58 protein-coding genes, 2 tRNA genes and 1 pseudogene (1 of these 61 cut by a window edge) are annotated in these 56262 nt (G+C 67.0%); 39 read left to right on the forward strand and 22 right to left on the reverse strand.

Features of this window, described 5'->3' with window-relative positions:
• Together AB0J95_RS36690 and AB0J95_RS36695 are read right to left on the reverse strand one after the other, a co-directional pair.
• Positions 1-569, reverse strand: partial view of an MBL fold metallo-hydrolase gene (locus tag AB0J95_RS36690; RefSeq protein WP_364768756.1) — the 5' portion only. The gene continues 136 nt to the left of window position 1, outside the view; 569 of the gene's 705 nt are visible here — the first part of the coding sequence; it begins with the start codon at positions 567-569; its stop codon lies off the left edge, out of view.
• A complete protein-coding gene (locus AB0J95_RS36695) occupies positions 566-1255 on the reverse strand; it encodes a 2-phosphosulfolactate phosphatase (protein WP_364768759.1) in 690 nt (229 codons plus the stop codon). The genes AB0J95_RS36690 and AB0J95_RS36695 overlap by 4 nt, the downstream gene beginning before the upstream one ends.
• A 41-nt stretch (positions 1256-1296) precedes the next feature.
• On the opposite strand from AB0J95_RS36695, the gene AB0J95_RS36700 reads away from it, so the two are divergent.
• Both AB0J95_RS36700 and AB0J95_RS36705 read left to right on the forward strand, forming a co-directional pair.
• The gene (locus AB0J95_RS36700; protein ID WP_364768762.1) at positions 1297-1770 is read left to right on the forward strand and encodes a ribose-5-phosphate isomerase; all 474 of its coding nucleotides are present in this window, start codon (positions 1297-1299) and stop codon (positions 1768-1770) included.
• Positions 1763-2569, forward strand: a complete 807-nt coding sequence (locus AB0J95_RS36705) for a DNA-formamidopyrimidine glycosylase family protein (RefSeq protein ID WP_364768765.1) — start codon at positions 1763-1765, stop codon at positions 2567-2569. Before AB0J95_RS36700 ends, AB0J95_RS36705 begins: the two co-directional genes overlap by 8 nt.
• On the opposite strand, the gene AB0J95_RS36710 is transcribed toward AB0J95_RS36705, so the two are convergent.
• Positions 2566-3168, reverse strand: a complete 603-nt coding sequence (locus AB0J95_RS36710) for a hypothetical protein (protein WP_364768768.1) — start codon at positions 3166-3168, stop codon at positions 2566-2568. The genes AB0J95_RS36705 and AB0J95_RS36710 overlap by 4 nt on opposite strands.
• Positions 3169-3295: 127 nt before the next feature.
• On the opposite strand from AB0J95_RS36710, the gene AB0J95_RS36715 reads away from it, so the two are divergent.
• Positions 3296-3787 carry a GNAT family N-acetyltransferase gene (locus tag AB0J95_RS36715; RefSeq protein ID WP_364768771.1) on the forward strand — a complete coding sequence of 164 codons (492 nt, stop codon included), beginning with the start codon at positions 3296-3298 and terminating at the stop codon, positions 3785-3787.
• Between the two features lie 38 nt (positions 3788-3825).
• Here AB0J95_RS36715 and AB0J95_RS36720 read toward each other — a convergent pair whose 3' ends face one another.
• Together AB0J95_RS36720 and AB0J95_RS36725 are read right to left on the reverse strand one after the other, a co-directional pair.
• Complete coding sequence (locus tag AB0J95_RS36720) at positions 3826-4617, reverse strand: hypothetical protein (protein ID WP_364768774.1); 792 nt, start codon at positions 4615-4617, stop codon at positions 3826-3828.
• Between the two features lie 73 nt (positions 4618-4690).
• A complete protein-coding gene (locus AB0J95_RS36725; protein WP_364768777.1) occupies positions 4691-5905 on the reverse strand; it encodes a GNAT family N-acetyltransferase in 1215 nt (404 codons plus the stop codon).
• A 107-nt stretch (positions 5906-6012) separates the two neighbouring features.
• Between AB0J95_RS36725 and AB0J95_RS36730 the strand changes: the two genes are divergently transcribed.
• Entirely contained in the window at positions 6013-6516 is a 504-nt protein-coding gene (locus AB0J95_RS36730) for a GNAT family N-acetyltransferase (RefSeq protein ID WP_364768780.1), read from the forward strand.
• 1194 nt (positions 6517-7710) lie between these two features.
• Positions 7711-9588, forward strand: coding sequence for a hypothetical protein (locus tag AB0J95_RS36735; RefSeq protein WP_364768783.1), 1878 nt, complete (start codon positions 7711-7713; stop codon positions 9586-9588).
• Between the two features lie 54 nt (positions 9589-9642).
• Here AB0J95_RS36735 and AB0J95_RS36740 read toward each other — a convergent pair whose 3' ends face one another.
• Complete coding sequence (locus tag AB0J95_RS36740; protein ID WP_364768786.1) at positions 9643-10767, reverse strand: DUF1152 domain-containing protein; 1125 nt, start codon at positions 10765-10767, stop codon at positions 9643-9645.
• A 91-nt stretch (positions 10768-10858) separates the two neighbouring features.
• Here AB0J95_RS36740 and AB0J95_RS36745 point away from each other — a divergent pair, with 91 nt between their 5' ends.
• From AB0J95_RS36745 to AB0J95_RS36795, 11 genes and pseudogenes are all read left to right on the forward strand, one after another.
• Positions 10859-11608, forward strand: a complete 750-nt coding sequence (locus tag AB0J95_RS36745) for a GntR family transcriptional regulator (protein WP_364768788.1) — start codon at positions 10859-10861, stop codon at positions 11606-11608.
• A gap of 118 nt (positions 11609-11726) precedes the next feature.
• The gene (locus AB0J95_RS36750; protein ID WP_364768789.1) at positions 11727-12194 is read left to right on the forward strand and encodes a hypothetical protein; all 468 of its coding nucleotides are present in this window, start codon (positions 11727-11729) and stop codon (positions 12192-12194) included.
• A 13-nt stretch (positions 12195-12207) separates the two neighbouring features.
• On the forward strand, positions 12208-12522 hold the full coding sequence (locus AB0J95_RS36755) for a hypothetical protein (protein WP_364768791.1): 315 nt from the start codon (positions 12208-12210) through the stop codon (positions 12520-12522).
• Positions 12522-13004, forward strand: a complete 483-nt coding sequence (locus AB0J95_RS36760; protein ID WP_364769295.1) for a helix-turn-helix transcriptional regulator — start codon at positions 12522-12524, stop codon at positions 13002-13004. Before AB0J95_RS36755 ends, AB0J95_RS36760 begins: the two co-directional genes overlap by 1 nt.
• On the forward strand, positions 13001-13234 hold the full coding sequence (locus AB0J95_RS36765) for a hypothetical protein (protein WP_364768793.1): 234 nt from the start codon (positions 13001-13003) through the stop codon (positions 13232-13234). The genes AB0J95_RS36760 and AB0J95_RS36765 overlap by 4 nt, the downstream gene beginning before the upstream one ends.
• Before the next feature lie 37 nt (positions 13235-13271).
• The gene (locus tag AB0J95_RS36770; RefSeq protein ID WP_364768795.1) at positions 13272-13499 is read left to right on the forward strand and encodes an AMED_5909 family protein; all 228 of its coding nucleotides are present in this window, start codon (positions 13272-13274) and stop codon (positions 13497-13499) included.
• A 333-nt stretch (positions 13500-13832) separates the two neighbouring features.
• On the forward strand, positions 13833-15299 hold the full coding sequence (locus tag AB0J95_RS36775; protein ID WP_364768797.1) for an FtsK/SpoIIIE domain-containing protein: 1467 nt from the start codon (positions 13833-13835) through the stop codon (positions 15297-15299).
• Positions 15296-15691 carry a hypothetical protein gene (locus AB0J95_RS36780; protein ID WP_364768799.1) on the forward strand — a complete coding sequence of 132 codons (396 nt, stop codon included), beginning with the start codon at positions 15296-15298 and terminating at the stop codon, positions 15689-15691. Before AB0J95_RS36775 ends, AB0J95_RS36780 begins: the two co-directional genes overlap by 4 nt.
• Positions 15688-17343, forward strand: a pseudogene (locus AB0J95_RS36785) (replication initiator). Before AB0J95_RS36780 ends, AB0J95_RS36785 begins: the two are co-directional and overlap by 4 nt.
• Before the next feature lie 10 nt (positions 17344-17353).
• The gene (locus AB0J95_RS36790) at positions 17354-17569 is read left to right on the forward strand and encodes a helix-turn-helix domain-containing protein (protein ID WP_364768801.1); all 216 of its coding nucleotides are present in this window, start codon (positions 17354-17356) and stop codon (positions 17567-17569) included.
• The gene (locus AB0J95_RS36795; protein WP_364768804.1) at positions 17566-18831 is read left to right on the forward strand and encodes a tyrosine-type recombinase/integrase; all 1266 of its coding nucleotides are present in this window, start codon (positions 17566-17568) and stop codon (positions 18829-18831) included. Before AB0J95_RS36790 ends, AB0J95_RS36795 begins: the two co-directional genes overlap by 4 nt.
• Here the strand turns inward: AB0J95_RS36795 and AB0J95_RS36800 are convergent.
• Positions 18800-18873, reverse strand: a tRNA-Gly gene (locus AB0J95_RS36800). The two genes, AB0J95_RS36795 and AB0J95_RS36800, sit on opposite strands and share 32 nt — an antisense overlap.
• A gap of 88 nt (positions 18874-18961) precedes the next feature.
• Between AB0J95_RS36800 and AB0J95_RS36805 the strand changes: the two genes are divergently transcribed.
• Positions 18962-19035, forward strand: a tRNA-Pro gene (locus AB0J95_RS36805).
• A 195-nt stretch (positions 19036-19230) separates the two neighbouring features.
• On the opposite strand, the gene AB0J95_RS36810 is transcribed toward AB0J95_RS36805, so the two are convergent.
• Both AB0J95_RS36810 and AB0J95_RS36815 read right to left on the reverse strand, forming a co-directional pair.
• Positions 19231-19764, reverse strand: coding sequence for a hypothetical protein (locus AB0J95_RS36810; protein WP_364768807.1), 534 nt, complete (start codon positions 19762-19764; stop codon positions 19231-19233).
• Between the two features lie 64 nt (positions 19765-19828).
• Positions 19829-20284, reverse strand: a complete 456-nt coding sequence (locus AB0J95_RS36815) for a tyrosine-type recombinase/integrase (RefSeq protein WP_364768810.1) — start codon at positions 20282-20284, stop codon at positions 19829-19831.
• A 216-nt stretch (positions 20285-20500) separates the two neighbouring features.
• Between AB0J95_RS36815 and AB0J95_RS36820 the strand changes: the two genes are divergently transcribed.
• From AB0J95_RS36820 to AB0J95_RS36830, 3 genes are all read left to right on the forward strand, one after another.
• Positions 20501-20875, forward strand: coding sequence for a tetratricopeptide repeat protein (locus tag AB0J95_RS36820; RefSeq protein WP_364768813.1), 375 nt, complete (start codon positions 20501-20503; stop codon positions 20873-20875).
• A 340-nt stretch (positions 20876-21215) separates the two neighbouring features.
• Positions 21216-21470 (forward strand): hypothetical protein, encoded by a 255-nt coding sequence (locus AB0J95_RS36825; protein ID WP_364768816.1) that lies wholly within the window; start codon positions 21216-21218, stop codon positions 21468-21470.
• A 148-nt stretch (positions 21471-21618) separates the two neighbouring features.
• A complete protein-coding gene (locus AB0J95_RS36830) occupies positions 21619-22104 on the forward strand; it encodes a pentapeptide repeat-containing protein (protein WP_364768819.1) in 486 nt (161 codons plus the stop codon).
• Positions 22105-22759: 655 nt separating this feature from the next.
• Here AB0J95_RS36830 and AB0J95_RS36835 read toward each other — a convergent pair.
• On the reverse strand, positions 22760-23335 hold the full coding sequence (locus AB0J95_RS36835) for a class I SAM-dependent methyltransferase (protein WP_364768822.1): 576 nt from the start codon (positions 23333-23335) through the stop codon (positions 22760-22762).
• 22 nt (positions 23336-23357) lie between these two features.
• Between AB0J95_RS36835 and AB0J95_RS36840 the strand changes: the two genes are divergently transcribed.
• From AB0J95_RS36840 to clpX, 6 genes are all read left to right on the forward strand, one after another.
• Entirely contained in the window at positions 23358-24245 is an 888-nt protein-coding gene (locus AB0J95_RS36840) for a cyclase family protein (protein WP_364768825.1), read from the forward strand.
• A gap of 10 nt (positions 24246-24255) precedes the next feature.
• A complete protein-coding gene (locus AB0J95_RS36845) occupies positions 24256-24654 on the forward strand; it encodes a thioesterase family protein (RefSeq protein WP_364768827.1) in 399 nt (132 codons plus the stop codon).
• A gap of 138 nt (positions 24655-24792) precedes the next feature.
• Positions 24793-26184, forward strand: a complete 1392-nt coding sequence (gene tig, locus AB0J95_RS36850) for a trigger factor (RefSeq protein WP_364768830.1) — start codon at positions 24793-24795, stop codon at positions 26182-26184.
• Positions 26185-26263: 79 nt separating this feature from the next.
• Positions 26264-26884, forward strand: coding sequence for an ATP-dependent Clp protease proteolytic subunit (locus tag AB0J95_RS36855; RefSeq protein ID WP_364768833.1), 621 nt, complete (start codon positions 26264-26266; stop codon positions 26882-26884).
• 32 nt (positions 26885-26916) lie between these two features.
• The gene (locus AB0J95_RS36860; protein ID WP_364768835.1) at positions 26917-27543 is read left to right on the forward strand and encodes an ATP-dependent Clp protease proteolytic subunit; all 627 of its coding nucleotides are present in this window, start codon (positions 26917-26919) and stop codon (positions 27541-27543) included.
• Positions 27544-27832: 289 nt separating this feature from the next.
• A complete protein-coding gene (clpX, locus tag AB0J95_RS36865; protein WP_033382615.1) occupies positions 27833-29122 on the forward strand; it encodes an ATP-dependent Clp protease ATP-binding subunit ClpX in 1290 nt (429 codons plus the stop codon).
• A gap of 45 nt (positions 29123-29167) precedes the next feature.
• Here clpX and AB0J95_RS36870 read toward each other — a convergent pair whose 3' ends face one another.
• The 3 genes from AB0J95_RS36870 to fdhD form a co-directional block, all read right to left on the reverse strand.
• Positions 29168-30550 carry an MFS transporter gene (locus tag AB0J95_RS36870; protein ID WP_364768838.1) on the reverse strand — a complete coding sequence of 461 codons (1383 nt, stop codon included), beginning with the start codon at positions 30548-30550 and terminating at the stop codon, positions 29168-29170.
• 43 nt (positions 30551-30593) lie between these two features.
• Positions 30594-31478: an alpha/beta hydrolase-fold protein gene (locus AB0J95_RS36875; RefSeq protein ID WP_364769297.1), complete on the reverse strand. Its 885-nt coding sequence runs from the start codon at positions 31476-31478 to the stop codon at positions 30594-30596.
• Positions 31479-31627: 149 nt separating this feature from the next.
• Positions 31628-32467 carry a formate dehydrogenase accessory sulfurtransferase FdhD gene (fdhD, locus tag AB0J95_RS36880; protein WP_364768841.1) on the reverse strand — a complete coding sequence of 280 codons (840 nt, stop codon included), beginning with the start codon at positions 32465-32467 and terminating at the stop codon, positions 31628-31630.
• Positions 32468-32542: 75 nt separating this feature from the next.
• Between fdhD and AB0J95_RS36885 the strand changes: the two genes are divergently transcribed.
• Positions 32543-33889 carry an OFA family MFS transporter gene (locus AB0J95_RS36885; protein ID WP_364768844.1) on the forward strand — a complete coding sequence of 449 codons (1347 nt, stop codon included), beginning with the start codon at positions 32543-32545 and terminating at the stop codon, positions 33887-33889.
• 93 nt (positions 33890-33982) lie between these two features.
• Here AB0J95_RS36885 and AB0J95_RS36890 read toward each other — a convergent pair whose 3' ends face one another.
• A complete protein-coding gene (locus AB0J95_RS36890; protein ID WP_364768847.1) occupies positions 33983-34630 on the reverse strand; it encodes a GntR family transcriptional regulator in 648 nt (215 codons plus the stop codon).
• Positions 34631-34674: 44 nt separating this feature from the next.
• Between AB0J95_RS36890 and AB0J95_RS36895 the strand changes: the two genes are divergently transcribed.
• Together AB0J95_RS36895 and AB0J95_RS36900 are read left to right on the forward strand one after the other, a co-directional pair.
• The gene (locus tag AB0J95_RS36895) at positions 34675-35094 is read left to right on the forward strand and encodes a VOC family protein (RefSeq protein ID WP_364768850.1); all 420 of its coding nucleotides are present in this window, start codon (positions 34675-34677) and stop codon (positions 35092-35094) included.
• Complete coding sequence (locus tag AB0J95_RS36900) at positions 35091-35762, forward strand: SDR family oxidoreductase (protein WP_364768853.1); 672 nt, start codon at positions 35091-35093, stop codon at positions 35760-35762. The genes AB0J95_RS36895 and AB0J95_RS36900 overlap by 4 nt, the downstream gene beginning before the upstream one ends.
• On the opposite strand, the gene AB0J95_RS36905 is transcribed toward AB0J95_RS36900, so the two are convergent.
• The 6 genes from AB0J95_RS36905 to AB0J95_RS36930 all read right to left on the reverse strand — a co-directional run bounded on the left by AB0J95_RS36905 (position 35737) and on the right by AB0J95_RS36930 (position 42417).
• Positions 35737-36399 (reverse strand): TetR family transcriptional regulator, encoded by a 663-nt coding sequence (locus AB0J95_RS36905; protein ID WP_364769299.1) that lies wholly within the window; start codon positions 36397-36399, stop codon positions 35737-35739. The genes AB0J95_RS36900 and AB0J95_RS36905 overlap by 26 nt on opposite strands.
• A 12-nt stretch (positions 36400-36411) precedes the next feature.
• On the reverse strand, positions 36412-37737 hold the full coding sequence (locus AB0J95_RS36910) for an FAD-dependent monooxygenase (protein WP_364768856.1): 1326 nt from the start codon (positions 37735-37737) through the stop codon (positions 36412-36414).
• Complete coding sequence (locus AB0J95_RS36915; protein ID WP_364768859.1) at positions 37737-38315, reverse strand: TetR/AcrR family transcriptional regulator; 579 nt, start codon at positions 38313-38315, stop codon at positions 37737-37739. Before AB0J95_RS36915 ends, AB0J95_RS36910 begins: the two co-directional genes overlap by 1 nt.
• Before the next feature lie 32 nt (positions 38316-38347).
• The gene (locus tag AB0J95_RS36920) at positions 38348-40735 is read right to left on the reverse strand and encodes an FtsX-like permease family protein (RefSeq protein ID WP_364768862.1); all 2388 of its coding nucleotides are present in this window, start codon (positions 40733-40735) and stop codon (positions 38348-38350) included.
• Positions 40735-41418: an ABC transporter ATP-binding protein gene (locus AB0J95_RS36925; protein ID WP_364768865.1), complete on the reverse strand. Its 684-nt coding sequence runs from the start codon at positions 41416-41418 to the stop codon at positions 40735-40737. Before AB0J95_RS36925 ends, AB0J95_RS36920 begins: the two co-directional genes overlap by 1 nt.
• Before the next feature lie 108 nt (positions 41419-41526).
• Positions 41527-42417, reverse strand: a complete 891-nt coding sequence (locus AB0J95_RS36930) for a hypothetical protein (RefSeq protein WP_364768868.1) — start codon at positions 42415-42417, stop codon at positions 41527-41529.
• A gap of 188 nt (positions 42418-42605) precedes the next feature.
• Here AB0J95_RS36930 and AB0J95_RS36935 point away from each other — a divergent pair, with 188 nt between their 5' ends.
• A complete protein-coding gene (locus tag AB0J95_RS36935) occupies positions 42606-45287 on the forward strand; it encodes a valine--tRNA ligase (RefSeq protein ID WP_364768871.1) in 2682 nt (893 codons plus the stop codon).
• Between the two features lie 110 nt (positions 45288-45397).
• Here AB0J95_RS36935 and AB0J95_RS36940 read toward each other — a convergent pair whose 3' ends face one another.
• Positions 45398-46837, reverse strand: coding sequence for an ATP-binding protein (locus tag AB0J95_RS36940; RefSeq protein WP_364768873.1), 1440 nt, complete (start codon positions 46835-46837; stop codon positions 45398-45400).
• Positions 46834-47532 (reverse strand): response regulator transcription factor, encoded by a 699-nt coding sequence (locus tag AB0J95_RS36945; RefSeq protein WP_364768876.1) that lies wholly within the window; start codon positions 47530-47532, stop codon positions 46834-46836. The genes AB0J95_RS36940 and AB0J95_RS36945 overlap by 4 nt, the downstream gene beginning before the upstream one ends.
• Before the next feature lie 111 nt (positions 47533-47643).
• On the opposite strand from AB0J95_RS36945, the gene AB0J95_RS36950 reads away from it, so the two are divergent.
• The 9 genes from AB0J95_RS36950 (at position 47644) to AB0J95_RS36990 (ending at position 56214) form a co-directional block, all read left to right on the forward strand.
• Positions 47644-48975 (forward strand): ferredoxin reductase family protein, encoded by a 1332-nt coding sequence (locus AB0J95_RS36950; protein ID WP_364768879.1) that lies wholly within the window; start codon positions 47644-47646, stop codon positions 48973-48975.
• 15 nt (positions 48976-48990) lie between these two features.
• The gene (locus AB0J95_RS36955) at positions 48991-49434 is read left to right on the forward strand and encodes an FMN-binding protein (protein WP_364768882.1); all 444 of its coding nucleotides are present in this window, start codon (positions 48991-48993) and stop codon (positions 49432-49434) included.
• Positions 49434-50165: an FAD:protein FMN transferase gene (locus tag AB0J95_RS36960; protein WP_364768885.1), complete on the forward strand. Its 732-nt coding sequence runs from the start codon at positions 49434-49436 to the stop codon at positions 50163-50165. The genes AB0J95_RS36955 and AB0J95_RS36960 overlap by 1 nt, the downstream gene beginning before the upstream one ends.
• Positions 50166-50208: 43 nt before the next feature.
• Positions 50209-51312 (forward strand): class I tRNA ligase family protein, encoded by a 1104-nt coding sequence (locus AB0J95_RS36965; protein ID WP_364768888.1) that lies wholly within the window; start codon positions 50209-50211, stop codon positions 51310-51312.
• An 11-nt stretch (positions 51313-51323) separates the two neighbouring features.
• Positions 51324-52685, forward strand: a complete 1362-nt coding sequence (locus AB0J95_RS36970; RefSeq protein WP_364768891.1) for a folylpolyglutamate synthase/dihydrofolate synthase family protein — start codon at positions 51324-51326, stop codon at positions 52683-52685.
• On the forward strand, positions 52682-53137 hold the full coding sequence (locus tag AB0J95_RS36975) for a DUF4233 domain-containing protein (protein WP_364768893.1): 456 nt from the start codon (positions 52682-52684) through the stop codon (positions 53135-53137). The genes AB0J95_RS36970 and AB0J95_RS36975 overlap by 4 nt, the downstream gene beginning before the upstream one ends.
• Positions 53138-53199: 62 nt before the next feature.
• Positions 53200-54741, forward strand: coding sequence for an alkaline phosphatase D family protein (locus AB0J95_RS36980; RefSeq protein ID WP_364768896.1), 1542 nt, complete (start codon positions 53200-53202; stop codon positions 54739-54741).
• Between the two features lie 44 nt (positions 54742-54785).
• Positions 54786-55196 (forward strand): nucleoside-diphosphate kinase, encoded by a 411-nt coding sequence (ndk, locus tag AB0J95_RS36985; protein WP_033382635.1) that lies wholly within the window; start codon positions 54786-54788, stop codon positions 55194-55196.
• A gap of 88 nt (positions 55197-55284) precedes the next feature.
• Positions 55285-56214, forward strand: a complete 930-nt coding sequence (locus AB0J95_RS36990; RefSeq protein WP_364768899.1) for an ABC transporter ATP-binding protein — start codon at positions 55285-55287, stop codon at positions 56212-56214.
• The last annotated feature ends 48 nt before the right edge of the window (positions 56215-56262 follow it).

A 56262-nucleotide genomic window follows, 5' to 3' on the forward strand; every position in this document is an offset into this window, starting at 1 on the left:
AGCGCCTGCGGCCATGAGCCGGCGTCGCCGTCCCCGAACGACTCCTCGATGAACTCGGGCACCTCGACGAGGTCGCCCGCGAAGACGACGTCTACGTCGGGCACGTGCACGACCACGTCGTCGAACGAGTGCGCGGGCCCGAAGTGGTGCAGCACAACGGTTCTACCGCCGACATCCAGTTCCGCGCGTTCGGTGAAGAACTTCGTCGGCCCGGCGATGGTCGTCGTCTCGATGGCGCGCGCGATGTCCTCTTTGCCCTCCGCGCGGTACTTCTCGGCCCACGTGGCCTGTTCGCCCGGGTTGATCCGGAAGCCCTCGTGCGCCCAGACGTCACACGGCAGGAACTCGGCCGTGCCGTAGTAGTGGTCGAAATGCGGGTGTGTCAGCACGACCTGCCACGGATGCGGTGTGATCTCTCTGACCGCTGCCTTCAGCTCGGCGCCCTGGACGCGGTCGCCGCGCGTGTCGATCACCAGGCAGGCGCCGTCGCCGACGACCAGTCCCGTGGTCAGGTCGAGCTCCTCGTGCCGCCGCGCGTACACCCCGGCCGCGACCTCGGTCCAGGTCACTGGAAGACCCCGTTCACCAGGTGCGGCGCGGCCTTGCTGACGTTCACCTGGCCGGCCAGCGCGATGTCCTCGGCCAGGCCCTTCTCGCCCAGCTCCAGGCCCGACCCGCAGCCGCCCAGCAGCTCACCCAGGTAGGGCTCGGCGGTGCGGAACGTGGTCGCGGCCAGCGCGGCCTCGGGCGAGGCGGGGGAGTAGCCCTCGGCCAGCAGCGCGGACACCAGCGCGCCCGCGCCCAGGTAGTCCTCGATCGCCATCCGCAGCTTGCCCGGTTCGCCGCGTTCGTTCAGGTTCACGCCCCACTGCTCACCGGCGGCGATCACCCCGACCGGGCCGCGGTCGGCCAGGTCGATGGCCCGGTCGGCGACCGCGTTGGCGTTGCGCAGGCAGCCGGCCATCACCTGGGTGGTGATCGCGGCCTGCTCGCACAGGTTGCCGCCGTTCGGCGAGCGCATCAGCACCTCGCTGCCCGCTTGGACGGACTTCAGTGCACTTGGACGACGCGGGCCGTAGTCGTCGCCGTTCCAGTTCGCCAGCGTGGCCCGCCCGCCCTGCCCCACGATCAGGTCGACCGAGGTAGAGAAGCTCAACACGTCGACGATGATCAGTACCGTGCAGTGCGGGGCGAGGGCGCGCACGCCGTCCAGACCCCACTCGAGGCGTACGCCGAAGCCGTCCTGGGTGAACATGCCCCAAGCCTGCCAGCCCGGTCCATGGCACACTTCGGCGCGTGCGCGTGTACCTCGGAAGCGATCATGCCGGTTTTGAGCTGAAGAACCATCTGGTCTCGCACCTCAAGGGTGCCGGCCACGATGTCGTCGACGTCGGCCCGCACGTCTATGACGCGCTGGACGACTACCCGCCGTTCTGCATCGAGGCCGCCCGGCGCGTGGTCGCCGACTCCGGCAGCCTGGGCATCGTCATCGGCGGGTCGGGCAACGGCGAGCAGATCGCCGCGAACAAGGTGCCCGGCTGCCGGGCCGCCCTGGCCTACAACGTGGAGACCGCGACCCTCGGCCGTGAGCACAACGACGCTCAGGTCGTCGCCATCGGCGCGCGGATGCATACACTGGAGGAGGCCACCACGATCGCCGAGGCGTTCCTGGCGACGTCGTTCTCCGGCAACGAACGGCACGCCCGGCGCATCGAGCTGATCGCCGACTACGAGAAGACAGGCACCCCGCCACCCCTCCCCAATGCCTGAAGGTCACACACTCCACCGACTGGCTCGGCTGCACCACCGCCGTTACGCGGGGCACCCGGTCGCGGTCACCAGCCCACAAGGGCGGTTCGCGGCTGAAGCGTCCCGTGTGGACGGCCGGAAGCTGGTGCGCGCCGAGGCCTACGGCAAGCACCTGTTCCACGTCTACGGTCCCGACGCGATCGTGCACGTCCACCTCGGCCTGGCCGGTGGGTTCAACGAGTTCAAGCTGCCCGTCCTGCCGCCGGTCGGCCAGGTCCGGATGCGGATCGCCGGACGTACCCACTGGACGGACCTGCGTGGCCCGGCCGCCTGCGACCTGCTGACCGAGGCTGAGGTCGACAGGATCCTCGCCCGCCTCGGCCCGGACCCGCTGCGCCGGGACGCCGACCCGGACAAGGTCTGGACCCGGATCTCGCGCTCGCGGGTCTCGGTCGCGGCCTTGCTGATGGATCAGGCCGTGCTGGCCGGGGTCGGCAACGTCTACCGCGCGGAAGTCCTGTTCCGCCACGGTATTCCGCCGATGACCCCGGGAAGGTCGCTGGACGCGGCCCTGTTCAAGGACGTCTGGGGCGACCTGGTCGACCTGATGAAGGACGGCGTGAAAGTGGGCGCGATCAACACCGTCCGCCCCGAGCACATGCCCGAGGCGATGGGCCGGGAGCCGCGTTCGGACCGGCACGGCGGCGAGGTGTACGTCTACCGCCGGGCCGGAATGCCTTGCTACATCTGCGGAACCGAGATCCAGAAGGCGGAGCTGGCGGGTCGTAACCTCTACTGGTGCCCCACCTGCCAGGCCTAACCGCGGATGCGTCCGCCGTGGTGTGAACACAGGTTTTCGACCTCTACCGCGAGCTGGGCGCCGCCGGAGTAGAAGTCGTAGTCACGCTCGCCGAGATCGATTCGCAGTTGTGTGCTCTCGTCGGCGACGGTGATTGTGCTGAAGGTGGCTTCCGGGACCATCGCGGACACTTGGGTCCACGCCTGGTTGAGCGCTGACCTGCCGGTGAAGTTCGCCAGGACCAGGCAGGGCGTTGGCGGCCAGGCCATCCGCATGAAGGAGTCCGGGGGTTCGTAGTCGACGGCTTCGGTCTCGATGTAGCCCCAGGGCGGCACCTCGTCCAGCCATGGCTTGTCGCTCAGTTCGACACCCAGCCGGACGGCCAACGGCCAGCGCTCCTCCCAGTTCTCCCCGTCGTAGTTGCCGTCGAAGTAGCCGCTGCGATACCGCGTCAGGGACCAGCTGAGGATTTTGTCGTCGACGCCGACGTCGGCCAGGACTTCCTCGATCATCTCGTCGGTGCCGTCGAAGATCTCTTCCAGGTCGCCGTAGGTCAGGAACAGCTCGACTGAGGGCGGTGCGGTGTCCAGGACTCGTGGAAGCCAGATGAAGTAGGTCAAGCCGGGCGCCTCTCCGCTTTGTTGTGCGGCGAGGGTAGGGGAGGATCCGCGTGCTCTCAACGGATTGCGGGCAGGTCGGCCCCTAAGGACATGGCACCGGCAACCTCCATCGGGCACGATGCCATTCGTGCTGGTGGATCAGGCTGTGGCCGCGGACGTCGATGAACTCGCCGATGTCCTCGTGGACTGTGTCGAGGGTGGGGCGAGCGTCGGGTTCGTGGCGCCTTTTGGCCACGATGAGGCTCGTTCGTGGTGGCGTTCGGCGTTGGCCGATCCGGGCACTGTCACGTGGGTCGCGCGTCACGACGGCCGGGTTGTCGGTGTGGTGCGGCTGGTGTTGGCGGGGCAGGCCAATGGGCGGCATCGCGCCGAGGTGTCGAAGTTGTTGGTGCACAGGGACGCTCGCGGCCTGGGCTGCGCCGGTCTGTTGATGTCCGCTGTGGAGGATGGGGCGCTTTCGCTGGGGCGTACGTTGCTGACGTTGGACACGCAGACCGGCAGCGTCGCCGAGGGCCTGTACTCGCGGCGGGGCTGGAAAGTCGTTGGTGTGATCGACGACTACGCCCTCACCCCCGACGGCAGGCTGGCGCCGACGACCTTGATGGCCAAGCAGCTGTGAAAATGGCCCCCGACCGGGGGCCATTTCCGTTGCGTCGCTTACCAGTCGCCGCCGCCGAAGTCGCCGCCGCCGCCGAAGTCGCCGAAGTCCTGGCCGCCGCCGTCGCCGCCCCAGTCACCGCCGCCGTCGCCACCCATATCGCCACCGTCGCCACCGCCCATGTCGGCCATGGCGTCGGCCTGACCGGCGTCGAACCCGGCCTCCCACGCCTGCGCGTCGGCGATGCCGCCCATGCCGGAGAACATGGCGTCGAACAACAGGAACGAACCGACACCCCAGGCACCGGCCACGAGCGCGGTCTTCCACCACGGCTCGGAGTACCAGCCCTGCGGCACCGGACGGCCGGCCACGCGGCCGCCGGGGTAGTAGTAGGGCGTGTCCGCGCCGGAGTACGGGGAGGCCGCGTAGTCGTGGCCCTCCACGTTCACCCGGCGGTTCTCGGTGACCGCGCCGGCCGCCTCACGCTCGCGGTCCACGGGCAGCTCGGGGCCGGGGTCCAGGCCCATCGCGGTGCGCGCGGCCCGCACGTAGTACAGGCCTTCCATCGCGGTCTTGGTGACCAGACGGGCCTGTTCCGCGGTCTGCACCTGGTCCATCTGGGACCCGGCGGCGGTGTACCGCTCGGAGGCGTCCGCCATCGCCTGCTTGGACGCGGGGTCGGTACCGGTCAGGTTCATCACCTGACCGCCGAGCCGCTCCACCCAGCGCCGGGCGTCCGCCTTGGCGTTCTCCAGCTCGTTGCGGCGAGCTGTGTTTCTCCTGCTCATGGCCATGAATCCGATTCCGGCCACGAGCACGATCAGGATTACCAGCACGATCGCCGTGCCCACAGCGCCTCCAACTTGAGCGTTCGAAAGTCCTCGAATCGGACAACGTCAAACGCTACCGTGCCGTTCCCGGCGGTCAGAAGACCTCGAGACAGTGCGGCGCGGTGTCGCCGAGGAAGGCACGTCCGGCCCTGGTCACCGTGCCGGGCACCAGCTCGGTGACCCGTCCGGCGGCGGCGAGGTCGGTCAGCCGGACGCCGCCGAGGAACACCGCGCCCAGGTCGGTGATGTCCAGCGCGAAGTCGGGTTCGGTGGTGGCCCGTTCGATGGCCGCCGTGCCCTCCGGGTCGATCACGAGGCGCCAGCGGCCTTCGTTCCAGGGGCAGAACGTGTCGGTGATGTCGAACACGGTGTCCAGTGGCGCGCTGTACTTGCGCAGCGGGAGGGCACGGTCGATGTCGACGAGGCGGATCCACAACGAGTCCACGATCCTCCTGATCGCCTGGCGGGGATCGTGCAGCATCAGCAGCACGGGATCGTTGGGCGCGACACTCGTGGTGACTTCGCGGACCTGGTCCATGTCGAGGAGGTAGCGCCACAACGCGGCGTGCGCCGACGGTGTCGCGGCGACGAGTTCCTGGATCTCGATCTTGCTCGCCGGTCCGCGGTCCTCCCAGTTGTTCCTGGTCCGGAAGAAGGCGTACCCGTCCGGGTGAACCGCGAACCGCAGCATGGACGCGCCGTTGCGGGCGCGGGGCTGGTCCCACAGCCGCCAGCGCCAGGAGCGTTCGGTGCGCGCCAGCCAGCCGGGGTGGCGGGTGAGGAGTTTGTCGTGCAACGCCGTCATCAATGGCAATGCTTCGGTGCGCGGGACTTCCCGCACCCGATTGTGCCCGGTGTTGGTTCCCGGCCGGAATGGCACGGCGCTGGGAATGGACACCGAGGCGTATTCGGCGGCCACCGAATAACCGAACCGGCCATAGATCGAGCCTTCCGAGGCCCATAGCGCGGCAAACGGTTCGCCCTTTTGTTCATGAAGCGCGTGCAGCTGCACGTGCATTAACCGGGTAAGGGCGCCACGGCGCCGGTGCCAGGGTTTCACCGCGACAGTTGTGACCGCGGCAACCGGTGCCGACACCGCCCCGGGCAAGGTCATTTCCCTGGTCAGGATGGTCGCGATGCCGACCAGTTCGTCCTGGTCGAACGCGACGGAGATCCGGTCGGGCTCCATGTCGGAACGGAACCAGTCGGCGTCCGCGGATTCGGGGTCCCGCAGGAATGCACTGGTGAAAGTCCGGTGGACCTCGTCGAAGAGATCCTCGGTGTAGGGACGTACGGTCAGCTCGGACACAAGTGACTTCATAACCCAGCCGCGGAAACGTTGCCACCGAGTTTCCGGGGGCCGTATCCTCTCCGCTACTTCTTTCTGGTCTTCCCGACGGCTGGGAGGGGGGTCCCGTGCGTGTGGACACCCTGACTCTTGTGCGCGAGGCGCGTGCCGATGACACGCCCGCCATCCGCGAAGTACACCTCGAAGCCTGGCGAGTTGCATATCGCAACCTGTTCGAGTCCGGCTTCCTGTCCGGGCAGCTGGACGCCGTCCGCGCCCGCGACTACCCCGGAACCCTCCTGGTCGCGGAGCGTGGCCGCAGGATCGTCGCGTTCGCCCACTTCGGTACCGCCGACGACGGCAAGGGCGAGATCTACGACTGCTACGCCCGCCCCACCGCCTGGGGCAGCGGCGCCGCCAACAGCCTCCTGACCCACGTCCTGGAAACCCTCGCGGACACCCGCCACAAAGACGTACGAGCCTGGACCCTCTCCGGAGCCAACCGAGCGCGCCACTTCTACCGCAAAGCCGGCTTCCGCGAGTCCGGCCGCTACCGCGAACGCGACCACGGCGACAACCGCCCGGTGATGGAACTCGAGTACATCCGCAGCATCCGCCACCTCCACCACTAACACCCAGATATGCCGAAGGGGCGCACCCCGAACCGGGCAACACCCCTACTGACCTGCTGGAACCGTGGTGGAGCGGGTGACGGGAATCGAACCCGCATGACCAGCTTGGAAGATCGGGCCGTGATCATGACCCCGACCAGCCAAACCCCTGGCCTGGGCCTTTGCGGCGGGATGGGGCGCTGAAGATCCGCGAGTGACCGTGGTTGACCGCCATGAGGGGCACGCGAGGGGCACGACCCGCCGCGTGCTCTTCCGCGCTGTCCGGGCGAAGACCTGGGTCAGTTCGTGATGTGTCCAGAGGACGAACTGCCCGGGTCCCGGCTGCCGACTCGCCATGGCGCCTCCTCGGTCTGTTGGCCGGGTCCCTACCCGACCCCCTTCCCTCGCCCCTGCCGCGCGTTAGCACCGGGTTGTCGGCGTCAAGGGTGGACGCTTGCGTCCATGGCGCAGCCACGCCGCAGGCGCCCTTGACGCCGGCGGGCCGGTGTTAAACGATCAAAGTCGAGGGACCTTTCTGCGTTGCATTTCCGCAGGTCCTAGTGGAATTTGGCATTTGCTAGGCTGTTATCACCGTCCGGACGATCCATGAGTCCGGGCCAGACCGGTGGACTTGGAGTGCAAATGTCCGTTGGCTAGCTTCATACAAGCTGTTAACTCCGTTACGGCGCTTGTCTTCGTGCTAACAGTCGCCCTAGACCAGTTGCTACGTTCGCGACGCGAAGCCACGTTTGCCCGACTGCTTGAAAGTGCCTACGAGCGAGGCGGTCTCAAAGAGGTCCGCGGCGTTATTCGGGCTATAGAACCTGTGCTGCTCCTGCCTGACCGTAGATCGAAGCGGGTACGCCGTCGGCTGTTGCGCCTCTTGTCCCGGATGCTCAGGTAACGCGCCGTCGGCGGCTATCGATGCAGTGCGGCAGCCCTGGCCGTACCGGGCGGCCGGCCGGGTGGAGCGGAGCGGGAACCCGGCCGTGTCGAGATGGAGCGGCCAGGGCTGCGAGCGGCACGTGCGCGCCGCCGACGGCGGCGCGCTTGATCCCATAGAGCTAAATTCGGCAGCAAGTCTGGCGTGAAGATCATCAGACCTAGCATCTACGGACTTAGCGACCCTGCGCCGTCGCAGCTGTACGCCGTAGATACGACACGCCGACCGCCCCATAGGTGCGACCCAGTCTCGCTCCGAGTTAAGATTTTACGATGACTCGTGTGCGCGATTACTGGAGACATTCGGCTCGATATGGTCGCGTCACCGGTTTCTATACCTTTGTGTTTGACCTAGGCGCCGATCTGCCGATCCTTAAACTGGCCGAAACGCTTTTGCGGTCGGAGATCGCCGAGACGGTTACAGTGCCAGGTTCCGGCGAGGTTCGCCTAAGTCGGCGATACAAGTCGTTGGCAAGGACAGTAGCGAACGCTAAAGGCCTTGTTGAAGCGGAAGACGTGATTAATCGCGAGAGATCGTGGTCGTCTATCAGCTGGCGAGGTAGGCGCTTCTACCTCAAGATAGTTAGTAGTGCCCTCCGTGCGGCGTTTTTCAAGCGGTCGACTCATGGAGAAGTTAGCGGCGAAAAGAATACTGCGGATACGTCTGTCAAGGCGGTCATGCAAGAGGTGGCTGCTAAGATAAACGAAGCTGTCTTTGATCGGCAATCACGTACTGCTGTAAATGACTTCGTTGATCGAAGTCTCTATCAGCCGGACTATCTGGGCACGGTTCCATATATTCGGTTGGAACTGAGAAGATTCGATGCACGACTGCTCGCGGCGAACTCGTCCGATGAAGAGTCCTGGGAGGTGGATGTTCGGCCGACTCTGCTGCTTCATTGTTCAGGTGTTGCTCTGCTTACATTCGCTATACGACTGCCTGAGGACGGAACTACTGAATGGCTGTCCTCTGTGCTCACCTCGGTTGAGCTCATGGCAAATCAAACCACTGTCTCTGAGCCTATCTTGCGAGCCGCGGCGGAATATAGCGGATATAAGGAAGAGGATTGGCCTGGAGCCTGGCTTTCGGATATTGAGGAAGGCACTCGATGGCGATCGCAGGAGCACGGTGATCGCGAGATTGGCCTACTGACCATTTTCGAATTGTACCAAGAAGCTATACTTCGATATTCGCCTAAGGTGTATCGCCATGGTGGCTGGCTATGTTATCCGACGTTCTTCGTTGAGAGACTATCTTGCTGTGGAAGTAAGAAACGGTGGATGCAAAAGCATCGCGGAGACTTGGTTTCGCTGCTAGCGCGTTCGCAACCGGGTGTGCCATTCACTGAAGAGGCGGCAGAGGAACTACTTCAACCGGATTTTTCAATCTTTCCGGATACGTCATTTTGGTCTCCCGGTGGCTGCGCGATGGAGTTTATGTGGAATTTTGAAAGTGAACCGAAAGATGATTTTGCGTATTATTTGAAACGGTTGGTGGTCATAGAGAATGCTCTTATTAAGTACTGGCAACTTCGCGCTCTCGACGATCGAATCGGCAATACGCAGCCTACATTGAAGAACATGGAAAAGCTGTTGCTGGAAGTAGCGTCAGGTTTGACGGAGTATCGAAAGCCGTTGTTCAGTTTTGAGCGTGCCAATGAAATATCCTCGTTTACCGTTCGTAGACTCGGCGGCTCTGAATACTATGAAAGCATTAACTCTCGGCTTAACGTTCTTCAGCAACTCATCGCTATGCGGACGGCAGTACGGGCTTCGAAGCGCGCGAATAGGTTTGCTGCGGCAGCGGTGATAGCGGCAGTTCTACTGGGTCTCCCTGCGGTAAGGCAGTCATTGGAAATCGTTCAGAAGGTACCAAACGAGGGTTGGGCTGGGAAACTGGCTTCCATCTTGCAGGGTTTGGGAGGTGGGCTTGACCAAGTAGCGTGGAAATCGTATCTAGTCGTCATGCTTATTGCATTCGTACTTCTGATCGTCGGACGCTTTAGAGTTAAGTCGAAAAGTAAGAGGTATGCGCGTCCGCCGATTGTGGGAACCTCCTGGCCGCATGGGCATGTCCAGATTGGCTCGACTAACCGCAGAGTTCCAAAGGGAACAATGGAGCGTGAGCGGGAGCAAGATCGGGATGTTTGAGTCTGATCTTTGATTTGGGCGGCCAAAGCGAGTGATCCTCGGGGCGATGCGCGCTTATCCTCTGGTGTGGGGTATCGGTGAACGACTAGAATTCAGGCGCCAGAGCGGCGGTGTTAGACGCACCGCGTCCAGGGCTCGTAGGAGTTCGAGCAGTTTCGAGATCCTCTGGTATGGATAGTCTGCGAGTTCGGAAAGACGGCGAATTGTAATGTAGTCGGCTCGTAGGCTCGCATCTCTGGATATCTCGGCTATCTTGACGCTGATCTCCGCAGTGGATTTGTATTCGAATTTGTTCTTACGCCTGTTGGATTTTCGTCGCTCGTAGTCGATTTCACTGCCTCCTCTGACGTTGCGGACTACGTGTTCAACCTCTTTGAGTGATCTGCTATTCTTAAGAGCCTCAAAGAAAACGTTAGTCGAGAGTGCTTTGCCGATGACAGTCGATTGCACGCTAGGCGTTGCGTCGGTGAGCATGACTGGGAGGCCAGCATCGCGAATCTCGACCTTGCCTCGATGGCCTAGGGCGGCTGCCGTCCACAGGCCAGTTGCTTCAGAGGGATGCCACTCGAACAATTTTGTAAAAGGCTTCGCCTCGTCGGCTGCGAGTGGATGCAGGGCAACGCAACCAAGCCCGTTAGATAGTTCAATGACTTGAGACTCTGGCAACTCGCCGTCTACGCCAGGCCCTGCAACTACAATGTCGCAAGGTAGCAGTGTCAACGCACATGCAGCTAGAGCCAGCGCATCGGCAATAGGGCTGCGTAAGTCCGATTCAGTTCCTCTGGCTATAAGGTCGCCTCCGACGTCAACCAGGACCAATCTGGGTACGCCGACAAATCTTGTGATTGAATTGAGCTGTTCGGCCATGCCGATTGCCCCGCCGTGCGGGTCTAGGAGAAACAGGCGCGCATTGAGTTCACCGGAAAGCCTGGGAAGAGTTGACCCGGCGGGTGGCTTGGGTGTGGTTTCGGGGGTTATTTGCCAGACGTTGGGGGCGTGTTCGGTGAGGTTGTCGAAGTCGGCGGCGCTGCGGGGGCCGGGGAGGGGATCGATGATCAGGCGGTCCCATGCGTAGGTGGCGATGTTGGCGGTTTCGCCGGGGTTTTCACGGTTGGCGAGGATGGCGGCTGCGATGGCGTCCCCGCCTCCGCCTGCTGCCACGTAGAGAGCGCCGGTCATGACTGTGACGGTAGTCGCTGGGTGTACTTGTCACGTCCCCAGCCGGTATGGTGGCTACTGGCATAGGCCAGTGGTGAGTGGAGGTGATGCGATGCCGGAGATTCAGGAAGCTGTCCCGAAGTACTTGCAGATAGCCAACTTCATCAAAGACGAGATCGTTCGTGGTGATCGGAAGCCGGGGGAGGAGATCCCCTCGGAACGACAGCTCGCGGTTGAGTGGAACGTTGCGCGGCCGACGGCGGCCAAGGCGCTGAACGCCCTGAGGATTCAGGGGTTGGTTGAGTCAAGGCAGGGCTCGGGGACCTACGTGAGGGATCCCCAGGCGGCGACGCGTGCGAGGGAGCGGTACCAGCGGGCGCGCAAGTTCGGGCGGATCTACGCGACCGGCGACTACGCGGAGATCAAGTCCGCAGAGGTTGTGGACGCGCCAGAACACGTGCTGGAAGCGTTGGCGCTAAAGGGAAATGCGCGGGTTGTGCGGCGGCATCGGGTCACGTTCAGCACGGTCCACGGTGCTGTTGAGACATCGGTGTCCTGGTTGGACGCGAGTCTGGTTGAGGTCGCTCCGCTGCTGGTAAAGACAGAGCGGATCAAGAACGGCACCGTCCGGTATGTAGAGGAGTCGACGGGGCGCACTGCTGCCTACGCGCGTGATCAGGTGGCCGCGCGGCTGGCGACCGAAGAAGAGGCGCAAGACCTGGGTCTGTCGGGTCCGGATTCTGCAGTGCTCGTCTACCGCCACACCGTCTATGACGCTGGTGATCGGCCGCTGGAGTTCGCCGAAGCCGTCTACCCGCCGCATCGGTGGACGTTCGAGCAGGAGTACTCCGTGTCGGAGTAGGCGGCTTGCCGCTTGCCGCAAGTGGCATATGCCACTACAGTGGCTAGTGGACAGGGCCACCTGTCTACCCTGATCCGGCTCAGCCGGTGGGGGAGGGACTACCGAGGAGACCAAGACCATGGCGGTGCCACACGGTCACAGGTTTGAAATCGACTTCGACACGATGTTCCCGCACGGGCTGTTCCTGATCGGGGAGCTTCAGCCGCTCACGGAGTACCAGTCGCAGGAGGACCGGGCGCGCAACCGTCCGGTTCGGCCCCGGATCGATGAGGCCACTGGCTTCCCGTTGTTCAAGGGGATGTTCGCCGACCCCTCGGCGGAGAAGGACCGGGACAAGTCCCTGTCGATCGAGTTCGCGGCGAAGGTTCAGCCCGTCCCGCCGCAGTCCATCCCGGGCATGCCGTTCGTGCCCGTCCGCCTGGAGGGCCTCACCGTCCAGCCACGTGCGGAGGCGTCCGGTCAGGCGAAGTGGGTGACCTGGGTCGTCCGCGCGACGGGGATGCGTGCCGTGGATGCTCCGGCAACAAGCCGCGGTTCGAAATCGGGTTCTGCCAGCGGAGATGCGTCTAAGCCGGCGGCGGCCTGAGAGGGGCTGACCGATGGCGTTTCACGCGACATGGGAGGTCGGGTACGAGCCGACCGTTTCAGTGCACAAGCACACGAAGTCGGCTCCGCCCCACCTCTTGCTGACCGGCGGTGGCAACACCTTGACCTTGGCGAGTCCGATCAGCTCCACGAAGTACCCGGAATACGCCGATTTCCTGCGGGACTTGGCGCGCAAGGCTAACCACGTTGCGGCTGAGTTGGACCCGGACGGCGAACCGTTGACCGGTCCGCCCAGTGAGGTGCTGGAAACGCGCGTGCTGTTCCTGCGAGACGAAGAGGGCGACGCGGGCGGAGGACACAAGCCGTGATGCTGAAGGGAAATCCGTGCCTCGACGGCGGTGCGCACGGGATCACTCTCGGGGCGGACAGTGCTGCTCGGGTCGTGTCGTCCGTTGCCCTTGTGCCTGCGATCGAACTGGTGGGTACAGGTGACAGGAGCGCGGTTCGCCTGGAGCTGGACCGTGATGGCTTTGATCTGCTGCGGTGCGCCGTTGACCGCATGGGCGTGTGTCTCGACACGGGTGCGCTCTCGGGCGGCGTGTTGATGCATGCGACGGCGCTCGCCTATCCGTCCGACCTTCCGGCAAGGGTTGTCGCCCAACGGAAACGCGGTGGCATGTCTGCGGCCGCATTCGCGCGACGGATCAACGTCACCGCGCCAACCTTGTCCAGAGTGGAGCATGGATCGCGGCGCCCGAGCCTTCGGCTGTTGGGCTTGATCGCGGCGGCTCTGGGCGTGGGGTTGGACGAGTTGCTTGCGCACGATCCCGGTCAGGAGTGGGTCTCGTGACCTGGGAGCTGCCGGGGCCGGATGCGCGTCCACGGGAACACGCCACGGCGGCGCGGCAACGTGCGTCGGTGCTGGCAGTCCTGATGGATCACGACCCAACGGTCATGGTCTCGGCACGAGAGACGCGGTGCGAACTGATCGCGCTCGCTGCCGTCTGTGAGGCCCTGGCGGGCTTGGCCGAGACCATCCCCGAATTTGGTGCTGCATTGAGGAACGGGAAGGAGGTGTGACGTGAGTGCTCGGCGGTCACGACGCAGAGGGGAGGCCGTGACCACCCTTGTGCAGGCGAACGCTGTGACGCCGATGATGCCCCCTGCGGGGGCCGATTTGGAGGAACAGAGGGAGTTCTACCAGGGGCGTGCCGACATGTATCGGGAGGTCGCAAAGACCGATCCGCGTCACTACTGGGAAGCGATGGCCTGCGCGGGGTTGGAACAGGAACGGGCGGACCTCATAGCCGACAACATCAGAAGATCCAAGACGGCCAGCGACTAGAAGATCCACAGTAGACAAAACGCGCGGCGAGCCGTGCGGCGATGACGCATGTCTTGTTGCGCCCCAATGGAAACCGTAGGCACAGAAGCGGACACCCGGCTACCAACCTGATCCGCTTCTGTGCTTGTCCACTCTCCTGGAGCAGACAGTGCAAAGCGTAGAACCTGCCTCGGGGACGCCTGCAAGGGGTGTCACCCGAACGCGATGTGGCAAGTGCAAGAGGTTCGCCCGGTTGCTGCCTGGCGACACGACATGTGCGGCGTGCTCCGGCGCGCTGGCTCTGGAGTTCGGCGACATCACCACGCCAGACACGGCACAGCGGGGTGGTTGGTGATGGGCGCTCAGGGATCGCGCTGGGTCGACCCGGCGCCGTTGGAGGTCGCCCGGCCCCGGCTGCCGTGGTGGACCATGCTGCCGGGGTGGGTGAAGCTCTTGGTTTCGCCCATTGCCTTGACCTGGCTGTCGATCTGGCTCGTCACGAAGATCGTCCGTCTGTGCTGGTACTACCCGCTCTCCGTGTGCTTGCTCGCCCTGGCGTTGCTGCTGGACTGGTGGGCGGGTCACTACCTCGTCGGCGCGGTCGCATCGGTGGTGATCACAGGCCTGATCGTCTGGTGGTGGCGTCGCAGGGACTCGTATAGCCGGCGGTGCCGCTGGCTGCGAACCGAAATTCGCCGCGTGACCATCTACGCCTGGGACTGGCGCACGGTGATGCGACTGTCCAACCTGACCGGAAAGGCGAACGGCCGCGAGTACCGGCCGAAGTTGAAGCGGGTCCGGGCCGAGGCCTGGCGGGACAAGGTCGGCGTTCGCATGATCAAGGGACAGGCGCCCGAGCAATGGGCGGAGCGGGCTTCGGGCTTGGCGCACTCGTTCCACGCGACCTCATGCCGTGTGCGGGTGATGGGTCCCGGCCGGATCGAACTGGACCTGGTGCACTCGGACCCGCTTGCTTCGACTGTTCCGCTTCCGGACATTGACGCTGACTCGGTGGACCTCCGCCGGGTTGTGATCGGCCGGACCGAGTCGGGCAAGCCGTGGCGGATTCGGTTGCTGGGCAATCAGATTCTCGTCGTCGGTGTCCAGGGTGCAGGTAAGGGCTCGGTGCTGTGGTCGGTCATCTGGGCACTCGCCCCGCTTATCAAGACCGGCGTAGTCCGGCTGTTCGGGATCGATCCCAAGGGCGGCATGGAGCTGGGCCAGTGTCCGGACATCTTCGAGAAGGTGGTCTTCGACAACGGACCGGATGCGGTGGAGCTGTTGGAGGAGCTGGCCAACGAGGTTCGAGAGCGGGCGGGAAGCTACCGGGGGATCAGGCGGCGGTGGACGCCTGATAGCGGCCAACCATTCACGCTGCTCGTCGTCGACGAGTTGGCTGACGTGATCGCATACCAGGCTGACAAACGGCTGCGGGAACGCGCCCAGGCGGCTATCCAGACCATCACGTCGCAGGGGCGTGCGCCTGGGTTCGCCACTCTCGCTCTGGTCCAGGACCCGCGCAAGGAAATCGTGCCATTCCGGAACCTGTTCACCACGCGGGTCGCGATGCGCCTCGATGAGGCGTCACAGGTGGACATGGTCCTGGGAGACGGTGTGCGCGAACGCGGCGCCGAAGCACACGAAATCTCTGAACTGACACCAGGTGTCGCGTGGGCCAAAGAGGACGGCAAGCGTGAACCCGTTCGTGCACGGGTGTTCTACGCCACCGACGACAACCTGACTGAACTGCGGGCGTACATCAACGGGTGGACGGCTGAGGTCGTGCCGCTCCGGGGTTCGGAGGGTGGTGCTGCGGCATGAGCACACCTCTACTCCTGATCTCGATGGCTGAGCATCTTGCCGGGTTCGAGTTGGCAGACCCGGTCATGGTCACCGTGCGTCCTAGCGAGATGGGTCCCATGGGGACAGTCCAGCTGTCCGGAAGGTCCTTGCCTGCCTTGGCTTCTGAATTGCTTGCTTGGGCAGACACGTTGGACAACGTCACGGCAACCGCCTGGCGGCCGGTGGCACCGGATGATGACCAGCTGTTCCTGGAGGTGCGGGGACGGCTGACCGACGACACACCGGTGAAGGTGTTCGGCGGCCTGCTCGATGGTCCCCGCCTGCCTCTTTTGGCCGGCGGGGAGCGAGGCGAGTTGTCCTGGTCGTTGCTGCGGACCTGGGCGCTGCTGGCTGAGGGGGTGGTCGCATGAGCGAGGCTCCCAATTCCGCGGTGACTTCCACAGTTCCGGTGGACGTGGTCAACCAGACCCGCGCTGAACGGATGCGCGTCCCCCTGGCGGCCGACGTCGTCAAGGCTGCAGCCGAAGAGCACGGGGTCTGTGTCCGGCCGTTCACGATGGAGGTTGGCGACCCGGACACGGGTGAACTGCGCTACGTCGCCGTGCCCTGTGGTTCGACGGTCGAATCGGTCTGCCGTCCGTGTGCGCACAAGGCGCGGGCTCTGCGGATCACTCAGTGCCGCGAGGGCTGGCACATGGCTGACGAACCCGACTTCACCCCGGAGCCGCCCAGCGAGGATCACTCCGCGCTGCTGGCTCTGCGAGCGGACTTGTTCACGGCCTATCAGACGGCGGTCGCTGAGGGTGAACTCGGCGAAGCGGAGGAACTGCGGGAGGAGATTACCCGGACCGACGAAGAACTTCGGCAACTCGGTATGCGGGGTCGGCTGCCTTCGCCGGACGTGCCTGCCAAGCGGGCTGTGAAGCGCTCGACGAAGCGGCGGCAGGATGCTCCGGACCTGCCTCGGCGGAAGGTCGCGAAGACCACCGTGGGGCGGGAGTATGCGGGCAAGTACCGGCCGTCCATGTTCGTCACGCTCACGCTCGACACCTACGGGCGGGTGCACGATGACGGCACGCCGGTCAACCCGAACACCTATGACTACCGGCGGGCGGCTCGGGATGCGGTGCACTTCGCCGCGTTGATGGACCGGTGGTGGCAGAACCTGCGGCGTGTCGTGGGCTGGGACGTCCAGTACTTCGCCACGGTTGAGCCTCAGAAGCGGGCGGCTCCGCACCTGCATGCGGCAGTCCGCGGTTCAATCCCGCATGAGCTGCTGAAACTCGTCACGGCGGCGACTTACCACCAAGTGTGGTGGCCGAGCCATGAGGAACGGACCTATCAGGACGGTGAGCCTCTGCCCGTCTGGGACAGTCGCACCCGGTCCTTTGTGGATCCGGTCACGCTGATTCCCTTGGCTGCGTGGGATGACGCGGTGGCTGCTGTGGAGGAACCGGCACACGTGGCACGGTTCGGCGAACAGGTGCATTCCAAGGGCATCCTCGGTGGCACGGAGGAGGCAGGGCGCCACATCGGCTACCTGACCAAGTAACTCACCAAGTCGGTCGGTGAGGTCGTGGAGTCCTCCAGTGAGCGCCAGGCGGCCCACCACGACCGGCTCCATGCGGAGCTGGCCGTCACGCCGTGCTCTCCGACCTGCGCCGTGTGGCTGCTCTATGGAGTCAACCCCAAGGGTGCTCACGGCAAACTGATTCCCGGGCACTGCAAGGGAAAGGCGCACAAACGGTCCACCCTCGGACTGCCCGGCCGGCGGGTCCTTGTGTCCCGGAAGTGGTCTGGCAAGACGCTCGATGACCACAAAGCGGATCGCAAGGCGTTCGTCGCGGAGATGCTGGCGGCGGTCGGGATCGTCAAGCCGGTCACCGACACGTCCCGGCTCATCTGGCGCAAGGTCGACCCGTCCGACCAGAACGCGCCGCCTCGGGCACACCTGCTCATGCACGCCATCGCCGAACGGACCCGATGGCGGGCGGAATACGACCGGGCATTGCTGGCGGCTTCGATGCCGCCCGAACTTTCGGCAACTGAGGACGCGGCGTGAGGGGGACGTCATGAAACAGCACTTCACCGTGCCGGAAGCGGCCGACTACATGAACACCACGGTGCGATTCGTCCGGCGGCTGATCGCTGAGCGGCGGATCCCGTTCCATCGGCTCGGCCGTCACGTGCGACTCAAGAAGGCCGATGTTGATGCGTTCATCGACGCTGGCCGCGTAGAAGCCTTTGACCCGGCTGCCGCTCGTCGGCGCGCTCGGAGGGCGTCATGACTGGCAAGAAGCGGCGCAGGTTCGGGCGGGTCCGCCAACTCCCATCCGGGCGTTGGCAGGCCCGCTATCCCGGCCCGGATGGGGCAATGCGTGCCGCGCCGGAGACGTTCGAGCGGGAGAAGGATGCCGACCGGTGGCTCGGGACCATCGAAACGGACATCATTCGGGGCGACTGGACGAACCCGGACGCGGGGAAGATCCCGCTAAGTACCTATGTCAAGGCATGGATCGCTGAACGTCCTGGGCTCGGCGTCCGGACGGTCGAACTGTACGAAGGGCTGCTGCGGAATCACATCGATCCGTACGTCGGAGATGTCATGCTCGCCGATCTTTCGGCAGCGAGGGTCCGCAACTGGCGCAAGACGCTGCTTGACGCGAAAGTCGGCGCGGTGACGGTCGCGAAGGCGTACCGCTTTCTCAAGGCCGTTCTGAATACCGCGCTGATTGACGACAAGTTGATCAAGTCCAATCCCTGCTCGATCAAGAAAGCGGGCAAGGAGGAGAGCCCCGAGCGGCCGATCGCAACCATTGATCAGGTGCTGATGGCGGCGGACAAGATCCAACCGCGCTATCGGCTCATGGTGCTCCTGGCCGCGTTCGCCAGCATGCGGTTCGCCGAGATGGTCGGACTACAGCGGCAGGACCTCGACTTGGTGAACCTGAAGGTCAGGGTGGACCGGCAGACGGTACAGCCGGACAAAGGTGGGCTGTTCGAGGATGACCCCAAGTCGGCTGCGGGCAAGCGCCCGATCTCGCTTCCGGCGTTCCTCCTTCCGGAGGTGAAGAGGCATCTGGACACGTACGTGAAGCCTGAGGCGACGGCGTGGGTATTCCTCGGACCGAAGGGCGCGCGACCAAAGCGGAACAACTTTCACACCATCTGGGACAAGGCTCGTCGGGCTGCGGGCATCCCGGATCTGCACCTGCATGATCTGCGTCACACGGGCAACACGCTGGCGGCTGAGACGGGCGCGACCCTCCGGGAGCTGATGGACCGGATGGGGCACGGGAGCACGCGAGCGGCGTTGATCTACCTCCACGCTCGCGAGGAACGGGGCAAAGAGATCGCTACCGGTATCGATCAGATGGTCGCCAAGGTGACCGCCAAGACCACCCAGAAGAGGGGCACGAAAAACCAGAAGGGGCACGCGAGGGGCACGAAGAGGTCCAAGACGCGGCGAGAGCCCTCGTCCGAGACTCGCGACCAGGGCTCTACCAGCGGAAACGTGGTGGAGCGGGTGACGGGAATCGAACCCGCATGACCAGCTTGGAAGGCTGGGGCTCTGCCATTGAGCTACACCCGCGTGCACCCACCGTGGGGGTGGGTGCGGAATAAGGGTAGCGGGTCGCGATAAGCTCTGTGCACGTGCCACCCCGGTTGGTGGTGGGACACGGGATGTAGCGCAGCTTGGTAGCGCATCCGCTTTGGGAGCGGAGGGTCGCAGGTTCAAATCCTGTCATCCCGACCCCTTGTGCAGGTCGCTGACCTGCACCTTCATGAGAAAGGTCGTTTCGGCTGTCTCATCCGGGGCTCAGTTCGGGGCTCAGTTGCTCGGCCCGCGTCGGCTGATACGCAGTGCCGACCTGACTGCCCCTCAGGGTCCAACTCCATGTCACGTCCCCCTGTAACCGGGGGGCGAGGGCATATGCCCGCCGGCATGTCATTTCGGCCGGTGGTCCTCGGGGCGGAACCGCATCATGGGCCGCGTCGCCGAGACCGCGTTGGCCAGCACGCGGTTGGGGGCGCCGAAGCCCGTGCGCACCCAGTGCCTGCCGTTGGCGTCCATGAAGTGCAGCGTGGGCCCGGTCTGGCGGCTGGAGAAGGTGCTCGGGACACCCTTCTTGCGGTTCAGCCGCAGCTCGGCCGTCACCTGCTCGCCAGGCTGCACAATCTCGAAGCCGTCCTGCCCCGAGCCGAACTCCTCAAGCCGGACGACGAGGTTGAACACCGGCAGCTCGCTGTAGTTGCGGACCGAGACGGTCAGGTCCATCGTCTGAAACGCCGCCGCCATCGGATACGACTCTGACTCGACTGTCGCCACCACGAGGCGCGCCTGCCGCGCCTGCTCGTCCAGGTCCGTGCGCCTGCGGATCCGTATCTCCCGGACCAGCACGAACAGCGTGGCTGCGAAGGCCAGCCCGTTGAACACCCCGCCCAGGACCGATCCCAGCGCGTCCCACTCGCTCCATCCCACCGGGGGATCTTGGCCTGGGTGCGGAACCAAGAGCAAACCCGCAGGCAACCCGCAAGCCAGCGTGTCACGTCCCTTCGTTTGCCGGGACCATAGCCGTGAGCAAGGCCACCAGTGCCTGCCGCTGCTCGCTGGTGAGTTGGAGTTCCTGCGGTTCGTTTAAACCGGCGCGAGGCGGTTGTGCCCACAACAAGCTCTCCATCTGCTTGGCGATGCCGAGAACGACCTCGGTGGGCACGTGGACATACCGCTTGGCCACGGACGCCTCGCCCCAGCCCATCACCTCCATGATGGCGGGCAGCGGCACTTTCAGGACCAGCAACATGGTGGCCGCCGTGTGCCGGGCGTCGTGCAGGCGCGCGTCACGAACGCGGGCATCGCTTAGCAGACTCTTCCATTCGTCATGGTCAGCACGCGGGTCGATGGGCCTTCCGGTTGGTCGGCAGAAGGCCCAATCGCCTTCCTGCCAAACAGAACCGACTAGTCGACGCTCCTCGTCTTGCGCCAACTTGTGTTTGCGCAAGGCATCCAGCAGTGGCCCTGGAATGCCTACGGTGCGTTTGCCGGCGCGAGACTTGACCTCGACTTCACGTAGACCGCCACCGTGCCGTTTCGGGCAGGTAGAGGAGTGACCAACGCAATCGTCTGGACACGGTGGAGGGCATGGGTTCTTATGGCGCGTGCAACCCGGCTTGCAGGGTTTCCTCTTGTGTCTCGGCGCAGTACACTGCCGCACGTCGTGGTCGACCCTGCGAAATTCGACTTCTACGCAATGGACTGCTATAGACACATCGGAGAAGACCGCCTTGCGAGCGGACTCGCTGAAGAGGTCATCAGACAGAGTGTCGATTTTGACGGCCGCCAGAGACCTCCAATGAGGGTAGCCGAAGCGAACATCACCCTTGGAGTTGTCGCGGCCCGAGAAGGCGACCTGGACGAGGCTATTGCACTTGGCCGGCGCGCGTTGAACGGTGACCGTAAGTCGCTGCCTTCACTCGCAATGGTTTCGCAAGACCTTGAGCATGTCCTACATGGTCAGTACGAAGGTGAACCCGAGGCGCGTGACTATCTTAACGACTTGCGCAAGATTCGCCAGACACCTTCTATAGCTTGATTCACAATCCGACAGAGAGCCATTCGTTCGGCCCTCGACTCACTAGAGAGCCACTGCGAAATAGTTCTCCTTATACGGGCGATGCCGATTCCGCAGCGTCAGCCCCTGCCACGTCCCTATGTAAGATCCTCGCTCCTTATGCGGCAACGGCGCACAGGACGGCTGTCACGTCCCCCGGTCGTCCCTGTGACGATCATTCAACCTCTGCCGATACTGTTATGTGACTTCGCGTCGACACAGGCTGGTTCCGACCATCTCGAAACCCGCGATCAGCAGCTCTACACCGTATGCTCGAACACGGCTACGCCCTGCTCAGCCGTTGCCTCGACGCCAGGGGAAGGTGAACTGGGCCGCAGTCACCTCGCTGGTCACTGCCATCACCGCGGTCGGCGCCCTCGTCTTCACCGGCCTGTCCCTGAATGCCACACGCGACCAGGTCGCTATCACCGAACAAGGCCAATTCACTGACCGCTACAGCAAGGCCGTCGAACAGATTGGCCAGCAGGGCCCAGAACATCTACAAGTACGTCTCGGCGGCCTGTACGCACTTGAGCGTCTTGCCATGACTCCCCACGCGATCATCTACGATTATTGAGGTTCTCTCCGCATTTATCCGCACTACCGCTCCCTCTCACGGAGCAAACAACGCCTGCCCCCAGTTGTCTATCAGCCCGGACATACAAGCGGCCCTCACGATCCTTGGTCGACGCGATACATCTCGCGACAACAACACCCGGCTCGACGTGAATGAGACCTGCCTGAACGGGGCGGACCTCCTCGACGCGAACTTCGCCAACGCAGACCTTGACAATACAGACCTGACCAACGCGTACTTCCTCGGCGCGGACCTCACCAACGCGCGCCTTAGCGGCGCCGTCCTCACCAACACGGTCCTCCTCGGCGCGCACCTCACCAACGCGGCCCTCAGCGGCGCGGACCTCATCAACGCGGACTTCAATAGCGCGAACCTCAGCGGCGCAGTCATCGCCCGCGCGAACCTCACCGATGCAGCCCTAGGCAACGCGAACCTCACCGACGCGTACCTCGAAAGCGCGAACCTCACCCACGCGTTCCTTAGCAGCGCGCACCTCACCAACGCAGTCATTAGCAACGCGAGCCTCAGCAGAGCGAACCTCTTCGGCGCGGACCTCACCAATGCGACCCATGACACACGCACCGTCGTCACAAACGTGCGCACGGACGCTACGAGCCACGGATTGTGGTGGTGATCTGCAAGAGCAGATCACCATAGGACACCTCAAATAAGGGCGTGCTAGCTAATGACACCGGCGGCCAGACCTTCAGGAGGGGCTGTGACGTCCCTTCTGACCACCTCATCACTGGGGGCTGTCACGTCCCCAAGGGGGATGATCGTTCCCAATGCCTTCCCGGGATGGCCGTTTCGCACACATACAAGCAGCTAAAGGCTGGTTTGCATGCCACGGTTGGTGGCCGCTCCGTCATCTCTACGCCCCTCCAGGCGACTGTCACATCCCCCTTCATCGCTTCTTCGTTGGACTGTCACGACGGGGGGTCACGGGCGAACCGGGGGGCTCAGAAAGGGGCTCAGTCCGGGGATGTTCAACCCGTCGACCGAGGTCGCCCATGTTGCTCTGACCAGCGCCGATGGACGTCCATGGACCCCTCGGACACCGGTTCTGAGTCTTTGGGAGCGGAGGGTCGCAGGTTCAAATCCTGTCATCCCGACGATCCTCTGGGTGGGGTGTGCCCGCGGAGAGCGCGGGCCGGGTCGGATCGTTGTGTTTTGTGGCGGTGAAGCCCCCACGCCCCCACCCGGGGGCGAGCCCCCGGGACCCCACGGTGGGTTGTACCCCGAGGCGTGGACCATGACCCTGTCGGTGTGGGCGGAGCCTTTGTCTGTTGCTAGTGGGGGCTGTGGAGCAGGTAGCGGGTGTCTGTTGTGGGGGTGCCCCAGAGGGCTGGGTTGGTGAGGGGGTGGATTGTGGCTTCTTTTCTTGTTGTGTGGACGAGGGTTTGGGCTTGTTCCGGGGTCAGGCCTGCTCCGGTGTGCCAGTGGCCTTCGATGAGGATCAGGGTTCCCGTGGGTTTCAGCAGGGCCGTCCAGTTGGCTACCGCTCTCTCTGGGGTGGGGAGGGTCCAGAGGATGTGGCGGGCCAGCACGATGTCGAACGCTTTCCTTCTGTAGGGCGGGGTTGTGGCGTCGGCGAGGACGAACGTCGTGGGGAGGTCCGTGCATTTGGTGCGGGCTACGGTGATCATCTTCGGGGCGTAGTCCAGGGCGTGGACGGTGTGGCCCGCGCTCGCCAACAGTTGTGTGAGGGTGCCGGTGCCGCAGGCGATGTCGGCGATCACGGAGGCCGCGGGGATCAGCGGCAGCAGGAGATCGGACCAGGCGCGGCGGACTTCCGGGGTTGTCAAGCCGTGGTCCGGGGCTGTGTCGAACGTCGCTGCCTGGGAATCCCAGTAGCTTCGGGACATTCCGTGATCCTAGGGTCTCGGTATGAGTGAGTGGCGGGTTCAGTTCGATGCCGAGGTCACGTTCGCGAACGGCGGCGGCCTCAGTGCGCGGGAGTTCCGGCTCGACATCCCCGGCGAGGACATCGGCGACGCCGCGCTGGGCGAGCTCTTCGTGCGGCACTTGGGGTTGCTGATGGTCGACACCGTCACCATCACCGGCAAGACCCTCATCGAGGAACCGCACAAGGGCTCCCGGAACGTCCAAAGTGGACCCGTCAAACGAAGCATCGTCGATCTCAGCCACACAGTGCACAACGGCATGGTCACGCACACCGGCCTGCCCGCGCCCACGATCACCGACTGGATGTCCTTCGAGGACTCCCACGGCAAGTACGCCGAGGGCACCGCCTTCACCATCCAGCAGATCCAGATGGTCGCCAACACCGGCACCTATGTGGACGCTCCGGGCCACCGGTTCGAAGGCCGCGAGGACCTCAGCCGGCTGCCGCTGGACACACTCGTTGACCTGGAAGGGATCGTGCTGCGCGCCCCCGGGATCCGGGCCATCGGCAAGGAGCTCCTCCTGCCCCTCGAACTCACCGGCAAGGCCGTCCTGGTCCAGACCGGCTGGGACGAACACTGGGGCACCCCCACCTACATCAACGGCGAACACCCGTACCTCACCAGGGCAGCCGCCGAGTACCTGGCCCAGCAACGAGCGGCCCTGGTGGGGATCGACTCGATGAACGTCGACGACGCCAAGGACGGCGAACGCCCCGCACACACCGTCCTGCTCAACGCCGGCATCCCGATCGCCGAGCACCTGACCAACCTCGGCAGCCTGCCACCCCACGGCTTCCGGTTCTTCGCCGCACCCCCAGCCGTACAGGGAATGTCCACGTTCACCACCCGCGCGTACGCGATCACGTGAGAATGGGCGCATGTTCGTACACCGGCTGAGGGTCCGCTACAGCGAATGCGACCAGCAGGGCGTGGTGTTCAACGCCCACTACCTCTTCTACTACGACGTCGCCCTCACCGAGCTGTGGCGCGATCAGGTCGTCACCTACCAGGAGATGACCGAGAAGGGTGACGACCTGGTGGTCGCCGAGTCGCGGCTGCGCTACCTGCGCCCCGGCCGGTTCGACGACGAGATCGACATCGCCATGAACGTCCACCACGTCGGCACCACCAGCCTGGTGATCCACCCCGAGTTCCGGGTCGGCGGCACCCTCATCACCGAGGGCGAGGTCCGGCACGTCTGCGTGGACCCCGCCACCATGACCAAGAAGCCCATCCCGGACTACATCCGGGCGGGCCTGACCGGCCGCGACCAGTAGGACAACAGCCGGGCTGTATGGCGGCCCGCCGCACGGTAACCCCGGCCGGTCGCGACCTGGGGGACTTCACATAGACTCCGTGGGTAACCCTGGCGCCAGGTCCGCCGGGCGTTCCTACCTGTCATGAGGAGTCCCACGTTGAAGAGCACCGTCGAGCACCTGAGCCCCACGAGGGTCCGGATCAACGTCGAGGTGCCGTTCGACGAGCTCAAGCCGAACTTCGACCGCGCCTACCGCAAGCTGGCCAAGCAGGTGCGCATCCCAGGTTTCCGGCCGGGCAAGGCGCCCGCCCGGGTACTGGAGAACCGGCTCGGTCGCGGTGTCGTGCTGGACGAGGTCGTCAACGAAGCCATCCCGGCCAAGTACATGGAGGCGGTCAACGCGGACGAGATCCGCACCCTGGGCCGCCCGGACATCGAGGTCACCAAGATCGAGGACGGGGACCACCTGGCGTTCACCGTCGAGGTCGACGTCCGCCCGGAGATCACCATCCCGGCGTTCGGTGAGCTGACCGTGTCGGTGGACGACGTCGAGGTGACCGACGCCGAGGTCGACGAGCGGCTGGACACGCTGCGCGCCCGGTTCGGCACGCTGACCGGCGCCGACCGCCCCGCCCAGGACGGTGACTTCGTGTCGATCGACCTGTCCGGCACCGTGGACGGCGAGGAGGTCCCGGACGCGGCCACCAGCGGGCTGTCCTACCAGGTCGGGTCCGGTGAGCTGATCGACGGCATCGACGAGGCCATCATCGGCTCGGCCGCGGGCGAGACCAAGACCTTCACCTCCAAGCTGGTCGCGGGCGAGTTCGCCGGCCGCGACGCGGAGATCTCCGTCACCGTCCAGTCGGTGAAGGTCCGCGAGCTGCCCGAGGCCGACGACGAGTTCGCCCAGATGGCCAGCGAGTTCGACACCATCGCCGAGCTGCGCGACAACCTGCGGGAGCAGGTCGGGCTGACCAAGCGCATGCAGCAGGGCGTCCAAGCGCGGGACAAGGTCCTCGACGCGCTGCTGGAGACCACCGAGGTGCCGCTGCCCGAGACCGTGGTCGACGCCGAGATCGAGATGCGCGCCCACGACGCGGTGCACGCCTTCGACCACGACGACGCCAAGTTCAACGAGTTCCTCTCCTCGCAGGGCCGCACCCGCGAGGAGTTCGACGCCGAGGTCCGGACCGAGGCCGAGAAGGCCGTGAAGACCCAGCTCGTGCTCGACTCGGTCGCCGACGCGGAGAACGTGAGCGTCAACGACCAGGAGCTCACCGAGCGGATCATCTACCAGGCCCAGCGCTTCGGTGTGTCCCCGGAGGAGTACGTCAACCGGGCCCAGCAGTCCGGCCAGCTCGGCGCCATCTTCGCCGACGTGCGCCGCGGCAAGGCGCTGGCCTCGATCGTGCGCCAGGCCAAGGTCACCGACGCCAGCGGCAACGAGGTCGACTTCGACGCCCTGTTCGGCCCGGCCACCCCGCCCGCCCCGGAGGAGGCCGAGGCGCCCGCCGCGGCGCCGGAGCCCGAGGCGGCCGAGGCCAAGTAGTGACGCTCTGAGCGAACGTGGGCGGTGTCGGGACGTCGGCGCCGCCCGCCTTCGTTAATGTCGACTGCGAGAGATAGTCATGGGAAGAAGGCAGGCAGACGTGACCCAACACCACCTCCCCCACATGCGGTCGTCCACCGCAGGGCTCACCCTGAACGACTCGGTGTTCGAGCGCCTGCTCCGCGAGCGGATCGTCTTCCTCGGGTCCGAGGTCGACGACGACATCGCCAACCGGATCACCGCGCAGCTGCTGCTGCTCGAGGCCGAGGACCCCAAGCGCGACATCGTCTTCTACATCAACTCGCCCGGTGGCTCGGTGACCGCCGGGATGGCGATCTACGACACCATGCAGCTGATCGAGCCGGACGTGCAGACCTGGGCGATGGGCCTGGCCGCGTCCATGGGCCAGTTCCTGCTGTCCTCGGGCACCCCCGGCAAGCGCTACTCGCTGCCGCACGCCCGGATCATGATGCACCAGCCGTCGGCCGGCGTCGGTGGCACCGCGTCGGACATCGCGATCCGCGCCGAGGTGTTCGGCCGGTGGAAGCGCGAGATGGCCGAGATCACCGCCCAGCAGACCGGGCAGAGCGTCGAGAAGATCACCGCGGACGCCGACCGCGACCGGTGGTTCACCGCTGACGAGGCCCGCGACTACGGGTTCGTCGACCACGTGGCCAACCGCGGCTCGAGCCGCGGCTGACCGGGCGACTCGAGAAAAACCCAGGAGTAGACGTGAGCGACTTCCAGCTCCCGCAGTCCCGGTACATCCTGCCCTCCTTCGTGGAGCGCACGAGTTACGGGGTCAAGGAGTCCAACCCGTACAACAAGCTGTTCGAAGAGCGGATCATCTTCCTCGGCGTGCAGATCGACGACGCGTCGGCCAACGACGTGATGGCGCAGCTGCTGTACCTCGAGTCGGTCGACCCCGACCGCGACATCGAGATGTACATCAACTCGCCGGGCGGCTCGTTCACCTCGCTGATGGCGATCTACGACACCATGCAGTACGTGCGCCCGGACGTGCGCACCACCTGCCTGGGCCAGGCCGCCTCGGCCGCCGCCGTGCTGCTGGCCGCCGGCACCCCCGGCAAGCGGATGGCGCTGCCCAACGCCCGGATCCTGATCCACCAGCCGTCGCTGGAGGGCGTCTACGGGCAGGTCTCCGACCTGGAGATCCAGGCCAACGAGATCCAGCGGCTGCGCCGCCAGATGGAGATCACGCTGGCGCACCACACCAAGAAGTCGCCCGATGACATCAAGTCCGACATCGAGCGCGACAAGATCCTCACCGCGGAGGACGCCAAGAGCTACGGCATCATCGACGAGGTGCTGCCGTACCGCAAGCTCTCCGCGGTGTGACCGACGGGAGCCTCACCCGTGCGTCGCCGGAAAGTCACGCTTCATACGACACGCGCAAGCCGGAGGGCTTACGGTGGGTCGCAGGAGGTAATCGGCGGTATTCGGCAACGTACGGGTCAGGTTCTCCCGCTTTATGGTTCTGGGCACGTACAGTCGGGGGGTGCGCGGGCCACCACCCGCCGCCCGGACACCCCGACTGGTGTTGAGTTCCAACACCCGAACGGGCGAAACGCTCGAGACACAGCCAGGCGTACCCCCGGTACGCCGGAGGGGACAGAGGTCAGCGGTCATGGCACGTATCGGTGACGGCGGAGACCTGCTCAAGTGCTCCTTCTGCGGAAAGAGCCAGAAGCAGGTGAAGAAGCTCATCGCCGGTCCCGGCGTGTACATCTGCGACGAGTGCATCGACCTGTGCAACGAGATCATCGAGGAGGAGCTGGCCGAGGCGGGCGACGTCAAGCTGGACGAGCTGCCCAAGCCGGCCGAGATCCACGACTTCCTCGACCAGTACGTGATCGGGCAGGACGACGCGAAACGCAGCCTCGCCGTAGCGGTGTACAACCACTACAAGCGCATCCAGTCGGGCGACCGGGTGCGTGAAGGACGAGAATCCCGTGAGGAGACCGTCGAGCTGGCCAAGTCCAACATCCTGATGCTGGGGCCGACCGGCTGCGGGAAGACCTATCTGGCGCAGACGCTGGCCAAGCTGCTGAACGTGCCCTTCGCCATCGCCGACGCCACGGCGCTGACCGAGGCGGGCTACGTGGGCGAGGACGTCGAGAACATCCTGCTCAAGCTGATCCAGGCGGCCGACTACGACGTCAAGCGCGCCGAGACCGGCATCATCTACATCGACGAGGTGGACAAGATCGCTCGCAAGAGCGAGAACCCCTCGATCACCCGTGACGTCTCCGGTGAGGGCGTGCAGCAGGCGCTGCTGAAGATCCTGGAGGGCACGACCGCGTCGGTGCCCCCGCAGGGCGGCCGCAAGCACCCGCACCAGGAGTTCATCCAGATCGACACGACGAACGTGCTGTTCATCGTGGCCGGCGCGTTCGCCGGGCTGGAGAAGATCATCCAGGACCGGGTCGGCAAGCGCGGCCTCGGTTTCGGCGCGGAGATCCGCACCGCAGCCGAGATCGACAAGAGCGACGTCTTCTCCGACACCATGCCGGAGGACCTGATCAAGTTCGGCCTGATCCCCGAGTTCATCGGCCGGCTGCCGATCGTGGCCTCGGTGACCAACCTCGACAAGCGCTCCCTGGTGACCATCCTGACCACGCCGCGCAACGCGCTGGTCAAGCAGTACCAGAAGCTGTTCGAGATGGACGGCGTCGAGCTGGAGTTCACCGAGACCGCCCTGGAGGCCGTCGCCGACCAGGCGATCCTGCGCGGCACCGGTGCCCGTGGCCTGCGCGCGATCATGGAGGAGGTGCTGCAGCCGGTGATGTACGACATCCCGAGCCGCACCGACGTCGCCAAGGTCGTGATCACCGAGCAGACGGTCCGCGAGAACGTGAACCCCACCATCGTGGCCCGCCAGCCCACCCGCCGCGAGCGCCGCGAGAAGTCGGCCTGACATACATCCGCAGCATGAAAAACGGCCCCCTCGCGGGGGCCTTTTTCATGCGTCGGTCCGGCGGGCGATGACCGCGCCGAACAGGGCGGCCGCGGCGAGGGCGAACAGCAGGAACTGGGCCGAGCGGACCATGTCCGGGCTGCCGAGGTTCACCATCAGGCCGCCGAAGGCCGAGCCGAACGTCAGGCCGATCGTCTCCACGGTGTTGATCCCCGCGCTCGCCTTGCCCGCCTCGACCGGGTCCGGAGTGCTGCCCATCGCCGCGACCAGCTGGTGCGGAAAGGCGATCCCGATCCCGGCGCCGGCCACGACCAGCGCGGCGAACCAGCCCGCGACCAGCCACGGACCGGCGTTGTCCTGCTGAAGCAGACCGGCCACGACCAGACCAGCGGCCAGCACCGCGGGGCCCGCGTGCCGCAGCCGCCGGACCGTCTCCGGGCGGGAGGCGTTGGCACTGAAGAACATCGCGACCGACCACCCGACCGACACCGCCGCGCCGAGGAACCCGGCAACCAGCGGCTGCAGCCCGGCCAGCCGCTGGCTGAACAGCGGGGCGAACGCCTCGGCGATCGTGCCCATGGCCATCACGATGATCGACAGGTAGATCCACTTCAGCGGCGACCGGCGGGAGTACGTGGTCTTCGGCAGCACGCGCACGGCGCTGTGCCGCTCCCGCCGCACGAACCAGCCGATCACCAGCAGCGCCACGACCAGCGCGGCGACCATCTGCGCGGTGTCGGTGAGGATGCTCGCGACGCTGATCAGCCCGGCCGCGGCGGCCAGGATCGTCAGCGCCGCCCACGCGACCGGCGCCGGGACGGTGTCCGATGTGGACCGCGGCAGCGCGCGCGGCACGATGATCGCGATGACCGTGGCCAGCCCGCCCAGCAGTACGAACCCGAGGCGCCACGCCCCGAACTGCGCCACCGCACCCCCGATCGCCGGACCCGCCAGCGTCCCCACCGCCCACATCGCCGACACCAACGCGGTCGCCTTGGCCCACAACCGTTCCGGGTACGCGGTCTGGATGACCGCGTACGCCAGCCCAGCCAGCAGCCCGCCGCCCACACCCTGAATGGCGCGGCCGACGAGCATCACGGCCATGGTCGGGCTGAGCGCCGAGACGGCTGTGCCCACGATGAACGGCACCAACGCGGCCAAGTACGCCCCGCGTGGTCCGCGCCCGGCGAGCACCCTGCTGACCAGCATCGACGACGCCACCGACGCGATCATGAACACCGTCGTGCTCCACGCGTACAGCCGTTCCCCGCCGATATCCGCGATCGCGGTGGGCATCAGGCTGGTGGTGAGGAACAGGTTGACCGCCTGCAGCGCCACGCCACCCACCAGGACCACCGACGTGGCGATCCACTTGGGCCCGGCCAGCTCCCGAAACGTCCCCGCCCGCTCAACCACCGTCGCTGTCATACCCCGACGGTAAAACCTCAACCATCCTCGAGGTCAAACCCGCTCAGGACTTGGGGGTGGGGGTGTGTTTGCCGAGGAAGGAGAGGACGCTGGGGACTATGCCGCGGTAGAAGCTGTCGCCGTGGGTGCCGGGGCCGGTGTAGGCGACCTCGGGTTTGGCGAGCTTGATGAACTTGCGGGCGCCCTCGATGAAGTGGTCCTCGGTGCCGCACCAGATACCGACCGGGACCTTGCCCATCTTGTCCACGTTGCGCAGCGGGTCCAGCGAGGCCCACTCGGCGGTGTCCTTGAACGCCTTGCGGGTGCTCATCTCACGCCACGAGGTCAACAGGCCGGGGGAGATGGCCGCGATCGCCTGGGCGGGCTTTCCGGCCTCCTGGCGGCGCCGTCCGTACAGCAGCGCGCCGAAGCCGCCCATCGATATACCCGCGCACGCGAACGGCACCCCGTTGGCGTCTCCGAGGCCGCGCGCCGCCAGCCACTTGGGCACCTCCTCCAGGAGCATGCCCATGGAGTTGTCGCCGCGCTGGTTCTCGTGCCAGTAGTTGTCGCCGCCGTCGAGGGCGACGAAGGCGAATGGCGGGATTGTGCCATTCGCGACCTCGGCGGCCAGTTTCACCGCCAGACCGGTCGGCGCGCTGCGGCGGGCGTTGCCGTGCAGGCCGTGCAGCAGCAGGCAGACCGGGAGCTGCTTGGGCTTGGCGTTGCTCGGCAGGATGGTGACCAGGTCGACTTCTTTGTGCCGCTGCTGGGAGTAGACCCGCTCCACCTTGGTGATGCCGTTCGGGTCGATCGGGGCGGGGTTGGACACGCCAAGCACGTCGCCGACCATCCTGGTCAGCGGAATCGCCCCCGTCGCGGTGCCGAGCACCAGGCCGGCCGTGGCCAGACCGGCCCCGCCGGCGACGAGCACCGAGCGGCGGCTCATGCGCCGTCGCTCCTCCTGCTCGGTCACCTGTTCGTCCAACTTGGTCCTTCCCCGACACAACACACGCTCTTTACCACTCAGACGTTTCCCGGGGAGCTTGCGTTGCTTGCCACTGCCACCATCGGGGGAAGTGGTCCGGACGTTTCCATCTAAGCCGAAACCGGGTAGTCGGCCAGTCGTTCGATCCCGCTGTAGACGTTCATCTGCTCGCCGCGCAGGAACCCGACCAGCGTCATGCCGCTTTCCGCGGCCAGCTCCACCGCCAGCGACGATGGCGCGGACACGGCCGCGAGCATCGGCACCCCGGCCATCGCGGCCTTCTGCACCAGCTCGAACGAGGCCCGGCCAGAGACCAACAACACAGTCCCGGTCAGCGGTACGAGCCCCTGCAGCAGGGCCCAGCCCATCACCTTGTCCACCGCGTTGTGCCGCCCGACGTCCTCCCGGACCACGAGCGCCGTCCCGTCCGCCCGGAACAGCCCGGCCGCGTGCAGCCCGCCGGTCGACTCGAACACCCGCTGCGCCTCCCGCAACGCATCGGGCAATGTGGACAAAACCGCGGGGTCGACCCGAAGCGGGTCCGACGCGGGGGAGAAGCGGGTCTTCAGCTTCACCGCGTCCAGCGCGGCCTTCCCGCACACGCCGCACGAGGACGTCGTATAGAAGTTGCGTTCGACGCCGGTGTCCGGTTCGGGCACTCCGGGGGCCAGCGCGAGGTCGAGAACGTTGTACGTGTTCTTGCCACTGTCATCGACGCTGTCGCAGTAACGAGCGGTGGCGACGTCCTCCCGGTCGCCGATCACGCCTTCCGTCAGGAGGAATCCGTGCGCCAGCTCGACGTCGTGACCGGGCGTCCGCATGGTCACGGCCAGGGCTTTTCCGCCCACGCGAAGTTCCAGCGGCTCCTCGGCGGCGAGGGCGTCCGGGCGGCGGACCCGTCCGGACGGAGACAGCTTCACTATTGGGCGCCGAACCGTGACCCGTCCCATGTGGGTTCCCTCCTTGCTGGGCCCGCGTCAGGCCATTAGTTTGCCTACTCAACAACCAGCGTACGGAGGTCAACGATGGCCCTCGGTTTCCTGGACCGCTCCCGTATCGTCGCGCCGGACGGCTGGAGCCGCTGGCTCATCCCGCCCGCCGCCCTGTCCGTTCACCTGGCGATCGGGCAGGCCTATGCCTGGAGCGTGTTCAAGCCGCCGCTAGAGAAGTATCTCTCATTGAGCGGCACGCAGAGCGCCCTTCCTTTCCAGTTGGGCATCGTGATGCTCGGCCTGTCCGCCGCGCTGTTCGGCACCCGGGTGGAGAGCAACGGCCCGAGATGGGCGATGTTCGTGTCGCTGTGCTGCTTCTGCGGCGGCTTCCTGATCTCCGCGCTGGGCGCCGCCACCGAGCAGTACTGGCTGGTCGTGCTGGGCTACGGCGGGCTGGGCGGCATCGGCCTCGGGATCGGCTACATCTCGCCGGTGTCCACATTGATCAAGTGGTTCCCGGACCGCCCTGGCCTGGCCACCGGTATCGCGATCATGGGCTTCGGCGGCGGCGCGCTGATCGCCTCGCCGTGGTCGGCCGCGATGATCGACGGCTTCAGCCACGACTCCAGCGGGATCGCGCTGGCCTTCCTGGTGCACGGCCTGGCGTACGCGGTGTTCATGTCGATGGGTGTGCTGCTCGTGCGGGTTCCCGCCGAGGGCTGGCGCCCGAAGGGCTACGACCCGGCGAACGACAAGCAGCACGCGCTGATCACCACGGCCAACGTGTCGGCGCGCAACGCGATCAAGACCCCGCAGTTCTGGTGTTTGTGGATAGTGCTCTGCTTCAACGTGACCGCGGGCATCGGGATCCTGGAGAAGGCCTCCCCGATGATCACGGACTTCTTCAGGAGCACGCCCATCCCGGTCACCGCGACCGCCGCCGCGGGCTTCGTGGCGCTGCTGTCGCTGGCCAACATGGCCGGCCGGTTCGTCTGGTCGTCCACATCGGACCTGATCGGCCGCAAGAACATCTACCGCGGCTACCTCGGCATCGGCGCCCTGCTCTACCTGACCATCGCGCTGGTGACCAACGAGTCCAAACTGGTCTTCATCCTGTGCGCGATGCTGATCCTGTCCTTCTACGGCGCCGGGTTCGCGACCGTCCCGGCCTACCTGAAGGACCTGTTCGGCACCTACCAGGTCGGCGCCATCCACGGCCGGCTGCTCACCGCGTGGTCGGTGGCCGGCGTGCTCGGCCCGCTGATCGTCAACGCGATCGCGGACGCGCAGAAGTCGGCGGGCAAGAGCGGTCCGGCGCTGTACACCACGTCCATCTACATCATGATCGGCCTGCTCATCCTCGGGTTCATCGCCAACGAGCTGGTCCGGCCGGTCAACGCGAAGTTCCACGAGAAGACCGCCGAGGAGGTGGCGTCATGAACCGCAAGCCGCTGATGATCCTCGCGTGGGCGTGGGTCGGGATCCCGTTCGCCTACGGGGTCTACGAGCTGATCGTGAAGGTCACCCAGATCTTCAAGGGGTGAGCGCGGCCACCAGCGCGCGCTTCGCCGAGTGCACGTGCTCTTCGGCGTACCGTGAGATCGTCCCCGCGTCTCCCGCGCGGAGCAGCCGGACGATCTCGCGGTGCTCGTCGACCACGATCGCCCGGTAGCTCTCCTGCCGGATCCGGTTGAGCTGGAACAGGTACACCTGCGACCGCAACGCGTGCCAGGCGTCGATCAGCCTCGTGTTGCCGGTCGAGCGATAGATCGCGTCGTGGAACCGCATGTCCAGCGCGAGCAGTTCGCCGCTGTCGGCGTGGGCGCCCAGCCTTGCTGCCATCTTGTCGACGAGATCGTCCAGTTCGGACAGATCCGCACGCCCGATCGCGGTGCGCGCGGCGAGACCTTCCAGCGCCGCCCGGACCGCGTAGACCTGCTCGGCGTCCTCCACGGTGAGATCGATCACTCGCGTGCCGCGGTGCCAGGCGCTGTGCACGATGCCTTCCCGCTCCAGCAGCGCCAGTCCTTCGCGCACGGACCCACGGCTGACGTCCAGACAGGCGGCCAGGTCCACCTCGCGGAGCGGCGCTCCGGGCGGGAAGTCGCCGCGGAAGACCGCCTCACGGATCCGGTCGGCGGCGTCGCTGGCCAGGCCCTTGCGGTCGACCTTCTGAAGCATGTCCGAATGTTGACATCCGGACAATCGCCGGTCAAGGTGAGATCATGACGCGACCCGGGTTCCACTTGGCCATTCCCGTCGATGACCTGCCCAAAGCCCGTTCGTTCTACGGCGGCGTGCTGGGCCTGGCGGAGGGCCGGTCCGCGGACAAGTGGGTGGACTGGAACTTCTACGGCCACCAGGTGGTGACCCATGTCGTGCCCGGCGCCCATGGCGACTCCGGGAACAACCCGGTCGACGGGCACGACGTGCCGGTGCCGCACTTCGGGCTGATCCTGCCCATCCCCGAGTTCCACGCGGTCGCCGACCGGCTCAAGGCCGCGGGCACCGAGTTCGTGATCGAGCCGTACCTGCGGTTCGCGGGCGAGCCGGGGGAGCAGTGGACCATGTTCTTCCGCGACCCGGCCGGAAACGCGTTGGAGTTCAAGGCGTTCAAGGACGAGACGCAGGTGTTCGCCAAGTGAGCCGCGGGGTTCTGGTCACCGGGGGAGCGCGCGGTATCGGCCTGGCGATCGCCGGCACCTTCCGGGCGGAGGGTGACAAGGTCGTCGCGTTGTCGTCGGCCGACGGTGACCTCAGCGATCCGGCGGAGGTGTCGCGGATCGTCGGCGAGGCGGTGGAAACCCTTGGCGCGATTGACGTTCTGGTCAACAACGCGGCCGTGATCCTGGCGAGTCCCGTGACTTCGTCCTACGAGGACTGGCAGCAGGTGTGGCAGCGGACGTTGGCGGTCAACGTCTTCGGCGCCGCGAACATGAGCTTCTGCGTGGCGCAGCACATGATCTCGCGCGGCTCCGGGCGGATCATCAACGTCGGTTCGCGCGGTGCGTTCCGGGGCGAGCCGGACCACCCCGCATACGGGGCCAGCAAGGCCGCGCTGCACTCGCTCGGCCAGTCACTGGCGATTTCCCTTGCGCCGCACGGCATTGCGGTCGCCTCGGTGGCGCCCGGGTTCGTCGAGACCGAACGGGTGGCCGACGCGATCACCGACGAGGTTCGTGCGCAGAGCCCGTTCGGCCGGGTCGCCGAACCCGAGGAGATCGCCGCCGCCGTGCGTTACCTGGCCTCACCGGAAGCCGTGTGGGCCTCTGGCGCCGTCCTCGACCTCAACGGGGCGTCCTACCTGCGCTGAGGTCCCCGGCCAAAGACACGATCTCGCGGGTGATGGGGCGCAGGCCGGGAAGGCGGGACATGTGGATCAGCCGGTCCACCAACGGAACCGTGCGGTTGACCAGCATCCGGCTGCGCGACCGGCCCGCCGACCGGTCGTGCACCCAGAACAGCACGATCCCCATCAGGTAGAGCCACAACAACCGCGGCAGCTCGGCCCGCAGCCCCGGGTCGAGCCTCACCCCCGCGAGCACCTCCTCGAACAGCCCGATGCTGGCCGCGCGGGCCGGCTGGGACGAGTCGGAGAACGGGCTCAGCGGGCTCGCCGGGTCGGCGGCGTTCTTGAAGAACTGCCCGGCGAACTCGTGGTACGGCTCGGCCACGTCCAGCCAGGCGAGCAGGACCCCGCGCAACCGCGGCGCGAAGTCCCGCTCACTGGCCAGGATCTCGGTGCAGGCGTCTCGGTGCGCGGCCTGGATCCGGTCGTAGAACCCCTGGATCAAGTGGTCCTTGGACTCGAAATAGTAGTACGCGTTGCCGGTGGAGACGCCTGCCTGCTTGGCGACCGCCCGCATGGTGGTGCGGTCGTAGCCCTGCTCCTGGAACAGCCGCAGCGCCGTCTCCATGATCAGCGTCCGGGTCTGCTCGCTCTTGGCCATCACGAAACAACTCTATGGGCGCCCGGCGTAGTCCACGACGGACTTCCAGTCGTCCGGCGCGGCGACCATCCCGATGTACCCGTCCGGCCGGACCAGCACCAGGACGTTCTCCTCGCCCGGCAGCTCGTGGGTCTGCACGCCGGGGATCGGCCGTGCCGCGCAGCCGAACGCGAGCAGCGTGAAACCCGTGCCCTTGACCAAGTCCTGCCACGGCGCCCGTTCGCCCGCCTGTGGGCCGTCCCAGGTGACGAGGTTCTTCGACAGCGGGCTGTCCGGGTAGCCGATGCCGAGCTGCCGGTGTTCGGGCTTGATCCCCTTGTCGATGGCGCCGGTGCCGCTCGTGATCGCGTCCTTGATATCGGTCATCGCCTGACTGCTCGACCGCAGCGTCCATGCCGCCACTGGCAGCCGTTCCTGCTCGTAGGTGTCCAGCAGGGTGGGCGACGCGGTGCCGTCGAGCGTGCGGGCCAGCTTCCAGCCGAGGTTGTAGGCGTCCTGGATGCCGGTGTTCATGCCGAGTCCACCGGCCGGTGGATGCACATGGGCGGCGTCCCCGGCCAGGAACACGCGGCCGACCCGGAACCGGCTGACCATCCGGACGTTCTCGCGATAAGTCGACATCCACGTCGGGTTCGACAGCTTGATGTCGGTGCGCCCGGTGAACTCCGTGCAGAGGCGCTGGAACGTCTCCAGGGACGGTTCGCCTGGAACGGGCGCCACCTGGCACTGCCAGACTTTCGTCGCCTTGAACGGGGTGAGCGCGAACATCCCCCGGTCCGGGTCGATCCACATGTGCATGCCGTCGTTGGTCAGGCCCTCGACCTCGAAGTCGCCGATATGCATCATCTGCTGCTCTTCGGTCTCCCCGTCGAACGGCACGCCCAGCTGCTTGCGGATCGTGCTGCGCCCGCCGTCGCAGCCGATCATGAACTTGGCCCGGATGGCCTCGCCGCTCGCGGTGTGTGCGGTCACGCCCCCGGCGTCCTGCTCGAACGAGGTCACCTCGGCGGTCTCCACGGTGATTCCCAACGAGGACAACCGATCCGTCAGCGCCTCGTTCACGCTCCACTGTGGAATGATCAGGCTGGCGCCCGCCGGGGTCTCCCGGACGACCTTGCCGCCCATGTAGATGCGGCCACCCGTGGACCGGCCCGCGGCGTTGATCGCGTCCAGCACGCCGAGGTCGTCCAGGATCTCCAAAGTGCGCAGCTGCAGGCCTTTCCCGCGGGACCCGGCGAAGATCTCCCGGTCCACGATCCGCACGGGCACGCCCCGGCGGGCCAGGTCGACAGCGAGCGCCAAGCCGGTCGGACCGGCGCCGACGATCAGAACGTCCATCATCTCTCCCCAGTGAGCCCATCGAGCACCAGCGCGACCACCTGGTCGCGCACCTGTGTCATGTCCCGGTCCGCCAGGCCGGTGAAGTGCCGCCCCATCCCCGGCACCGCCACCAGCGAGCTGACCATGGTCGCGTAGAACACCACGAAGTCCACGTCCGCGCGGAAAACCCCTTGTGCCACACCGCGTTCGTGCAGCCCGCGCAGCTCGGCCGAGATGCCGTCGGTCGGCACCTTCGGGCGGACGCCGAACCCGCCGACCGCCTCCTGCGAGGCCAGCGCGACCAGCAGCGGACGCGCGTGCAGCAGGTCGAACATGGCCCGGAACGCCAGCTGCAGCCCCTCGTACGGCTCGAGTCCGGCGGCCTGCTTGAGCGTCTGCGCCCAGACATCGGTCGAACCGGTGAACTCGTGCTCCAGAACCGCTTTGTAGAGGCCCTCTTTGCTGCCGAAGTGGTGGTAGATCATCCGCTCGTTCACCCCGGAGCGGGCCACGATCTCCCGGATCCGGGTGCCCTTCGGCCCGTGCAGGGCGAACTCCTGCGCCGCGGCCTGGAGCAGACGCTCCCGGGTGTCCATGCAGTAAATGTTTACTGCGCGACTCCGGCTTGTCAAGCGGCGATCGCCGCGAGCACGTCGGTGCGGGCCGCCCGGCGGGCCGGCCACATCGCCGCGAGCACGCCGACCAGCACCATCCCGGCCAGCGACACCGCGATCACCAGGTACGGCACCGAGATCCGCCACAGGTCCTGGCCGAGCATCGCGTGCTGCATCGCAGCGCCGACCGCGATGCCGACGACGATCCCGAGCAGCCCGCCATAACCGCAGATCACGACGCTCTCCAGGCGGACCGACCGGCGAACCAGCCGCTGGCTCGCGCCGATCGCCCGCAGCACGCCGATCTCGCGGGTGCGTTCGATGACCGACAACGCCAGCGTGTTGACCACCCCGAAGGCCGCGATCACGATGGCCGCCCCGAACAGCGCGTACATCACCGCCAGCAGCAGGCGCAGGCTGCTGGTCGCGTCCTCGATCAGCCCTTCCCGGTCGGTGACCAGCACGTCCGGCCGGTCGGCGAAGGCCTCCTCGATCGCGCTCCGCGAGCCGAGCGCGTAGATCGTGGTCACCCGGGTCTCGCGGTACCTCTCCGGGATCAGCGTGAAGTCGACGTAGAACAACGGCTGGACCTCGGTTCCCTCGTACAGGCTCGCGACGGGGACCTGGATCGTGGTGACCGGGTCGATCTCGATGCTCACCACATCGCCGACCTTGATCCCGAACGACGCCGCCTCGTTCGCGCCGACCACCGCACCATTGCGGACATCCGGGGAGATCACGCTGTCGGGTTCGATCGCGGACATGGTCGTGTTGTGGCCGTTGACCTTCACGAACCCATAGCGGTCCGCGGACGCCTTCACCCCGGGAATGGCACGGACTTTGCCGAGGACGTCGGTCGCCAGCGGGCTGTTCTTGGTGGGGGACTTGAGGATCACCGCGTTCTCAGGCACGGTCGCGCGGATCGACGAGCTGTACAGGGACACCATGGTCTCGCCGAGCGTCGCGAACGCGCACACCAACGCCAGGCCGACCATGAGCGCGGACGTGGTCGCCGCGGTCCGCCGTGGATCACGGATGGCGTTGCGCATACCCAGCCGTGTCGCCGGGCCACCACGCCTGCTCAGCAAGCGTGCCAACGGTTTCAGTGCGATACCGGTCAGCAGCGGAGCCAACAGGAGCACGCCCAGCCAGCCTACGAAGCTGCCACCCAGGCCCACAACGCGTTCGGAGGTCGTCAGGTCATTGGACAAGGTCGAGATCGTCGCGATGACCGCGATCACCAACGCGATACCACCCGACACCGAACGGATGACCAATGACTGTTTTGAGATTTCAGTATTTGTCCGGAGAGCGGCCATCGGTGGAACCTTCGCAGCGCGACGGGCGGAGGCGTAGGCGGCGATCACCGTGACCAGCACACCGACCCCGTAGCCGACGAGAATCGCCGTGAGGGAAACGGAATACTGCACGGACACGCCCTCCGGTCGCGCGGCCTCCATCCCGAGCAGGCCGAGCCCGATGCCCAGGCCGACACCGAGGGTGGCGCCGATCCCGCCCAGCACCCCGGCCTCGACGAGCACCGCCCGCCGCACCTGCCGCTTGCTCGCCCCAACTGCCCGCAGCAGGGCCAGCTGACGCGTGCGTTGGGTGACGAGCATGGCGAACGTGTTGGCAATGACGAACATCCCGACCAGCAACGCCACGGCCGCGAACGCCAGCAACGTCTCCCGTGTGTCCTGAGCGGCGTCCTCCGCGTGCGCCCGAACCCGCGAGACCAGTTCCGGCCCGGTCGTGACCTCGCGCAGGTTGCTGTCGAAGTGGCCACGGGCGGTGGCCGCGATGGCATTGAGGTCCGCGCCCGGTTCCGCCATCAGATCGACCCGGGCGATCTCGAAGTCAGACGTGCCGAACGCGACCGTGGGCTCGGGTTCGCCCAGCGACCGGTACGCGAAGATCCCTGCGACGACGGCGTTGTCCGTCCTGCCGTCGGCGAGGATGATCCGCGCGGTGTCACCGGCCTTCAACGACGTCTGACGTTCGCTCAACGCCACTTCGCCCGGTGCGGGAGCATGGCCGCTGACCAGGGCGAATCGCTCGGTCGGGTCCCAGTTCGTACCAGCGGTGTCCGGGCGCCCGCTGACGAGTTTGCCGTCGGCGCCGATCAGTCCCGCGCTGCCGAACGTGACGGCGGCCGCGTGGCCGACGCCCGGGATCGCGGCCAGCCAGTCACGATCCTGGCTGGTCAGCGCGGGTGCACGGTCCTTGGTCTGGACGCAGACGCCGACATCGGTGCGGGCGTCGGCGCCCGAGATGGTCGCGGCCGTGGAGTCGGAGACGACCCAGGTGGCGACGACGAACGTCACCCCGAGCACGATCGCGACCAAGGTCATCACGATCCGGCCCTTGTGGGCGCGCAGGTCTCGCAGCATCGCGCGGAGCATCAGGCCATCACCTGCTCCACGATCCGGCCGTCGGCGAAGTGCAGCACCCGGTCGGCGTACGCGGCCGCGGTCGGCTCGTGCGTCACCATCACCACGGTCTGGCCGAACTCGTCCACACTCCGGCGCAGGAAGCCGAGCAGGTCCGCCGCGGACTGGGAGTCCAGCGCGCCGGTGGGTTCGTCGGCGAACACCACGTCCGGCCTGGTGATCAGCGCGCGGGCGCACGCGACTCGCTGCTGCTGGCCGCCGGAGAGCTGGCTGGGGCGGTGGCCAAGGCGGTGCCGCAGGCCGATCCCGTCGATGACCGCGTCGGCGAACCGCTGGTCCGGGCGTCGGCCGGCCAGCTCCAGGGGGAGCACGATGTTCTCCCAGGCGGTGAGGGTCGGCAGCAGGTTGAACGCCTGGAACACGAACCCGGCCCGGTCGCGGCGCAGCTCGGTGAGCTTCGCGTCCGCCAGTCCGGTGAGCTCCGTGCCGCCCAGCCTGACCTGGCCCGAGGTCGGCCGGTCCAGCCCGGCCAGGCAGTGCATCAAGGTCGACTTGCCGGAGCCGGACGGGCCCATGATCGCGGTGAACTGGCCCCTTGGGAACTCGACGGTCACCTCGTCGAGCGCGACCACCCGCGCGTCGCCGGATCCGTATACTTTGGACAGTCCGGCGGCTTCGACTGCTGGTTCGTTCATGCCCGCAACGGTTCCGCAAACCGGTGGGAGAATCGTCGGCCCGCAGTCAGATTCGAGCCGTCAACCTCAAGCGCCAGCTACCGCCCGGGTATCCGCCTGGAGGATGACTCAGCTGTCACAGGTGCTGTTCGCGGGCAGGGTGCTCGCCGGGTCGAAGTACCTGGTCCGGTCGCGGGTGGTGGACTCGGTGGCGGCCTTGGCGTGCTGCTCGCTGAACGCGGGCGCCAGGTAGCCCTCGCGTAACGCCTCACAGCCCATCGAGTACGTGAACCCCTGCGAGCGCACCGGCCAGATGCCAAGGCTGCTCGCGGCGTACTGACCGGTCAGTACGGAGTAGTCGGTGTCCCAGCGGTCGACGGCGACGATGTCCATCACGTCGGTCAGCTGCTCGGCCTTGTCGCTGTTGAACGCATACGCGAACACGTAGTTCGTGTGCACGACCAGCTCGCCCGGGCGGGTGCCGACCTCGGCCCACATCTTCCCGCTCACCTTCGGCGCCGCCGGCAACAGCGTGTAACCGGTGGCCAGCCGGGTGGCGTAGGCATGGGCCTCGTGCGGGTCGTTGCCGAACACCGGGCGCATGTTCTTCTGCGAGTCGCGGGCCAGCAGCTTCAGATACTTCTCGACGTCGTGCTTCTCCAGCACCGTGCGGTCCAGCCGCGAGGTGATCACCGCCTGGCGCACCTTCGTGTACGCGTCGGTGACCTGCTGCTTGGTGAACTTGCCGATCGCGGCGGCCGCGGGGGCGATGACACCGGACTCGCCGTCGGCCCAGCCCTCGGCGGGCGTCCCGGCGAACGGGTGCGCGGTGTCGATGTGCACCTGGGCGGGTGCGGCTTGGGTGACCTCGACAGTTCTCTGGTCCGCGGTCCCTCTGAGCGCGGCAAAGGTGCCCACGCCGGCGACTACCGCGACGGCTGCACCGATGATGGCGACTTTCGCGAAGTGTCGCTTGATGTAGGGGCCGGGGGCAGAACCACTGTCGTTTTCTCCGGGCATGTCTCCCTCGCGCTGGTCGGCGAGTACAGGGTGCCCGGCAGCCCCGTGGTGTCGTAGTCCACACCGGACCGGCAGAGCCTATCCTGGCCACGGTCCGTAAAACCAGTGGTCACGCGTAGTGTCACGAGTGCGCTGAGTCACAATGCGTGGTCCCTGCGTTGGTCCGGCCGGGTATGTCACCCGTTCGCATGACAGGTAATGCGGGTGAAGTCGCCGTGGCGAAGTTCGTAAACTCTTCAGTCGTGACAGACACAGCCATTCCCACGCCCGCCAGTGAACTTCCGGCCGCCTGGCAGCCGGAGCAGGTCGAGGGGCGGCTGTACCGGCGCTGGGTAGACGCGGGCTACTTCACCGCGGACGTCACCTCGGACAAGCCCCCGTTCACCATCGTGCTGCCGCCGCCGAACGTCACCGGCAGCCTGCACATGGGCCACGCCCTGGACCACACGCTGATGGACGCCATGATCCGCCGCCGGCGGATGCAGGGCTACGAGGCGCTGTGGCTGCCCGGCATGGACCACGCCGGCATCGCCACCCAGAACGTGGTCGAGCGGATGCTGGCCGAGAAGGAGGGGCTGTCCCGCCACGACCTGGGCCGCGAGGGTTTCGTCGAGCGCGTCTGGGAGTGGAAGGAGGACTACGGCGGCCGGATCCTCGACCAGATGAAGCGCCTCGGCGACAGCGTCGACTGGAGCCGTGAGCGCTTCACCATGGACGACGGCCTGTCCCGTGCGGTCCAGACGGTCTTCAAGCGGATGTTCGACGACGGGCTGATCTACCGCGCCGAGCGGATTATCAACTGGTGCCCGCGGTGCCTCACCGCGCTGTCGGACATCGAGGTGGACCACTCCGAGGACGACGGTGAGCTGGTCTCCATCCGTTACGGCGACGGGGAGAACTCGATCGTCGTCGCGACCACGCGCGCCGAGACGATGCTCGGTGACACCGCCGTCGCGGTCCACCCGGACGACGAGCGCTACCGGCACCTGGTCGGTACGGAGATCGAGCTGCCGCTGACCGGGCGGCGGATCCCGATCGTGGCCGACGCGCACGTCGACCCCGAGTTCGGCACCGGCGCGGTCAAGGTCACGCCCGCCCACGACCCGAACGACTTCGAGATCGGCCAGCGGCACGGCCTGCCGAACATCACGATCATGAACGAGCGCGCGGTGATCACCGCCAAGGGCCCGTTCGAGGGGCTGGACCGGTTCGAGGCCCGGCCCGCGGTGGTGGCCGCGCTGCGCGAGCAGGGCCGGATCGTCAAGGAGATCCGCCCGTACAAGCACTCCGTCGGGCACTGCTCGCGGTGCGACACGGTCGTCGAGCCGCGGCTGTCGCTGCAGTGGTGGGTCAAGGTCGAGCCGCTGGCCAAGGCGGCGGGCGACGCGGTCCGCGACGGCCGCACCAAGATCCACCCGCCGGAGCTGGAGAAGCGCTACTTCGACTGGGTCGACAACATGCACGACTGGACGATCTCGCGCCAGTTGTGGTGGGGACACCGGATCCCGGTCTGGTACGGGCCGGACGGCGAGGTCGTCTGCCTCGGGCCGGACGACCCGGAGCCGGGCGAGGGCTGGACCCGCGACCCGGACGTCCTGGACACCTGGTTCTCCTCGGGCCTGTGGCCGATCTCGACCCTGGGCTGGCCGGAGCGGACCGCGGACCTGGCGAAGTTCTATCCGACCAGCGTGCTGTGCACCGGCTACGACATCCTGTTCTTCTGGGTCGCCCGGATGATGATGTTCGGGCTGTACGCGATGGACGGCGTCCAGCCGTTCGACGACCTGTACCTGCACGGGCTGGTCCGGGACGCCTCGGGCAAGAAGATGTCCAAGTCCAAGGGCAACGTCATCGACCCGCTGGAGTGGATGGAGCGCTACGGCGCCGACGCGCTGCGGTTCACCCTGGCCCGCGGCGCCAACCCGGGCAGCGACCAGGCGCTGGCGGAGGAGTGGGCGCAGGGCGCGCGGAACTTCTGCACCAAGCTGTGGAACGCCACCCGGTTCGCGTTGTCCAACGGCGCCTCGACGGCGATCCCGGTGCCGTCGCGGGAGTCGCTGACCGACGCCGACAAGTGGATCCTGGACCGGCTCGACCAGACGGTGTCCGAAGTGGACGCCCTGTTCGAGGACTTCCAGTTCGCCAAGCTGTCGGACGCGCTGTACCACTTCACGTGGGACGAGTTCTGCGACTGGTACCTGGAGCTGGCCAAGGTCCAGATCGCCGAGGGCAGGGTCACCGAGACCCAGGCGGTCCTCGGGCACGTGCTCGACGTCCTGCTGCGGCTGCTGCACCCGCTGATCCCGTTCGTCACCGAGGAGCTGTGGACCGCGGTGACCGGCGGTGAGTCGGTCATGATCGCCGCGTGGCCCGCCGTCTCGGGCGCGTCGGCGGACGCCGGTGCGGCGCAGCGGATCGAGGGCCTGCAGAAGCTGGTCACCGAGATCCGCCGGTTCCGCTCCGAGCAGGGCCTCAAGCCGGGGCAGAAGGTCAGCGCGCGGCTGTCCGGAATGGACACCGCGGGCCTGGCCGCCCACCAGGGCGCCGTCGCCACGCTGGCCCGGCTCACCTCCCCGCAGGACGGGTTCGCCGCCAGCGCCGCCCTCGAGGTGTCGCTGCCCGGCTCGGCGGTGATCGTGGAGCTGGACCTGTCCGGCGCGATCGACATCGAGGCGGAACGCAAGCGCCTGACCAAGGACCTCGCCGACGCGCAGAAGGAACTGGCGCAGTGCGAGGCCAAGCTGAACAACCCCAAGTTCACCGAGAAGGCCCCGGCCGACGTCGTGGACAAGATCAAGGTCCGGCGCGAGGTCGCCCTCGCCGACATCGACCGGATCAACACCCGCATAGCCGCCCTCCCAGCGGCCTGACCCGGCTGTGGGACACGCCGAACCCCGGCGTGTCCCACAGTCGCCGCCCCCGTGTCCCACGTTCGCGCGGTGCGTGTCCCACGTTCGCCCGGCGGCCGGAAGGGCGCCTTCTAGTCGTGCTTACGGGTTGCGGTGGAACGGGTTTCCTGGTGGCCGTTCTCGCTGAGCGTGGCTGTCTGGGGCAGCGTAAGGATGAACGACGTGCGGCCGGGCTGGCTGGACAGGTTCACCGTGCCGCCGTGCGCGCTGATGATCGAGTGCACAATGGACAGTCCGAGGCCGGTGCCGCCGATGTGCCGGCTGCGGGAGTCGTCGATGCGGTAGAACCGGTCGAAGATCCGCGCCTGGTGTTCCGGTGGGATACCCGGACCGGAGTCCGTCACGGTGATCACCGCGTCAGGTGACACCGTCACGGTCACCGACGTGCCGGACGGGGTGTGCCGGGCGATGTTCGTCAGCAGGTTGTCCAGCACCTGGCGCAGGCGCATCGGGTCGGCCTGCACAATGACCCGGCTCGGGCCGGTGAACTCCAGCGGGTACGCGGGATGCGCGGCGATGAAGGCCTGCGCGGCGGCCGAGGCGACCTCGACCAGGTTGGTCTGCTCCAGCCGCAGCGGGGTCTCCGAGTCCAGCCGGGCCAGCAGCAGCAGGTCGTCGACCAGCACGCTCATCCGCTCGGTCTCCTCGCGGATCTTGGCCAGGTGCGCCTCGCGCTCCTGGGGCTCGTTGGCCGCCGCGTACCGGAACAGCTCCGAATAGCCGCGGATCGAGGTCAACGGGGTCCGCAGCTCGTGTGACGCGTCCGCGATGAACCGGCGCAGCCGTTGCTCGGCGGCGGTCCGCGCGGCTAGCGACTGGTCGATGTGGTCGAGCATCACGTTGAACGAGGTCCGCAGTTCCTCGACCTCCGGCCCGCCGCCCGCGCCCTTGGCCCGGACGGGCAGGCGCGACGAGTCGGTCAGGTCGTGCGCGGTGATGTCATGCGCGGTCGTGGCCATGTCACTCAGCGGGCGCAGACCTTTGCGCAGCACCAGTCGCCCGGCCACCACCAGCACCACCAACGCGGCGCCGAAGGTACTGGCAAGGATGATCACCAGCCAGCGAACGGTGTCGTTGAGGTCCTCGAGCGGCGCGGCGGTCACCATCACCTGGTTGGGCCGGGCGGGGATCGCGCACGCCCGCGCCCGGTAGAGGCCGTCGCCGTGCAGGAACACGGTCTCGAAGTAGTTGTCCCTGCCGCCGGAGTTCTCCGCGACCCTGGCCAGCTGGCGCAGGTCGCCAGGCGGTGCGGGGCTGTCCGGGCGGCTGGTGGCACGCCCGCCCTCGAGCGTGAAGATCGCCGCGTACCAGGCGACCGGGGTCTTCGGCTTGTTCAGGTAGTTCACCTGGTCGGTCTCGACCTTGGCGATCTGCGAGTCGAACTGCCGCTCCAGATAACCCCGTGTGCTCACCACCAGCACGGTGCCCACGATCCCGAACACCACCAGCGACACCGCGCCCAGCGCGAGCGCCAGGCGGGTGCCGAGCCTGGTCTGCCGCCAGCGCTTCACCCCGCGACCCGCCGCACGACGTACCCAACGCCGCGGACGGTGTGGATCAGTGGCTCGTGACCGTCGTCGATCTTCCGGCGCAGGTGCGACACGACCAGTTCGACCACATTGGACCGGCCGCCGAAGTCGTACTCCCACACGTGGTCCAGGATCTGCGCCTTGGTCAGCACCGCCGGCGATCGGCGCATCAGGTAGCGCAGCAGCTCGAACTCGGTCGGCGTGAGGTTGATCTGCTGCTCGCCGCGGCGCACCTCGCGGGTGTCCTCGTCCATGGTCAGGTCGGCGACCTCCAGCACCGACCGCTTCCACGACGGGCCGGTGCTGCGCCGCAGGACCGCCCGCAGCCGCGCCATCAGCTCCTCCACCGAGAACGGCTTGACCAGGTAGTCGTCACCGCCCCGGGTGAGCCCGGCGATCCGGTCCGCGGTGCCGTCCTTCGCGGTGAGGAACACCACCGGCACCATCGCGCCGCTGGCCCGCAACCCGTCGAGCACGGTGAACCCGTCGACGTCCGGCAGCATCAGGTCGAGCACCACGATGTCCGGGCTGAAGCTGGCCGCCTCCTTGAGCGCGTCCTCGCCGGTCCCCGCGGTGACCGCGTGCCAGCCCTCGTAGCGGGCGACCGTCGCGACCAGGTCGGCGATGTGCGGCTCGTCGTCGACGACGAGCAGGCGCACCGGGCTCTTCTTGTTCACACCTCCATGGTGCGGCACCCTCGCGCGCGTGGCGAGGTGACCGGGTCACTCATAGCAAGTCGACAGGTTGGGAACAGGATCCGCACAGGAACTCCGGCGAGTCTTGACGGCATGACGACCCTGCACCTGACGCGCCCCAGGGCGCTGGCCCGGGCCGGCCTGTATGTCCTCATGGGAGCCAACCTGGGCATCGTGACGGCGTTGTTCGCCGCCGCGGGCCCGTCGGCGGACCCGTTGATCACCATCGGCCGGCTGTTCGGGCTGTACGCGGCCCTGCTGATGGCGTTCCAGCTGCTGCTGGTCGCACGGCTGCCGTGGCTGGACCGCAGGCTCGGCATGGACCGGCTGACCAGCCTGCACCGGTGGACCGGGTTCGGCCTGCTGTGGCTGTTGGTGGGGCACTTGGTGTTCATCGCTTTCGGCTACGCGAATTTGTCTGACACAGATCCGGTGACGGAAGTTGTCAGCCTGGCAGAGACCACTGACGGCATCCTGCGTGCGTTGGTCGCCTTCGCGCTGATCCTGGTCATTGGCGGTGTGTCAGCGAAGTACGCCCGCCGTCGGATGGCTTATGAGACTTGGCATTTCATCCACCTGTACACGTACATCGCCGTGGTTTTGGCGTTCACCCATCAGATCGCGACCGGTCAGTCCTTTGTGAGCAGTGCGTTCGGCCGCGTCTACTGGTGGGCGATGTGGGGCGCCGCGCTGGGTACGGTGCTTGTGGGCCGTGTGGTTTTGCCGCTGTGGCGGAACTTCCGGCACCAGCTGCGGGTGACTGCGGTCGTGCCCGAGTCGGACAACGTGGTCTCGGTGTACATGACCGGCCGTGACCTGGACCGGTTGGGCGCCAAGGCCGGGCAGTTCTTCCTCTGGCGGTTCCTGACCAAGGGGCGCTGGTGGCAGGCGAACCCCTACTCCCTGTCGGCCGCGCCCGATGGGAAAACGTTGCGGCTCACGGCAAAGGCTGTCGGCGACGGCAGCGCCAGCCTGCGGTCGCTGAAGCCCGGCACGCGGGTGTTCGCCGAGGGGCCGTATGGCGCGTTCACCACTTTGCACCAGACCAAGCCGAACGCGTTGCTGATCGCGGGAGGCGTTGGCGTGACGCCGATCCGGGCGCTGCTGGAGGACATCCGCGGGCACGTCGTCGTGCTCTACCGGGTGAACAAGCGGGACGATGCCGTTCTGCTGCAAGAACTCGCGGACATCGCCCGCACCCGCGGCGCGATGCTGCACCTGCTCACCGGGCCGCCCACGGCCCACGACGAGTACGGGCCGCTGCTCGGCGCGAAGAGCCTGGCCGGGATGGTCCGGGACGTGTGGGACCGCGACGTGTTCGTCTGCGGCCCGCCGCCGATGACCAACGTCGTGCTCAAGGGGCTGCGCGAACTGGGCGTGCCCAAGGACCAGATCCACGCCGAGCGTTTCAGCCTGGCGAGTTGAGAGGAACAGCAAGTCATGCGACGGGTCATCCCCGCCATTGTGTTGAGTGCCATCGGGTTCTACTTCGTCTGGCAGTACGAACCGGGCGCCGCCGACGATGTCGTCGCCCAGCCGCCGCCCACCGTGATCCCCTCGACGCCCGCGCCAACGACGTCGTCCTCGTCTTCATCCGGGACGACCAGCACGCCGGTTGAGACGACGAAGACCGTGCAGGGCTCCGCCGAGCGCAACCCGCACGGCACAGTCCAGGTCCAGGTGACGTTCACCGGCGACAAGATCACCGGTGTGCGGTTCCTGCGGCTGCCGGACACCGGGCCGTCCCGGATGGCCGGGCCGTTGCTGGTCCAGGAGACCCTGCGGGAGCAGAGCGCCCAGGTGGACACCGTCTCCGGCGCGACCCAGACCAGCGACTCGTACGTCAAGTCGCTGCAGGCCGCGATCGACGCGAAGGGCGCCTGATGGCCGTCACCCGCGTCGAGCAGGTCATGGGTTTCCCGGTCTCGGTCGACCTGCGCGACGGCGAACCAGAGGACGCCGACCGTGTCTTCGCCTGGTTGCACGAGGTGGACCTGCGGTTCAGCCCGTTCCGGCTGACCAGCGAGGTCTGCCGGTACGACCGCGGCGAGCTCCCGGAGGTCAGCGACGACCTCCGGGAGGTGCTCGACCTGTGTTCGCGGTACGAGCGGGACTCCGGCGGCGCGTTCCGGGCGCGCCTGCCCGGGCGCCCGTTCGACCCGTGCGCGGTGGTGAAGGGCTGGTCGGTGCAGCGCGCGGCCGCGATGTTGCGGGACAGCGGGCTTTCGCGGTTCTGCCTCAACGCGGGCGGTGACGTGGTGACCGCAGGCGAACCGACCGACGGCCAGCCTTGGCGGATCGGCCTCCGGCATCCCGGCAACGCCAATGAAATCAGCGCGGTCCTGGCCGTCCGCGATGGTGCCGTCGCTACTTCGGCCGCGTACGAACGTGGTCAGCACATCATCGACGGCCGCACCGGCTTGCCCGCGTACGGCCTGCTCAGCATCACGATCCACGCCGCCGACCTGACCACGGCCGATGCGACCGCGACCGCCGCGTTCGCCATGGGCGCCGAAGGCCCGGCGTGGGCGGCGGCGCAACCGGGCTGCCAGGTCTACGCGGTGGACAGCGACTACCGCGTGTTCCGGTCACCTGAACTCCCTGTCATCAGGTGAAAAACACGCACTGACCACACGGTTTCCTTGCTACGGTCGGGAGATGTCCCGGTTCTACGTGACCACGACCGTCCACGCACCGGGGCTGACCCATGCGCTTGAGCTGGTGCAGGCCGACGTGCTCGCGCGGCAGCAACGCCTGCGCGGCGCCCGGGTCCGGTTCCTGGCCGCGCCCGAGCTGCGGGGCACGCTTGCCTTGTCCTCCAACGAGTCCATGGGCCCGGCGGAGCCGTCGTTGCGGGTCGCGGACGTCTCGGACGGCCGGTTCCTGCTCTCCCGGCACGCCTGCGCGGTCCGCGAGCTGGTGACCAGCGGCAGGCTCCGCATCGAGCCTGCCCGTTACCGCGACGAGGTCCTGGCCATGGAGATGGCCGACATCCCGGTGCCTTCGGTCCCGGTCGGTTACCTCACGAGCCTCGGCGACGCGCACTACCAACGCTGGTGGGCGAACAACGAGAACCGTGTGCACGTCATCGGCGCGGAGTCGTTGCGCCAGCACGCTGTGCACTGGCCCGCGATGCTGATGTCCGCCGGAATGCCCGTGCCGACGCACATCTACGTGCACTCACCGCACCCGGGCACTGCCGATCCGCGTGACCTTGTCGACCAGTACGGCGACGACGCGGTCCGTTGGTGGCTGCTGCGCTCCAACGGTCCCAAATACACGCCCTCCCAAGCACACAAGGAACTGACCAAGGGCCTCGGCACCCTCGTCGAACGCGTCACGGTGATGGTCCACCGCTACCGCCACGGTCGTCCGCCGACCGCCATTCAGACCGACGACCTCCGCGCCGACCGCGAGTCCGCCGCCGCCCGCATTGACGACGCCCTCGCCGCCGCCGACTTCCGCCGCGCGACCACCGCCGTCTGGAACATCGTCACGGCCGCGAACCTCTACCTCGTCCACTCCCGCCCCTGGGACCTCGCCCAGGCCGAGCAGTCCGGCAACTCCAGCGCCACCCACGGCCTCGACACCGTGCTGACCGCACTGCTCGCCACCTGCCGTTCGCTGGCCAACCAGCTCACCCCGTTCATGCCCACCGCCGCCCAGCGCATCGCCGACCAGTGCTTCGGCCTGTCCGGCGACCTCCCCCAGCCCCGCGCCCTGTTCCCCCGCCCGGCGGCCGGCCTGACGGCGGGACACTAGACTCGGTTGACGTGACTGACCCCGATGCGCTGCAGGTTCTCCGCGAGGTCGAGGCCGAGCTGGACACCCGGTGGCCGGAGACCAAGATCGGGCCGTCGCTCGACCGGATCACCACGCTGATGGACGTGCTGGGCAACCCGCACCGGTCGTACCCGGTGCTGCACGTGACCGGCACGAACGGCAAGACCTCCACGACGCGGCTGATCGACGCGCTGCTGACCCGGATCGGGCTGCGGGTGGGCCGGTTCACCAGCCCGCACCTGCAGCTGGTGACCGAGCGCATCGCACTCGACGGCGCCCCGATCAGCCCCGAGGTCTACGTACAGACCTACCGGGACATCGAGCCGTATGTGTCCATGGTGGACGCCGCCAGCGACGTGCGGATGACCAAGTTCGAGGTACTCGCCGGGATGGCGTACGCGGCGTTCGCTGAAGCGCCGGTGGAGGCCGCGGTCGTTGAGGTCGGTCTCGGCGGCGGCTGGGACGCGACGAACGTGGTCGACGCGGAAGTCGCGGTGATCGGGCCGGTCGACATCGACCACACCGACTACCTGGGCCCGGATGTGACCGGGATCGCCCGGGAGAAGGCCGGGATCATCAAGCCGGACTCGATCGCGATCCTCGGTGAGCAACGCCCCGAGGTGATGCAGGTCCTGCTGGAGCGAGTGGCCGAAGTGGACGCCACGGTCGCCCGCCAGGGCCAGGAGTTCGGCGTGCTGGAACGTGAGGTCGCCGTCGGCGGGCAGCTGCTGAAGCTGCAGGGCCTCGGCGGTGTCTACGACGACATTTTCCTGCCGCTGCACGGAAAGCACCAGGCCGACAACGCCGTCCGCGCCTTGGTCGCGGTCGAGGCGTTCTTCGGCGCGGGCGCGGAACGGCAGCTGGACGTCGAGGCGGTCCGGCAGGGCTTCTCGGCCGCGATCGTACCCGGACGGCTGGAGCGGATGCGTTCCGCGCCAAGCGTTTTCATCGACGCCGCGCACAACCCCCATGGGGCGAACGCGCTCGCCGCCGCGCTGGGCGAGGAGTTCGCGTTCCGCAAGCTGATCGCGGTGGTCGGGATGATGGCGGACAAGGACGCCAAGGGCATCCTGGAGGCACTCGAACCGGTGGCAGGCGAGATCGTGCTGACCCGCAACACCTCGCCGCGCGCGATGGACGTGGACGAGCTGGCCAGCGTCGCGCGGGACATCTACGGCGACGAGCGGATGGTCGTCGAGCCGCGGCTGGACAGCGCGATCGAGACCGCCGTGCGGCTCGCCGAGGAGGTCGGCGACCCGACCGAGCCGCTGGCCGGCGGGGGAGTGGTGGTCACCGGCTCGGTCGTCACCGCGGGTGAGGCACGGACCCTGTTCGGGAAGATCCCGGCATGACCGAGCGCGCCGAAGACAACGCCCCCGAGCCCGACGAGGAACGTGCCCAAGTGACCGCGCCCGACACCGAAGCGACCCCAGCGGCCTCCGCACCGGACCCGATGAAGGGGTTCCGCGGGGTGGCGGCCGGGGCGTTGATCCTGGAAGCGATCGTCGTCGGGCTGTCCCTGCTGGTCGTGCACCGCACGGCGGGCGGCCTGGGCACCTGGAAGGGCCTGCTGGCCGGCGGCGTCATCCTGGCCCTGATCGTCACCTGCGGCCTGCTCAGGCACAGCTGGAGCACGTGGCTGGTGATCGCCATCCAGGTGGTGCTGATCGCGAGCATCTTCGCCATCACCGAGCTGGGTGTGGTGGGGATCATCTTCGGCCTGGTCTGGGCGTACCTGCTCTACCTGCGCCACGACGTGGCGAAGCGGCTGGCCGAGGGACGCCTGCCCAGCCAGCGGCAATAGCGTTCATCCGTTGGTTCACTGACGTTGTTGTGGTGTGCGTTCTGCGGAGATAGGAACCCCGCATGACCCCACCACACATGGACAGACGGACTCTGCTGCGAGCCGGCGCGCTGGGGACGGGCCTGCTCGTCGCGGGTGCCCTGCCGGCCGGCGCCGACGTGCTCAAGCGGGACCGGCCGGTGCTCACCCACGGCATCCAGTCCGGTGACGTGACCACCGACGGCGCGCTGATCTGGACCAAGGCCGACCGGCCTTCGCGCATGCTCGTCGAGGTCTCGGCCGACCCGTCGTTCCGGCACTCGCGCTGCGTCACCGGCCCGGTGCTCACGCCGGCCACCGACGGCACCGGCAAGCTGCGCGTCCGCGGCCTGCCACCCGGCCGGGACGTCTACTACCGCGTGCAGGCCGAGGACCTCGACGGCCGGACCAGGAGCGAGCCGCTGACCGGGCACTTCCGCACCGCGCCGGTCGGCAACGAGGACATCCGGTTCGCCTGGTCGGGTGACGTCGCGGGCCAGGGCTGGGGGATCAACCCGGACATCGGCGGCATGGTCGGGTTCGCCGCGGTGGCCGCCCGCAAGCCCGACTTCTTCCTGCACAGCGGCGACACGGTGTACTCCGACGGCCCGCTGAGCGAGAGCGTGACCCTGCCCGACGGCCAGGTGTGGCACAACATCGTGACCGCGGCCAAGTCCAAGGTCGCCGAGTCGCTGGACGAGTACCGCGGCCAGTTCGCCTACAACCTGATGGACTCCAACGTCCGGCAGCTGTTCGCGTCGGTGCCCAGCATCGTCCAATGGGATGATCATGAAGTCTTGAACAACTGGTACCCGGGCGAGATCCTGGACCTGCCGCAGTACACCGAGAAGCGCGTCGACGTGCTGGCCAAGCGCGCGTTCCAGGCGTTCCACGAGTACCAGCCGGTCGATCCGGCGCGGGCGGTGGACGGCCGGGTGTACCGGAGCTTCTCGTTCGGCCGCCGGCTGGACCTGTTCGTGCTGGACATGCGTACGTACAAGGACGCCAACACCGCGCCGAAGGATGGGATCGGCCACATCCTCGGCGACAAGCAGGCGAAGTGGCTGGTCGACAGCCTCTCGAGGAGCCGCGCCACCTGGAAGATCGTCGCCGCGGACCTGCCGCTGGGGCTGTTGGTGCCAGACGGCACGGACATCGAGGCGGTCGCGAACGGCCTACCGGGTGCGCCTGGTGGCCGTGAGCACGAGCTGGCTTGGGTGCTGAGCGAGTTGCAGCGGCGCCGCGTTCGCAACGTCGTGTGGCTGACCGCGGACGTGCACTACACGGCCGCGCACCACTACTCGCCGGACCGGGCCGCGTTCCAGGACTTCGACCCGTTCTGGGAGTTCGTGTCCGGGCCGCTGCACGCGGGCGCGTTCGGCCCGAACACGCTCGACCCGACCTTCGGGCCGAGCGCGGAGTTCGTGCACGCCCCACCGGTCGCCAACACCTCACCGTTGGTGGGCTACCAGCACTTCGGCGAGGTCGCGATCGACGGCCGCAGCGGAGAGCTGACCGTGTGGCTGCGCGACGGGCGCGGCGCCTCGTTGTGGTCCAAGAAGTTGCGGCCCGAAGGCGCCCGTTAGGCTTCGGCCGAACCGCACATATTCCACGAAGGAGTCTGGACCCAGTGAGCGAGCGCACCCTGGTCCTGGTCAAGCCCGACGGTGTCAGCCGCGGACTGGTCGGCGAGGTCATCTCCCGGATCGAGCGCAAGGGCCTGTCCCTGGTCGCGCTGGAGCTGAAGCACGTCAGCAAGGAGCTGGCCGAGCAGCACTACGCCGAGCACGCCGAGCGGCCGTTCTTCGGCTCGCTGGTCGAGTTCATCACCGGCGGCCCGGTCGTGGCCATCGTCGTGGAGGGTGTGCGCGCGATCGCCGCGTTCCGCCAGCTGGCCGGCGGCACCGACCCGGTGGAGAAGGCGGTGCCGGGCAGCATCCGTGGCGACTTCGGCACCGAGGTGCAGTACAACCTCGTGCACGGCTCGGACTCGGCCGACTCGGCCAAGCGCGAGATCGACCTCTGGTTCCCCAACCTCTGAGCCGGCTGTGACGGCCGTGGGCGGGCGCGAGTCCGCCCACGGCTAAAAGATTTGCGGTTTTGTCGGGGCGCCTGGCTATGGTGCCCGGGTGGATGAAGATTCTCTCGTCCGGGCTGTGGGGCTCGTCAAAAGGTTCGGGGACTTCGAGGCGGTCGGCGGCATCGATCTGGACGTGCGCCGGGGTGAGTCGTTCGGGTTCCTCGGGCCGAACGGGGCCGGCAAGTCGTCCACGATGCGCATGATCGGGTGCGTCTCGCCGCGGACCGGCGGCAAGCTGAGCGTGCTGGGGATGGACCCCGAGGTCGACGGCCCGAAGATCCGGGCGCGGCTGGGCGTGGTGCCGCAGCAGGACAACCTCGACAACGAGCTGACCGTCCGGCAGAACCTCCAGGTCTACGGCCGCTACTTCGGCCTGTCCCGCGCGCACCTGCGCGAGAAGGCCACCGAGCTGCTGGACTTCGCGCAGCTCACCGACCGCGCGGACGACGAGGTGGACCCGTTGTCCGGCGGCATGAAGCGCAGGTTGACGATCGCCCGGTCACTGGTGAACGACCCGGACCTCCTGCTGCTCGACGAACCGACAACAGGACTCGACCCGCAGGCCCGGCACCTGTTGTGGGACAGGCTGTTCCGCCTCAAACAGCAGGGCGTGACGCTGATCGTCACCACCCACTACATGGACGAGGCCGAGCAGCTGTGCGACCGCCTCGTGGTGATGGACGGCGGCAAGATCGTGGCCGAGGGCAGCCCCGGCGAGCTGATCGACCGGTACTCCACCAAGGAGGTCCTGGAGCTGCGGTTCGCCCCCGGCCTCCAGGACGGCGTACCGCCCCTCGTCGAAGACCTCGCCGACCGCATCGAAATCCTCCCGGACCGCATCCTCCTGTACACAACCGACGGAGAAGCGTCCCTCACAGCGGCGCACACCCGAGGCGTACAACCCCTCTCGAGCCTCGTCCGCCGCTCCACCCTGGAGGACGTCTTCCTCCGCCTCACCGGCCGAACGCTGGTGGACTGATGAACGCCACTCGCGGCACCAGTTGTCCACAGGCGCGATCCACAGATC

Source organism: Actinocrispum sp. NPDC049592, from assembly GCF_040675465.1.
Lineage (GTDB): Bacteria > Actinomycetota > Actinomycetes > Mycobacteriales > Pseudonocardiaceae > Kibdelosporangium.

Bases quoted from the DNA above. Each gene is read 5' to 3' on its own strand.
- AB0J95_RS36695 (WP_364768759.1), bottom strand. From the start codon at position 1,255: ATGTTCACCCAGGACGGCTTCGGCGTACGCCTCGAGTGGGGTCTGGAC.
- AB0J95_RS36705 (WP_364768765.1), top strand. From the start codon at position 1,763: ATGCCTGAAGGTCACACACTCCACCGACTGGCTCGGCTGCACCACCGC.
- AB0J95_RS36735 (WP_364768783.1), top strand. From the start codon at position 7,711: ATGACTCGTGTGCGCGATTACTGGAGACATTCGGCTCGATATGGTCGC.
- AB0J95_RS36740 (WP_364768786.1), bottom strand. From the start codon at position 10,767: ATGACCGGCGCTCTCTACGTGGCAGCAGGCGGAGGCGGGGACGCCATC.
- AB0J95_RS36745 (WP_364768788.1), top strand. From the start codon at position 10,859: ATGCCGGAGATTCAGGAAGCTGTCCCGAAGTACTTGCAGATAGCCAAC.
- AB0J95_RS36750 (WP_364768789.1), top strand. From the start codon at position 11,727: ATGGCGGTGCCACACGGTCACAGGTTTGAAATCGACTTCGACACGATG.
- AB0J95_RS36755 (WP_364768791.1), top strand. From the start codon at position 12,208: ATGGCGTTTCACGCGACATGGGAGGTCGGGTACGAGCCGACCGTTTCA.
- AB0J95_RS36760 (WP_364769295.1), top strand. From the start codon at position 12,522: ATGCTGAAGGGAAATCCGTGCCTCGACGGCGGTGCGCACGGGATCACT.
- AB0J95_RS36775 (WP_364768797.1), top strand. From the start codon at position 13,833: ATGGGCGCTCAGGGATCGCGCTGGGTCGACCCGGCGCCGTTGGAGGTC.
- AB0J95_RS36780 (WP_364768799.1), top strand. From the start codon at position 15,296: ATGAGCACACCTCTACTCCTGATCTCGATGGCTGAGCATCTTGCCGGG.
- AB0J95_RS36790 (WP_364768801.1), top strand. From the start codon at position 17,354: ATGAAACAGCACTTCACCGTGCCGGAAGCGGCCGACTACATGAACACC.
- AB0J95_RS36795 (WP_364768804.1), top strand. From the start codon at position 17,566: ATGACTGGCAAGAAGCGGCGCAGGTTCGGGCGGGTCCGCCAACTCCCA.
- AB0J95_RS36835 (WP_364768822.1), bottom strand. From the start codon at position 23,335: ATGTCCCGAAGCTACTGGGATTCCCAGGCAGCGACGTTCGACACAGCC.
- AB0J95_RS36840 (WP_364768825.1), top strand. From the start codon at position 23,358: ATGAGTGAGTGGCGGGTTCAGTTCGATGCCGAGGTCACGTTCGCGAAC.
- AB0J95_RS36845 (WP_364768827.1), top strand. From the start codon at position 24,256: ATGTTCGTACACCGGCTGAGGGTCCGCTACAGCGAATGCGACCAGCAG.
- AB0J95_RS36855 (WP_364768833.1), top strand. From the start codon at position 26,264: ATGGGAAGAAGGCAGGCAGACGTGACCCAACACCACCTCCCCCACATG.
- clpX (WP_033382615.1), top strand. From the start codon at position 27,833: ATGGCACGTATCGGTGACGGCGGAGACCTGCTCAAGTGCTCCTTCTGC.
- AB0J95_RS36870 (WP_364768838.1), bottom strand. From the start codon at position 30,550: ATGACAGCGACGGTGGTTGAGCGGGCGGGGACGTTTCGGGAGCTGGCC.
- AB0J95_RS36875 (WP_364769297.1), bottom strand. From the start codon at position 31,478: ATGAGCCGCCGCTCGGTGCTCGTCGCCGGCGGGGCCGGTCTGGCCACG.
- fdhD (WP_364768841.1), bottom strand. From the start codon at position 32,467: ATGGGACGGGTCACGGTTCGGCGCCCAATAGTGAAGCTGTCTCCGTCC.
- AB0J95_RS36885 (WP_364768844.1), top strand. From the start codon at position 32,543: ATGGCCCTCGGTTTCCTGGACCGCTCCCGTATCGTCGCGCCGGACGGC.
- AB0J95_RS36890 (WP_364768847.1), bottom strand. From the start codon at position 34,630: ATGCTTCAGAAGGTCGACCGCAAGGGCCTGGCCAGCGACGCCGCCGAC.
- AB0J95_RS36895 (WP_364768850.1), top strand. From the start codon at position 34,675: ATGACGCGACCCGGGTTCCACTTGGCCATTCCCGTCGATGACCTGCCC.
- AB0J95_RS36905 (WP_364769299.1), bottom strand. From the start codon at position 36,399: ATGGCCAAGAGCGAGCAGACCCGGACGCTGATCATGGAGACGGCGCTG.
- AB0J95_RS36910 (WP_364768856.1), bottom strand. From the start codon at position 37,737: ATGGACGTTCTGATCGTCGGCGCCGGTCCGACCGGCTTGGCGCTCGCT.
- AB0J95_RS36915 (WP_364768859.1), bottom strand. From the start codon at position 38,315: ATGGACACCCGGGAGCGTCTGCTCCAGGCCGCGGCGCAGGAGTTCGCC.
- AB0J95_RS36920 (WP_364768862.1), bottom strand. From the start codon at position 40,735: ATGCTCCGCGCGATGCTGCGAGACCTGCGCGCCCACAAGGGCCGGATC.
- AB0J95_RS36925 (WP_364768865.1), bottom strand. From the start codon at position 41,418: ATGAACGAACCAGCAGTCGAAGCCGCCGGACTGTCCAAAGTATACGGA.
- AB0J95_RS36930 (WP_364768868.1), bottom strand. From the start codon at position 42,417: ATGCCCGGAGAAAACGACAGTGGTTCTGCCCCCGGCCCCTACATCAAG.
- AB0J95_RS36935 (WP_364768871.1), top strand. From the start codon at position 42,606: ATGACAGGTAATGCGGGTGAAGTCGCCGTGGCGAAGTTCGTAAACTCT.
- AB0J95_RS36950 (WP_364768879.1), top strand. From the start codon at position 47,644: ATGACGACCCTGCACCTGACGCGCCCCAGGGCGCTGGCCCGGGCCGGC.
- AB0J95_RS36955 (WP_364768882.1), top strand. From the start codon at position 48,991: ATGCGACGGGTCATCCCCGCCATTGTGTTGAGTGCCATCGGGTTCTAC.
- AB0J95_RS36960 (WP_364768885.1), top strand. From the start codon at position 49,434: ATGGCCGTCACCCGCGTCGAGCAGGTCATGGGTTTCCCGGTCTCGGTC.
- AB0J95_RS36965 (WP_364768888.1), top strand. From the start codon at position 50,209: ATGTCCCGGTTCTACGTGACCACGACCGTCCACGCACCGGGGCTGACC.
- AB0J95_RS36975 (WP_364768893.1), top strand. From the start codon at position 52,682: ATGACCGAGCGCGCCGAAGACAACGCCCCCGAGCCCGACGAGGAACGT.
- AB0J95_RS36980 (WP_364768896.1), top strand. From the start codon at position 53,200: ATGACCCCACCACACATGGACAGACGGACTCTGCTGCGAGCCGGCGCG.